We start from the raw sequence: 55643 nt of genomic DNA, 5'->3' as shown, positions 1-55643 counted from the left end.
GGCGGCGACCGAGCACGATCTCGGCAAATGCCCTTTGGTGCAGATGGTGCTGAAGCGCATCAAGCTGCCCGCGTTTGGGCCGCTGATCGTCTCGGAAGTTACCGGCCTGCCCTATCGGGAAAATTATTATGCCACCAACTTTCGCGAGATCGCCACGGCGGCGAAGGTGCCCGCAAGCGTCTGGTCGATGGACACCCGCGCCGGCGCGATTTCGGAAGCCGAGATCGCCACCGACCTCGAATCGGCCCGCAAGATGGCCGGCCACACCACGACCAAGACGACGCAAGGCTACGTCCGCAACGGCGACCTCGACAACAACCGCAAGGTGGCCGAGGCGCGGGCCAAGCTAAGACAGTGACACGCCAGTGACACGCGTGACACGGCGCATTATTTGGAAAGAGATTTCATCAATGATTTCAAGTGGATGGCTGGAGCGGGTAGCGGGAATCGAACCCGCATATTCAGCTTGGAAGGCTGCTGCTCTACCACTGAGCTATACCCGCGCCTTTCAGTCAAGCATCGGATACGCTCCGACGCTCGCTCTGCGTTTCAGGGCTTCCGGGCCGGCAGTGGTGGAGAGGGTTGGATTTGAACCAACGTAGGCATAGCCAACGGATTTACAGTCCGTCCCCTTTAACCACTCGGGCACCTCTCCAGTCTGCCGCCGGAGCCATGCAACGAGGCATCGACGCGTCGCGGCCGCCAAAGCAGCCCTTCCGCGAAGCGCCTTATGGCGGCAGCGCCCAAAACTGTCAACCACAACAGCCCGGCAAAAAGCGCTGAATTTCGCACCTCGCCTGACAAGCACCTCGTGCAGCTGTATCCACCGCCGGACGACACGGCTATAGAGGCCGCCATGAGCAACGATAACAAATCGAAGACCCCGAAAGATACCCACTACGCCAAGCTGCGCCGAGCGCATCGCGACGAGAAGAGCGGCGGCGCGCCGGCGTTCAGGCCACGCCAGCCGGTGCCGCCCGGCGAGAACGTGGCGGACGGGCTGGTGCGGCTTTACGGGCTGCACACGGTGCGGGCCGCACTCGACAATCCGCGCCGCAAGATCAAGAAAATGCTGGTGACGCGCAACGCTGCCGAGCGGCTGGCAATCGCCGATCTCGGCGCTTTGCCCTTCAAGGCGGAGTTGGTCGAACCCAGGGACATCGACAAGGTCACCGGCTCGGATGCCGTGCACCAGGGCGTGCTGATCGAGGCCGAGCCGCTGAAACCGAAACGCCTCGATGCGCTCGGCGACACCAGGTTGGTGCTGGTGCTCGACCAGATCACCGATCCGCACAATGTCGGCGCGATCCTGCGCTCGGCGGTGGCCTTCGGTGCCGGCGCACTGATCACCACGGCGCGCCACAGCCCGCAGGAATCCGGCGTGCTGGCGAAGTCGGCCTCCGGCGCGCTCGAGCATATCGACCAGATCGAGGTAAAGAACCTCGCCGATGCGCTCGGCCAGCTGCACGATGCCGGATTCCAGACCATCGGTCTCGATTCGGATGGACCGGCGGAGCTTGAAAAGAGTTTTTCCGGCGACAGAATAGCGCTGGTGCTCGGCGCCGAAGGCAAGGGCCTGCGCCAGAAGACGCGCGAGACGGTGACGACGCTGGCCCGGCTCGACATGCCCGGCGCCATCCGCTCGCTCAACGTGTCGAATGCGGCGGCGGTGGCGCTTTATGCGGCGAGGAAGTTTCTAGGTTAGGGAATAGGGGAATAAGGGAGTAGGGGAAAGCATATTCACGGTATTCGCTAACTGCACGTCTCTACTCCCTTATTCTCTCCTATTCCCTACTTCCCTACTTCACATCCCGCCATCCGCTCCAGCGCTCGAACAAGCGCCGAGTGATCCTCCTTGGCCCCGCCATTAGCGGCGCAGGAATTGAACAATTGCTGCGTCGTTGAGGTGTTGGGCAGCGCCACGCCGAGGGCTTTCGCGCCTTCCAGCGCGAGATTGAGATCCTTCTGGTGGAGTTCGATGCGGAAGCCGGGTGCGAAGGTGCGCTTGATCATGCGCTCGCCGTGCACTTCCAGGATGCGCGAGGCGGCCAGCCCGCCCATCAGCGCTTGCCTGACCTTGGCCGGGTCGGCGCCGGCTTTTGAAGCAAAGACAAGCGCTTCGGCGACGGCCTCGATGGTCAGCGCGACGACGATCTGATTGGCGACCTTGGTGGTCTGGCCGACGCCGTTGGGCCCGACCAAAGTGATGTTCTTGCCCATCCTCTCGAAGATGGGCCTGGCGCGTTCGAAGGCTGTTTCCTCGCCGCCGACCATGATGGTCAGCGATGCCGCTTTGGCGCCGACCTCGCCGCCCGACACCGGCGCATCGAGATAGTCGCAGCCGAGATCGTTGACCTTTCTTGCAAAGGCCTTGGTCTCGATCGGCGAGATCGAGCTCATGTCGATGACCAGCTTGCCTCTTTTCAGGCCGGATGCGACGCCGTTTTGGCCGAACAGCACGTCGGCGACCTGCGGTGTGTCGGGAACCATGGTGATGACAATGTCGGCGGCACGGGCGACAGCGTCATGGCCGGTGATGGTCTTTAATCCCCTGGTGACCAGATCCGCCGGCGGTTTCGAGCGGTGGTCGCTGGCGACGAGGTGATAGCCAGCATTGAGCAGATGCCCCGCCATCGGCGCGCCCATAATGCCGAGTCCGATGAAGCCGATGGTTTCCATGTCTTTCTCCGTTTCTTGTTAAGGCGGCGTTCCTGCGCGCCCCCCTCTGGCCTGCCGGCCATCTCCCCACGAGTGGGGAGATCGGCAGTTCGCGCTCCGGCCGTTAAACTTTCCCGACCTCGAAAATTGGCGAAAGCGGCGGTGACATCCAATCTCCCTCCTTGTGGGGGAGATGGCCGGCAGGCCAGAGGGGGGCGCGCAGGAACGCGACGTGCGATACGTAGCGTCTATGCCGCCGCACTCCCCTGCCCGGCCCCGTCCCGAAACCACCCGAGCCCGGCTTCCGTTCCGCCCTTCGGCTTGTACTCCGCCCCGACCCAGCCGGGGTACCCGATCCTGTCGATGTGCTTGTATAAAAAAGGAAAATTGATCTCGCCCGTCCCCGGCTCATGACGGCCAGGATTGTCCGCAAGCTGGATATGCGCGATGCGGTTGAGGTTTGCCTCGATGGTACGGGCGAGATCCCCCTCCATGATCTGCATGTGATAGATGTCGTATTGCAGGAACAGGTTCTTCGAGCCGACGCGGTCGATCAGCGCCAGCGCCTGGTCCGAGTAATTCAGGAAGAAGCCCGGGATATCGCGGGTGTTGATCGGCTCGATCAGCAGCCGGATGCCGGCCTGCTCCAGCTTTTCCGCCGCGAAAGCCAGATTTTCGGCGAAGACGTCTTCCAGCACGGAGCGATCGACGCCCTGCGGCGCGATGCCGGCGAGGCAATTGACCTGCTCGCAACCCAGCGCGTGCGCGTAGGTGACGACCTTGGCAAGGCCTTGCCGGAACTCCGGGATGCGGTCCGGCAGGATCGCGATGCCGCGCTCGCCCTTGGCCCAGTCACCGGCAGGCAGGTTGAACAGGACCTGCGTCAACCCGTTCTGCTTCAACCTTGCCGCAACGACATCCGGCGCATGGTCATAGGGACCGATATACTCGACACCCCTAAAGCCCGCTCGGGCGGCGGCATCGAAGCGGTCGAGGAAGTCGTGCTCGCCAAAGAGCATCGAAAGATTGGCTGAAAACCGTGGCATGGCAGTAATTCCTCATAAAACAGCTAGTCGAGCATGACGATCGCCGTCGGCGCGTCTTCGTGATGCTCGGCAAGCTCCTCGAACTCGGTGATCTTGTCGATTTCGGTGCCCATCGAAACGTTGGTGACGCGCTCGAGGATGAATTCGAGCACAACCGGAACCTGGTGCTCGTTCATCAGGCGCTGCACCTCCTCGAAGGCACCGGCGAATTCCTCCGGCTTGCGCACCCTGACGGCCTTGCAGCCCATCGCCTCGGCGACAGCGACGTGGTCGACGCCGTAGCCAGCTTCGGCATCGCCCTGTCGATTGACGTTCTCGAAGGCCAGGCTGACTTCGAAATCCATCGAAAACCCGCGCTGCGCCTGGCGGATCAGGCCGAGATAGGCATTGTTCACGACGACATGGATGTAGGGCAGTCTGTGCTGCGCGCCGGCTGCCAGTTCCTCGATCATGAACTGGAAATCATAATCGCCGGAAAGTGCGACAATGGTACGGTCCGGATCGGCGGCGCGAACGCCGAGCGCCGCCGGCAATGTCCAGCCGAGCGGCCCGGCCTGGCCGCAATTGATCCAGTTGCGCGGCTTGTAGACATGCAGGAACTGCGCCCCGGCGATCTGCGACAGGCCGATCGTGGTGACGTAGGTGGTGTCGCGGCCGAACGCCTTGTTCATCTCCTCGTAGATGCGCTGCGGCTTCAGCGGCACCTGGTCGAAATGCGTCTTGCGCTTCATCGTCTTCTTGCGCTGCCGGCATTCGCCGGCCCAGCCCGACCAGTCGCGCAATTTCCCGGCCGTCCTCCATTCGGTGGCGACGTCGAGCAGCATTTTAAGCGCCGCACCGGCGTCCGAGACGACGCCAAGGTCCGGCGCGAAGACGCGGCCGATCTGCGTCGGTTCGATATCGACGTGGATGAATTTCTTGCCCTTGGTGTAGACGTCGACCGAACCGGTGTGGCGGTTGGCCCAGCGGTTGCCGATGCCTAATACGAAATCGGCTTCGAGCATCGTCGCATTGCCGTAGCGGTGCGAGGTCTGCAGCCCGCACATGCCAGCCATCAGGCGGTGGTCGTCGGGGATCGCGCCCCAGCCCATCAGCGTCGGAATGACAGGCACGCCGGTGACTTCGGCGAATTCGATCAACAGGTCCGACGCATCGGCGTTGATGATGCCGCCACCGGCGACGATCAGCGGCTTGTCGGCCGCATTGAGCATTTTCAGGGCCTTCTCCGCCTGAGCGCGCGACATTGCCGGCTTGAACGGCACCAGCGGCTCATAAGCATCGATGTCGAACTCGATCTCAGCCAGTTGCACATCGACCGGCAGATCAACGAGAACCGGCCCCGGCCGCGACGAGCGCATCAGATGGAACGCCTTCTGCAACGCCATCGGCACCAGATAAGGTTCCATGACGGTAACAGCCCATTTGGCGACGGGCGCGGCGATGGCGGCGATGTCGACAGCCTGGAAATCCTCTTTGTTGAGGCGAGCCCGCGGCGCCTGCCCCGTGATGCAGAGGATCGGGATGGAATCGGCAGCGGCCGAATAGAGGCCGGTGATCATGTCGGTGCCGGCGGGACCCGAAGTGCCGATGCACAGACCGATATTGCCCGATCTGGCGCGGGTAAATCCTTCGGCCATATGCGAAGCCGCCTCGACGTGCCGCGCAAGGATGTGGCGGATACTGCCCCTCGCCTTCAGCGCCGAATAAAGCGGGTTGATCGCAGCACCCGGCACGCCGAAGGCACAGGAAATGCCTTCCTTTTCGAGGACGAGAACCGCTGCGTCGACTGCGCGCATCTTGGCCATGTCAGCCTCCACGGAATTGTTGATGGCCGATGATGCCAGTGCGCCGACTATTTTTCAATTTTTTCAGAATATTTTTTCATTTCTAGAGAGCGGCTCTTGTGAATTGAATTGATTGGCCTTTCTGTTTTCCATGAATTCGCTTCGCAAATCGATGAAAAACTTTTTCATTGCTTGCTTGGGCGAACAGGGGAAGAATGGATCCATGGAAACCACCGAAAAACGCCAGCGCGGCCGGCCGCGCGCCTTCAACGGACCGTCCGAGGCCGCTTCGGTGCAGTCGCTGGACCGGGCGCTTCGCATCCTGGCAATCGTGGCCGACGGCAGTGGCCTGTCGCTGAGCGAGATCGCCGCCAGCTCCAGTCTGCCGGCATCCACCGCCTACCGCATGCTGACGACGCTGGAGAACCATGGCATGGTCGAGTTCGACGGCACCGACCAGCTGTGGTCGATCGGCGTCGAGACCTATCGCATGGGCGCGGCGTTCCTGCGCCGCCGCAAGCTGGTCGATCGCGCCCGCATCGTCATGCAGGAATTGATGGAGAAGACCGGCGAGACCGCCAATCTCGGTGTCGCCGAGGACGATTGCGTCGTCTTCGTCAGCCAGGTCGAGACGCACCAGGCGATCCGCGCCTTCTTCCCGCCGGGCACGCGCAGTTCTTTCCACGCCTCGGGCATCGGCAAGGCGGTGCTGGCGCATCTCGAGCCGGAGCGCGTCGCCACTATCCTGCGCCGGGCCGGGCTGGAGCGCTTCACTGAAAACACGCTGTCCGACATCTCGGCTCTCGCCCGCGACCTGGTGACGATCAAGCTGCGCGGCTGGTCAGTAGACGACGAGGAGCGGCATCCGGGCATGCGCTGCGTTGCCGCCGCCATCTTCAACGAGTTCGGCGAGCCGATTGGCGGCGTTTCAGTCTCCGGGCCGACGGTGCGGGTCACGCCGGAACGGCTGGCCGAGATCGGCCCGTTGCTGCGCGATGCAGCTGCGGAGGTGACGAGGATGATCGGCGGCCTGCCGACCCCTCCCGGCCTTGGCAGCGAACCGAGCGCATGGCAGCGCTGACCAGCGCCGAATGGTGCGACATCTGCCAGGATGGCCAGAGCTAGGCCCCGGGCACCGCGCTCTTGGTCGATAGGTCGTAGAAATCAAGCAGCATCGCCAGCCCAACTCCGCAGGCGGTGAAGATGAGGCCGGCAATGAAGATGCGATTGGCGCGTTCATAAACGCGCCGTTGTAGACACGTTATGTCGAGCAGCAACCGCAGCGCTCGTATCTGCAGGGCAATGCCGATCAAAATCGGCACGACGGCGGCCAGGTGATAGATTTCCCATGGTATCGGGTTGGCGGCCCAATGCGTGATGAAGCCCAGCGAGAACGCCAGCAGGATGCCGACGGTGGTGATTGTGCCGTTGCGGAAAATCGTCTCGATCGGCTCTTCGTTCGGATCGTGCTCGCCCAAGCGCCCTCTCCCTGTTTCGGCTCGGCAGTAGATTGCTGTTCGGCTTGTAGATTAGGCTGCTGGGAAACCCCTGTACATCGGCAAGAGCCGAACGGCGGGATAAGGCAGTTTTCAGTGTTGGCGATTGGCGAAAGCCGTGCGGCAATCCAATCTCCCCCCTTGCGGGGGAGATGTCCGGCAGGACAGAGGGGGGTGCGAAGGATCGCCGACGTCGATGTTCAGCCACTCCAACTGGGAATTGGCGTAGGCTTGACTGTCATCTATTGACAAGTAGTGCGGGGCAGCACCCCCCTCTGCCCTGCCGGGCATCTCCCCCGCAAGGGGGGAGATTGGCAGTTTCGTCGACGGCGCCCAATTCAAAAATGATGAGCTAGGCCGACATTGGCAGTCGACCATTCGAATAGGAACTCAGACATACAGAAAAAGGGGCGGTGGGATGCCCCTTCTTCCGGTTGCCTGAAACGGTCACCTCCTCTCAAAGCGGGCGGTAGTGGCTCTCAAAGGTGGCAGCGATGGCGATAACCGTCGTACCCGACATAGGTGTCCGAGTACGGGTCGTAGCTCTGGTAGCGATTGAGGCAGCGCCGGACATGCCAGGAGCCGCCGTCTTCCTCGATATAGACGGTGCGCGGCTGGGCGAGCGCGCTGCCGAGCAGGAAGCCGCCGACACCTGCAGCAATGCCGATGCCGAGGTGCTTGTTGTAGTGCTTGTGATGGGCGGCCGAAGGCTGAACCGTACCAACCAGCATGGCGGCGGCGACGGTGGTGGCGACGAGGCCGGAAACGATGGTGCGTTTGAACATGACGATCTCCTTGTTGTGAGAGGCGACCCACCGCCTCTTGACCGTCAGTCGTCGCAACAAGGAAAAAGGTTCGAAGATCTTTTTGGATTTTTTCTCGAAGGGAGAAATCGCCCGGCCTGATGCGTCGGCCGCGACCACGAACAGTCGCCGGTCGACAGTTCACCGGAACAATCGGCAGACCTCAGCCCATGCCGGTGATATGGCGAAGCCAGAAGGCGAGCGCGATGAAGCCGATGATGGTGGTGGACGCCGGTCCAGTCGATATTGGCGCGCTTCAGATCCCTGACGAGCTTCACCAGGAGAACCCAGGCCACGACGACGAGCGGGAGAATGATGACAAACCTGATCATGCGACAGCCTCGCTGATGCGATTGCACCTTCGGTCAATATAGGAAGCGAATTGGCCGTTTTCAGGACGCCCTGGCGGCAGAACCGGCGCGGTCGCGGCAGCCGAAAACGGAGTTTTGTCTTTACTGGCGCAGCAAATATGCTAACCCGAGCGCCGTGCCCTTGTAGCTCAGCTGGTAGAGCAGCGGTTTTGTAAACCGAAGGTCGGCGGTTCGATTCCGTCCGGGGGCACCAGTGCGGGCTTCTTGAGACCTCCGGGGCGCTTGATATCTGCTCGTCCCCGATATCCACAGGCCGGGGCCGTCAGATCGGTAGCACATCAGCTTCAACGCATATATTCCCTAGCGGAAACCATAGTTCCCTAGCGGAAAACCTAGGAGTCTTCGTTGGAGCAGAAACGCACGACCGCCCCCTTCATCAACGGTATGTTTGGCGGCCTTATCGTCTTCGCCTTCGCGCTTGGTTTCCGTTTCCTGATAAGTCCCGATCCCGATCCAGCATCAAGAGCAACGACAAGCCTTTCCGTACTGGCCTTTGCGATTTGTTTCGGCGCGGCTTTCCTCCGCGAGCATCGACGCCAGATTGCCGCCGCCAGAGAATATCTAAGCCGCCCAAGATCGTACTAGGGGCGTACGTGTCGGGACCGTCCTCGTCGGGTCACCAGAAACTTCCGTGAAATTGCTGGCAAAATCTGTCGCCAGACAACGAGCTAGCATCTCATATCTGGAAACGCTGAGCCCGGGCGTGTCTTCGCCGTTGCAGAGCCGTCATTTCGGCCCGCTCTCCCGGCCTCGGCCATCTCGTACCATTCGATTAAATTGCTCCTGTGTATATTAGCACTCGCTCAATTAAGCGCGCCGACAATGTCGGTGCGGCGGGCCAAAAACCAAAGGGTGTTGTCATGCGAAGCGATTTCGCCGCGGCGCGCGAGCTTTTGGAGTGCGCACAAAACCGCCTCTGCGGCGCGGATGAAACGAGCCGGCGCGTCAACGAGGCCCTCGACGCGCTGATTGAAGAAATAGCCATCGCAGAATTCCGCAAGGCGCCGCTGACGGTCGTGCCGTTTCCGCGAGCGCGGCCTCCAAAGCATGTTCGGTAGGGCGTCGCGCCTGTGTTAACAGAACGTCGGCGCCTGTAGGCGTTGAAGCACCATGCCTTCAACCGTATAGTTGGCGGCGCTGATGCTATGAACCCACGAGCTGATCCATGTCACGCTGTGGAGATGTCTACGAGAACAAGGTGACCGGCGAATATGCTGTCATCCTGCGTGGCACGGAAGACCGCGGAGATGGGCCAGGCATCGCCCATCTGACCGCTCGGCCGGGAGCCGCAGTGGTGGGCGAGCACTTCCACCCGAACCTGACGGAACGGTTTACCGTCCTCGGCGGCCGGCTCGATGCTTGCATCGCCGGGAAGACTTTGTCTCTGGGGCCTGGCCAATCCGCCGCGATCGAAGCAGGCGTCGCACATGATTGGTGGAACAGCAGGAAAACCGAAGAAGCGCATGTCCTGGTCGAAGTCGACCGGGCGCCGGGTGCGGACGATATCGACCCGAACCGTTTCGAGCTGCTGATTGGCATGCTCTTCGGCCTGGCCAATGCCGGCAAGGTGGACAAAAAAGGCAGGCCTTCGCCGCTTCAGGCGGCGGTCATCGCCAGGGAATTTGCCGACGTTATCGTCTTCACGCACCCGCCACCTGCGATTCAGCGAGTGGCGCTGGGGATCCTGGCGCCACTCGGCCATCTGCTCGGCTATCGCGCGATCGACCCCGGCTATTGCAAGCCGCACGGGCACGTCACGCCGGCGCCCGAAGCCCTCGCTCGGGCAGGTCTTTCGGCTGGGTGACTGCAGTCAAACCCCAATCGCCACCACCAATATCCTATTCTGCCGCCGTATCGCAGTGCGCAGTTCGGCCATCCTCGCCTCCTCGCGCTTCACGAACTCGATGAACATCATGTTCATGTTGTTGAAGATGAGTTCGCCCAGCGCCGTCCCGTCGATGTCGCGGCGCACCAGGCCGAGCGCCTGCAGGCGGGCGATCAGCGCACGGATCTGCTCGGTCAGTGCCCGATCGAGCGCGGTATAGGCCTGGCCGAACGGGCTGTCGGGCAGTTGCGTCGAGATCGCCATCGCCTGTCGCCACATCTCCTTGCTGAGATAATGCAGCGAATGCTCGATATAGATGCCGAGCAGTGTGTCCAGCGCGTCGCCGACATTGGCCGGCGGGTTGGCCACCACGCCGCGCCCGGCATTGAGCACTTCGTTGACCTCCATCGAAACGATGGCGCCGAGGATGTCGCCCTTGTTCTGGTAATAATTGTAGATCGTGCCGACCGAGACTTCAGCCTGCGCGGCAATCGTCTCGATCTTGGCGCCTTCATAACCGGCATCGCGGAAAAGCGCCGCCGCCGCCTCGATGATGCGGCGGTGCCGATCCGCCTTCTGCCTTGCCCGCAATCCGCTCATAGCGGCTGTTTGCCACAAAAACAGAATTGACTCAATTTTAGAATTGGTTCAATTTTTTGCCACAAGCCAAAAAAGGCAAGGGAGAACACTCGATGTCCATCAATCCAAAGACCCCCAATCCAACTACCAGGAATACGATTTCGGTTCTGAAGAGCCATCTCCACAGCGCATGTGCCGCGGCGGCACTGCTGCTGGCGACGGGCAGCCTCGCTCAGGCGCAGGACCTCAACGCGCTGATCTGGTGCGATCACGCCGATCCGGCGCTGTTGCAGCCTTTCGAGGAGGCCAACGGCGTCAGGGTCAATGTCAAGGAGTTCGAAGGCACCGGCGCTGGCCTGGCGATCGTCGAACAATCGCAGCCCGGCGATTGGGACGTGATGGTGATCGACAGCATCGACATACCGCGCGGCGTCGAAAAAGGCCTGTTCGAGCCACTGCCGGAAGACAAGCTGCCGCTGGCCGACCTGTTTCCGCAGGTGAAGATGGATAGCTCCACCGTGGTCGACGGCAAGCGCTACGGCATCACCGAAAAGTTCGGGTACAACACGATCGGCTACAACAAGACCAAAGTCGACCCGGCCGACATGCAGTCGATGGCGGCGCTGACCGGCGATAAATACAAAGGCAAGATCGCCATCTACGACTATTACCTGCCGGTCATCGGCATGGCCGCCCTGGCGATCGGCAAGAAGACGGCGGAACTGACCGAAGCCGACCTTCCCGCCATCAAGGAACAGCTGCTCAAAATGAAGGCCAATGCCAAGCTGGTCGGCGAAGTGACCGCCAGCCAGACAGCGCTGGCGACCGGCGAGGTCGACATACTGGTCGGAGGTGGCGAATGGGTGACGGCGGGGCTGGCCAAGGAAAACCCGGCGCTCGACTTCTCGATCCCGAAGGAAGGCGCCGTGCTGTGGTCGCAGTCGCTGGCAATGTTCAAGGATTCCAAGAACAAGAACCTGGCACTTAAATTCATCCAGTACATTATGAGCCCCGAAGGCCAGGCGCGGCTCGCCACCTCGTCCTGCTATTGGGGCATGCCGGCCAACACCAAAGCGGCGCTGAGCGACGAGCAGAAGAAGATCCTGCGCTTCGACGAGCAGCCGGAGTTCCTCGCCCGCGCCCAGTCCTATCCGGCGCCGAACGCCGATCTCGACAAGAAGATGCAGGACGTCTGGACCGAAATGCTGCAGGCGCAATGACCGGCTGCCGGTCGTGAACTTTTCCAGCAAGGGCGGGCGTGCCCTGCCCTGGGCGCTGGTCACGCCGGCGCTCGGCTGGACGCTGCTGTTCTTCGTGCTGCCCTTCGTCGCCATGGCGGTATCCAGCCTGACGGCGCATGAAGGCGGCGGCTTCACGCTGTCCAACTACAGCCAGTTCTTTGCCAATCCATCTTACTGGCAGGCGATGGTGAACTCGCTGCAGGTCACGGCCATCGTCACCGTGATCTCGGTGCTGCTTGCCTATCCCTTCGCCTGGATCCTGGCCGAGCAGGTGCCGGAGCGCTGGCAGCGGCTGGCGCTGATGCTGGCGGTGCTGCCGTTCTGGACCTCCTATGTCGTGCGTTCCTATTCGTGGCTGCTGGTGCTGGCGCAGAACGGCGTCGTCAACCGCGCGCTGACCGGCTCCGGGCTGTTCAGCGATCCGCTGCAGCTTGCCAATACGCGGCTAGCGACCGTCACCGGCTTCGTGCATTTCTTCGTCATGCTGTTGACGCTGACGATCTTCGCCAATCTGAAGCAGCTCAGCCCCAGCTACCGCAAGGCCGCAGCCGACCTCGGCGCCGGGCCGATCCGGACATTCCTGCATGTCGTTCTGCCGCTGACGCTGCCTGGCATCATGGTCGGCGCCTTCCTCACCTTTGTGCTGTGCATCGGCGACTACATCACACCGCAGATCCTCGGCGGCAACAATGAGCTGTTGATGCCGCAGCTCGTCATGATGCAGATCGGCCGGCGCGGCGATTTTCCGCTCGCCTCGGCGCTGTCGATCATCTTGATGGCAGTCGTCACCGTTGCCTATCTCGCCTGCGCCCGTTGGTTGAAGATCGAGCGGGCTTGACCATGCGCGCTCTCATCCGCCTCGTCTCCGGCCTTTACGCCATCGCCATCTACGGCTTCATCTTCCTGCCGGTGGTTGTGCTGATACTGTTTTCGCTGCAGGCGACGTCGTTTCCGATCCCGCCCTTCACCGGGCCGTCGCTGCGCTGGTACGAGGCCGTGCTCGCCGATACGCGGCTCACCTCGGCGCTGGTCAACTCGCTGCTGGTTGCCGTCCTCTCTTCGGCTGTCGCCGTCACGCTCGGCTTTCTCTCGGCCTGGGGTTTTGCACGCTTCGCCTTGCCGGGCTCGGGCCTGATGCGTGGACTGATCACGCTGCCACTGACCGTCAGCTATCTCATCATCGGCATGGGGCTGCTGGTGCTGTTCAACTGGGCCGGCGTGCCGAAGTCGCTTCTTGCCGCCGGCATCGGCCATGTCGTGATCAACCTGCCGCTGTGCTTTGCCATCGTCTACAGTCAGATGGGCGACCACCAGATCAATATCGAGCGCGCCGCGCGCGACCTCGGCGCGCCCGAATGGAAGGTGCTGCTGCTGATCACCGTGCCTGTGATGGCGCCGGCGATCTTCGCCGGTTTCTTCCTGTCGATGACCTTCTCCTGGGACGAATTCGTCATCTCGTTCCTGTTGACGCGCTTCGACACGACGCTGCCTGTCGAGATCTGGAACCTGCTGCGCTCCGGTCTCAATCCCAAGACCAACGCCGTCGGCTCGCTGGTCTTCGCCGTCTCCATCGTGCTGGTGGTATTGTTCGAGCTGATGCTGTTGCGGAGGAAGCCGGCATGACGGCGCCACTGGTCGATATAAGCTCTGTCTCGCATCGCTTCGGCCAGCACACGGTGCTGAAGAATGTCTCGCTGACGATCGAGCCGGGCAGCTACACGATCCTGCTTGGGCCGTCCGGCTCCGGCAAGACGACGCTTTTGTCCATTCTCGGCGGCTTCGTCATGCCGAGCGAAGGCAAGGTGCTGATCCGCGGCGAGGACTGCACCGCAGTACCACCGGCGAAGCGGCCGACGACGACCGTGTTCCAGGACTATGCGCTGTTCCCACATATGAGCGTCGGCAGCAATGTCGGCTTCGGCCTGCGCATGCAGGGTGTCAATGGCGCAACCCGGGCAGCAAGGGCGCGCGAGGCGCTGGCGCTGGTTGGCCTCGCCACCGCCTTCGACAAGAAGCCGCACCAGCTTTCCGGCGGGCAGCGGCAGCGCGTGGCACTGGCGCGCGCCCTGGTGGTCGAGCCGGCGGTGCTCCTGCTCGACGAGCCGCTCGGTGCGCTCGACCTCAAATTGCGCCGGCAGATGCAGGACGAGTTGAAGGCGATCCAGAAGCGTGTCGGCACCGCCTTCATCCACGTCACCCACGACCAGGAAGAGGCGATGGCGCTGGCCGACCATTGCGTGGTGATGAATGACGGGCGCATCGAGGATGAAGGGCCACCAGAGCGCGTCTATGCACGGCCGGCGACGCGCTTTTCCGCGACCTTCATGGGCGAAAGCACGCTGATTTCCGGAACAGTGACCGAGGCGAAGAGCGGCAAAATCACCGTCACCACGAAGCTTGGGTCGCTCTCGCTGGCTGGCACATTGCCGGCCGGCTCGACGGTTGCGCTGGCCGTCCGGCCTGAGCATCTTGTCCTCGGCGCTGCCAGCGGCCCTGTAGCGCTTGGCATGGCCAAGGTCAGCGACGTCGTCTTCCAGGGTAGCTTCAAGCGCGTGCTGGGAACCTCCACGACCGACCCGGCGTTGCACTTCATCGCCAAGGTCCCCTCCGCATCGGCCGTCCAGCCGGGCGACGTTGTCGCCGTATCGTGCGATGCTGGCGACGTCATCCTGCTTGCGGACTGAACATGAGCACGCTTCCAATCATCGACGCCGGCCACTGGTACGAAAGCATCCGCATGGGCGATGGCGTGACGCTGATCCACGAGCCGTGGATCAAGCCGTTCTTCCGCTGCAACATCTGGCATGTGCGCGGCCGCGACCGCGATCTGCTGTTCGACACCGGCCTCGGCCATTTTAGCCTGCGCCGCCACGTGCCGCTGGTCACGGAACGCAAGCTCACCTGCGTGGCCAGCCACACGCATTTCGACCATATCGGCTGCCATCACGAATTTCTCGACCGCTGCGTGCACCCGGCCGAGGCCGGGATCCTCGCCGACCCGCGCAATGAATGGACGGTTGCCGACCGCTATGCCACCGACGAGATGTTCGACGGCATGCCGCAAGGCTGGGACACGAATCGCTACCGGATCCTACCCGCACCAGCCGGCCGGTTGCTCGAACAAGGCGACATCGTCGATCTTGGCGACCGTGCCTTCGAGGTGATCCACACGCCCGGCCATTCACCCGGCGGCATTGCGCTCTACGAAAACAGGACGGGCATCCTGTTTTCCGGCGACATCATCTATGACGGCCCGCTGATCGACGACGTTTATCACTCCGATATCGACGACTATGTCGAAACGCTGCTGCGTATGCGCGGTCTCGATGTCTCGGTCGTGCATGGTGGGCATTTCCCGAGCTTCGGCAAAGTCCGCTATCGCCAGCTTGTCGACGAGTATCTCGCGCAAAAGCGCCAGGCCGGCTGCCATCTGCTCGCCCGATAAGGACTACGCTATAGCGTCAAAGCGCCCTTTGCGGGCAGGGTGTGCCCGCCGCGTCGCCGCAGCGTGAGGCCGTGGGCTCGGGTCTAAAACTCTTTTCCTCCGACTGGCGCACCAGTTCCGCGAAAGCCAGGGCAAAACTTGCCAGCATCAGGAAGACGATAATCAAGCGTGCCAGCGGCAATAGATCGGCCTCGACTGGTTAGCCCCACGCCGCCCATCCACTGCCGGCTAACATGATCGATCCGGCTTTACGAGAGTTTAAGGCAGGTCTTAACCATCACATCATTTTGTCCCCCGACATGATGCGCGAGTGCGCCCTGTTTGGCCGCCATCTCAAGACACCTCCCTCCCTTTGCAGAAATGCCCGCCCATGCTAACCCGGCGCTGGCGCGACCCCGCAACCGGTCGCCACCAATCGGTCGTTGCCAATCGGTTGTCGTTGAGAGCCATGAGCAAAACCGCCAGCCGTTTCGCCTTCGTCTCATCCGGTACAGCCGACGCCAATGCAGCGCTGGAAAGCCTTTCGGCACGCTACGGCCAGGCATCCGTCGAGGATGCCGGGATCGTCGTGGCGCTCGGTGGCGACGGCTTTCTGCTACAGACCCTGCGCGAGACGATGAGCACGGGAAAGAGGGTCTACGGCATGAACCGTGGCACCATCGGTTTCCTGATGAACGAATACCGCGCCAGCGGCTTGACCGGGCGCATCGCGGCTGCGGTCGCCGAAACGATCCGTCCGCTGGAGATGCAGGCGGTGACGGCGGAGGGTGAGACGATTTCGGCGCTGGCGATCAACGAGGTCGCGCTTTGGCGCCAATCCTACCAGACGGCCAAGATCCGCATCACCGTGGATGGGCAAGAGCGGCTGGAGGAATTGCACTGCGACGGCGTGATGATTGCGACGCCGGCCGGCTCGACCGCGTATAATCTGTCGGCGCACGGGCCGATCCTGCCGCTCGACGCTCCGCTGCTGGCACTGACCCCGGTCAGCCCGTTTCGTCCGCGCCGCTGGCGCGGCGCGCTGCTGTCCAACAAGGCGATCGTGCGTTTCGACATTCTGGAGCCGGAAAAGCGGCCGGTGAATGCCGCCGCCGACCACACCGAGGTCAAGGCGGTGACGACGGTCACGGTGAGGGAATCGCCGACGGCGACGGCGACGCTGCTGTTCGATCCCAACCATTCGTGGAACGAGCGCATTCTCGCCGAACAGTTCCGCTACTGAGCCGGCGCAGCAGCCACTGCGCAAATTAAGCATCGCGATTAAGGTTACGACTTCACAATCGCGCCAATGCCGCCCGTTTGTGTTGACAAATCGTAGGCTTGCGCCTACCTGCAATACCAATCTTGCAGGCGCGCGGCGCTTGCCGCGACTGTCTATGTTGCGCCCCCGAACCAGCCAAAGACAGCCAAACTTGTCCTCAGACACCCAGATCGCTCAAGAAGCGTTGACCTTCGCAGACCTCGGCCTGTCGCCGAAGGTCCTTTCCGCAGTTACCGATGCCGGCTACACCGAGCCGACGCCGATCCAGGCTGGTGCTATCCCGCACGCCTTGCTCGGCAAGGACGTGCTGGGCATTGCCCAGACCGGCACCGGCAAGACGGCGTCCTTCGTCCTGCCGATGCTCACCCGGCTGGAAAAGGGCCGCGCCCGCGCCCGCATGCCGCGTACGCTGATCCTCGAGCCGACGCGCGAGCTAGCCGCGCAGGTCGAGGAAAACTTCGTCAAATACGGCAAGAACCACAAGCTCAACATCGCGCTGCTGATCGGCGGCGTGTCCTTCGACGAGCAGGACAAGAAGCTCGAGCGCGGCGCCGACGTGCTGATCGCGACTCCCGGCCGCCTGCTCGACCATCGCGAGCGCGGCAAGCTCCTGCTCAATGGCGTCGAGATCCTCGTCATCGACGAGGCCGACCGCATGCTCGACATGGGCTTCATCCCCGACATCGAGCGCATCTGCGAGATGATCCCGTTCACCAGGCAGACGCTGTTCTTCTCAGCGACGATGCCGCCGGAGATCACCAAGCTCACCGAGAAGTTCCTGCACGCGCCGGTGCGCGTCGAAGTGTCGAAGGCTGCATCGGCCGCCACCAACATCATCCAGCGGCTGGTGAAATCCGGGCCAAAGCCTTGGGACAAGCGCGAGACGCTGCGCAATCTGATGAAGGCCGAGGATGCCGAGCTGAAGAACGCCATCATCTTCTGCAACCGCAAGGTCGAGGTGTCGGAGCTGTTCCGCTCGCTGCTGAAATATGATTTCGACGCCGGCGCCCTGCACGGCGACATGGACCAGCGCGCGCGCATGCAGATGCTGGCCAATTTCCGTGACGGCAAGCTGCGCTATCTCGTTGCTTCGGACGTCGCGGCGCGCGGCCTCGACATTCCCGACGTCAGCCATGTCTTCAACTACGACGTGCCGATCCACGCCGAGGATTATGTCCACCGCATCGGCCGTACCGGCCGCGCCGGACGCTCCGGCAAATCCTTCACCATCGCGACCAAATCGGACACCAAATACATCGACGCCATCGAACGGCTGATCGGCACCAAGATCGAGTGGCATGACGGCGACCTGTCGACGGTCGTCGTCAGCGAAGGCGGCGAGGATGAGGCCCCCCGCCGTGGCCGTGGTGCGCCACGCCGCGCCGGGCGCAAGGACGACGCCAAGGACAGGGGCGAGCGCAAGCCGCGTGAACGCCACGCCAAACGTGGCGAGGAAACGGCGCCGGAAGCGGTAAGCGAGGAACAGCCGGTCGTGGCCGAAGCCGCGGTCGCCGACATCGGCGAGCGGCGTACCCGCAAAGAGGCGATCCGCTCGGAAAACAGCGAGCGCCAAGCTTCACCTGAACGGAAGGCTTCGCCCGATCGCAGCGAGCGGCGCGCGCCGGAACGCGGCGATACCAGGCCACAGCGCGAGCGCCCTGCCCGTCAGCGCCAGGAAGACAATGACGCGACCGTGGGCTTCGGCGACGACATGCCGGCCTTCATGCGGATCGTCGCCAAGGTCTGATACCACAGCGCTCGCGCGTCCCGCCGACGCGCGAAGCACGAAGCCGGCATAAGACGGCCTCGCCTCACGCTGAGATGGCGTTAGTCCGGCAGGCCCGCCTTGCGAAGGCCTTCGATGTACCTGCTGCGATCGTCCGGTCGATAAAACGGCGGCAGCACCTCGGCAAGATTCGAAAGCCGCAGCGAGGGATCGAGCTCGCAGACCCGGGCCATCATCTGCTGCGCTTCCGACAGGCGCCCCGCAAGGGCATGACTCGCCGCCACTACACGCATCGCGCTCACGTAGTTCGGTTGGTACCGCAGCGACTTTCCCGCCCAAGTGGCGGCGTCATCGTAGTGGCCGGCACAAAAATGAGCGAGCCCGGTGTTGAATTGCCAAGCGAACAGGCGTGGATCCAATGGGCTTAGGCGCATGGCAAGCGCGGCGTGCTCGACGGCCTTGCCTGGCTCGCCAAAGCAAGCCCTGACCCAGCTGCTTAGGCCCCACGCGGCCGCTAGATTCGGGTTGAGAACGAGCGCGCGATCGATGCAAGCCGCACTGTCGTCAAGGTCGCCACCTACGTAGCCGAGCACGTATCCACCGAAGGAAAGCGCAATCGCATCGTCCCTTCCGAGTTCGACCGCTCTCCTGGCCAGTCGAGTAGCCTCGGCATTCTCTTTCGCGCGGTCGACCATCCAGCCGTTGCTTTTTCGGGTAGCATAGCACCGCGCCGCCCGCGCATAGGCTGCGGCAAACTCCGGGTCACCGTCGATCGCCTTCATGAAGAGGCGCAAGGCATCGTCAATGGCCGACCTACTAGTGATCGTCCGGTCAAAGGCCGCCAGCCCGCGGAGATAGTAGTCATAGGCGTCGAGGCTTTCAGTCGGTTTGCGTTTGGCACGCTCGATCTCAGCCTCCTCCATTTTCGGTGTGATTGCGCCGACAATGCTCGAGGCGACCTGGTCCTGCAGATCGAAGACTTCGGCGAGCGCTCCGTCAAAACGGTCGGCCCAGAGATAGGCCCCTGTCGAGGTGTCGATGAGCTGCCCGGCGATGCGCAGGCGGTCGCCAGCCCGGCGAACACTTCCCTCGACCACATAGCGCACGCCCAGCTCACGCCCGACCTGCTCTATGTCTACGGACCGTCCCCTGTAGGTGAAGCTCGAATTCCGTGCGACTACGAACAGGTGACGAAAGTGAGCCAAGGCCGTGACAATGTCTTCCACCATACCGTCGGCAAAATATTCCTGCTCCATATCACCGCTTAGATTCTGAAACGGCAGCACCGCTATCGATGGGTGGTCGTCGCGCCTCGTCGGGGCCGCCAGAACCTGCGCCAGTGATGCGACGCCGGAGCTTGGCTCCGGCCGCGGACGTTCAGGTCGTTCACGGGACTGCAGAGAAGCCGCCAGCGAGCTTGTCTGCTCCTCAGGCTCTGCATCCAGATGTTTTTTCAAAGCTGCCCGACACAGCTCGAACTGGCGTAAGGCGGCGTTTTCGTGACCTCGATGAGCGTGGATGCGGATCAGCGCCCGATGGGCCGCCTCCGCCGTCGGATCCGGGGCGAGCAATCTCTCCGCGAGCCCTTCGCAGGCCGTCTCTTCCGCTGAGCCGGGTGCGGGCAGCGCCAGGCTCAGCCGATCGACCAACTGCAGCGCTTTGCGCTGATACTTGCTCAGATAAGGTCTGAACCACTCGTCCAGTTCGTCAGGAATGGCTTGCCCGGCAAGCAGCTCACCGCGGTACAGATCGGCGGCGAAGGCGAGATCAGTGGTCCGGCCCTCCTCCAGCTTCCGGTCGAAGATCGAGATGTCCGCCTCATCCGGACCGGCAATAAGCGCGACGGTTTCCTGATCCCCATCGATGTAGACGGTGGCATCCGAGCTGGCGGGGAACGTGCGCCTGATGTCGACCAGCGCCTGACGCAAACTATTGCGGGCCTGCCCATTGCTTCGCCCCGGCCAAAAGGCTTCGGAAAGCTGCTCGCGACGATGGCCGCGGCGGCCTGCGAGAACCAGAGCAGCAAAAAGAAGCGAAGTCTTGCGTGTGGCGAACCGGACGGGCCGGCGCTCCGGGGAAGTAACCTCCAGGCCACCAAGCAACCGGATGCGCACAAATCGTCTCCAGACTTTGACCGCGGCGACAGAATAGCATCTCGGTGGATCGATTTAACACCGATTTAACGGCGGATCGTCGGACTCCTCCCAATTGTTCACACACAGCCGAACAGCCCGAAAACGCCTGCGTGGCACGCTCCCATCCGCAAACTCGAAATGGGAGACCAAAACAATGGCTCACACGGAAACTCGCGCCGCCCGCGGCATGTCCAAACGCTTGCTTGGGTCTGGCTTGAAAAGCGCAGCAATGATGATCGCTGTCTTCACGAGATGGCGGCGGACCGCCGTAAGACGCAGGGCACTGGCAGATTTGACGATCGATCAGCTGAACGACATCGGACATTTGGAGGTCCATCAACCAGCACCCGACGCCGTCAAGGCAGTTCTGATCACGAACTTGATATCGATGAGGTAAGATCGGCGCTCAGTTTGGTTTGGGCCCTAAAGGTTCCTGAGTTCCAGGCGAGATGCCAACAGGTCCAGAAAAGCGCGTACTTTGGCCGAGGACGACCTGCCTTCCGGCCACACGGCATGTATCGGCACCGGCACCGGCTCGAATTCGGTCAGAACCAGCTCCAGGCGGCCATCGTCCACCAGGTGTTTTACCTGCCAAAGCGGGGAGTAGCCCAAACCCAAGCCGTGAACCGCGGCTGCATAGATCGATATCATCAAATTGGACCGGAAGGTGCCCGCGACCTTCACCGGCCGGGGCTTGCCTTCAATCTGAAACATCCATTCGCCCGGGCGGCCGTCAACAGTTCGTACGATGCATTCATGCTCACGCAATTCAAGCGGATGGGCCGGTCGGCCGCGTTGTCGAAAGTAGGCAGGTGCGCCGAACACGACGCGCCGCAACGCCCCCAGCCGCTTCGCCCGTAGACTGGAATCCGGCAAATCGCCGATCCGGACCGCCAGATCGAGACCCACGGCATCCAGATCGACAAATTCATCGGAAAGCTGGAGGTCAACCTCAACCTGGGGATATGTCCGCATATAGTCGGCGATGACCGGCATCAGGAAATCCGGGCCGAACAGAACCGGGGCACTCACACGCAGGATGCCGGACGGCTCGGATCGTCGGTTGGCCGCCTGAAGCCTGGCTTCGTTTATTTCCTCGATGGCGGGCTTGATGCGTTGGAAAAAGGCCGCACCGGCTTCGCTCGGCGTCGAGCGGCGCGTCGTCCTGTGCAGAAGCTCGACCCCGATGGATTCCTCCAATGTCGCCAAAGACCGACTGACCGACTGCAGTGAGCGGTTCAGCCGGCGTGCGGCAGCCGTCAGGCTGCCATGCTCGACAATGGCAATGAAGGCTTCGAAATCATCTATCCGGCTCATCGCGTATTTCTCCCGAAAATCGGGATAAACTATCGCCACATCGATCAATTGTAACGCAGTTCGCTAGATTTTATCTTCCCTGCACAGGCCGAAAGGCAGACTCGAGGGAAGGAGATCGTCATGCGAACACCCAGTCCAACCGTCCTGGTCGTAGGCGCCGCAGGCCGCGTTGCCGGTTTGGTGGTGCCTGAACTCGTCCGCCGCAATGCCAGGGTTAGAGCGCTTGTTCGTGACGCCGCGGCTGCCGAAAAAGCCCGGAAAGCCGGGGCATCCGAGATCGCGATCGGTGATCTGCGCAACCATCAAAGCCTTGAACAGGCCGTCGAAGGTGTCGACGGTGTCTTCCACATCGGGCCGGCCTTTGCTCCCGACGAAGCCGCCATGGGGGTTGCCATGGTTGAGGCAGCGGCGCGAGCAGGCGTTCGGAAATTCGTCTTCTCATCTGTGATCCAGCCCACCAATACGAGGCTGGAAAACCATGCAAGCAAGGTACCGGTCGAAGCTGCCCTCTATTCGACGAACATGGAATACACCATTCTGCACCCGGCCAATTTCATGCAAAATATCGCGGCGGCCTGGCCGTCCGTCGTCGAGCATGGCGTTTTCGCCGAGCCGTTTCCAAAGACGGCGAAGCTGGCCCGCGTCGACTATCGCGACGTGGCTGAAGTGGCAGCGATCGCACTGACCGAAACGCGTTTGTCCTATGCGACCCTCGAGCTGTGCGCCGACGGTATGCACAGCCGCGAAGAGGTCGTTGCCATGATGAGCGAGGCGCTTGGCCGGCCGGTTTCAGCAGGCGAGCCGACATTTCAGGACTGGGCGGCGAAAGCCCGCCTTCCCTATACCGACCGGCAGTTGCAGATGCTGGCCAAAGTACACAGCCACTACGCCAAATACGGCCTCGGCGGGAACAGCCTGGCGTTGCGCGCCGCGCTTGGCCGCGAGCCGCGTTCGCTGCGAAGCTTCATTCGGGAATTGGCGCTGCCGGTGGCACATGCCGCCTGATCGTCCTCACAATAACGCTTACGCACACTTTCTGATTAGGAGATTTCGATGCAAGCATCACCGGACCGAGCCTTCAAATTGAGAAAGCTGCCGCCCTCCTACGGCGCGGTGGTGATGCCGTTGGTTCTTTCGATTCTGATGTCCTCGATTGTCTCGGCGGTTTCGACGGCAATCGGCGCAGGCTGGACGGACGGGTTTATTGCGGCCTGGAGCTATGCATGGGGCGCTTCATGGCTTGTTGCGTTTCCCAGCCTGCTGATTGTGCTTCCGATCGTGCGCCGGATCGTTGCCGCGATTGTCGATCAGCCGGCCCGGTCCTGATATCACAAACGCAGCGCGCCGGCGGCCGGCGGTCCGGCATAACCATTAGAGCGGCCCCGTACGGAGCCGCTCTCGGTTCATGCGCTTGCCTCAGGTGAGCGGCGACAGCTGGATCTCGACGCGGCGGTTCTGAGCCCGGCCGGCAGCGGTCGCGTTGGAGGCGATCGGACGCGTCTTGCCGAAGCCGGTGACGGCGAAGCGGCGGGAATGGACGCCCTGCCCGGACAGATAGTTGGCGACCGCCAGGGCGCGGCGCTGCGACAGGTCGAAATTGTGCTCGTCGCCGCCGGTCGAGTCGGTGTGGCCGAACACGTCGACGGTGGTCTGCCGGAACTTTTTCAGCACAAGGGCAACCGAATTCAGCACCGGATAGAACCCAGCCTTCACCGCATCCTGGTCGACGTTGAAAGTGATGTCGGACGGCATGTTGAGGATGATCTGGTCGCCGGTGCGGGTGACGCTGACGCCGGTGCCCTCAAGCTGCCGGCGCAGTTCGGCCTCGTTCTGGTCCATGGTGGCGCCGATGGCGCCGCCGGCAAGCGCACCGATGCCCGCGCCGATCAGCGCGTTGCGGCGGTCGTTGCCGCCGGCAAGCATGCCGAGCCCGGCACCAGCCAACGCTCCCAGACCGGCGCCGGCAGCGGTGTTGGAAACCTTCTGCTCCCCGGTGTAGGGATCGGTGGTGCATGCGCTCACGAGCACAGCCGTCGCCACGACGGCGAGCACAATCTTTTTCATATGGTGGTCCCTCTCCATACCACGGCCGCGCAATGGCGCACCGCATCAGCCCTTCCAGCGACTTGTAACATGAAATGCGGCGAAAAGCGGACCAGCAAAAGCCGCTGCGGCGGCTTTCCCCGGCTCATTCCACCCGGCTGCCAGCGGCTCGCGCGACCACCGCAATTCGACCGTCTACCAGAGGTTCTTGCCGTCGATGACCACCACTTCGACCTTGTCGAGATCGAAATGGTCGAACAGCCGCGAATTCACGCTGATCTTCGGATTGTCGAAATTCGGCTCGCCCGTCGACCAGTCCGGCGTTTCGGTGAAGGTGCCGCAGCCGCAGGTGGCGCAAAAACCGTGTTTTATGGTTTTCGATCCCCATCGGTAGAACGAAACATTCTCCGGCGGGCTGGTAAGTCTGAATTGCGATGGCGTGTAATAGGCCCACAACGACCCGCGTTTCGAACAGAAGGAACAGGTGCATCGCGTCACCGTCTGCGGCGCTTGCGAAACCTCGAACGTGGTCGCCTTGCAGTGGCAGCTTGCCTTGATGGTCATGGATTAGTCCCTCACAATGCCCGCCGCCCCTACGGCAAGGCACCATAAAGAAACGCTCCTGACAACTCTCCGTCAGCAGATCTGTCGTCTGCAATGCGCAGTTTCAAAAGTGTTGTAACCCAATCGAGGGCGTGTCGATCCCAAAAACCCTGCACACCCTCGGGTCAAGCCCAAGGGCAAGCTTTTGGGGGCGACATGCATCAATAGGACGATGGCGGCACGAACAGACAGATGGTCTTTCCGTCATTGGCGCCGGCGACCGAGCACCAGTGATATGCGCCGTCGGGCGAATTCTTGATGCGCTTGTCGCTATAGGCCACGACTTCGCCTGTCCCCTTGATGACATAGCCTTCGGGGCGCTCGCCGATAGATATCGGCGCAACCTCGCGGCAGTCATAGCCCGAGCAGCAGGAGAACGGATAGCTCCAGCCTTGCGGCATCGCCGCGGTCGGCTTGGCATCATGCGCCAGAGCAGGCGCCGCGAATGGCATCGCGGCAGCTATCAAAACCACTGCCGCGACAAGGGAATTCAGAAATCGGCGCGCCGTGTGAACGGCATGGGCCGGTCTGGTTGTAAGAGCAGGCATGGGCGCAGTTCCTATCAACGGTTGTCAAGCATCTCGCTTGCCCGTTCCCGGAACGTGTCTTCCCAGTGGCCGGATCGTCAGGTCGCAGATACGCCGCGCCCGGCCATAAATGCTTTTTTCCTCCCCAGCGCTTGGATGCTGGGCTGATTCCTTGGTCGGCGCAAGGAATTGCTGTCGCAAACCGAACGCCGACCTCTGCGGCCGGAACCAGCCTGCCGGCCGGGTTGACGAGACTGGTACGATCACCCCCGGCAGCGAGGGTTGCCAATAACGGAATTCGGCTCGCAGTGGTTCCGGGCTCGGCACCGGCAGGCTCGAAGCATTCGCGTCAAAAGCGGAAATCGATTTTGGAAATTCTGATGAAAAACAAAGTTGTAGAACGACAGGTAAGTTCAAGCTGAGAACTCGTCACTCTCGCGCCGTGGCCGTAACTCTCGCGTGATGGACTGAAATTGCCGGGTTGGTGCCCGCCTTCAGTCGATGTCGGCCACCGTTTCTCCGGCGCCACCCTCGATGCGCTGCGACAGCGAGGCCTCCATGAAATCGTCGAGGTCGCCGTCGAGCACGCTCGACGGGCTGGTGCTCTCGACGCCGGTGCGCAGATCTTTCACCAGCTGATAGGGCTGCAGCACGTAGGACCGTATCTGGTGGCCCCAGCCAATATCGCTCTTCGACGCTTCGGTGGCGTTCGCCACCGCTTCGCGTTTCTTCAGCTCTTCCTCGTAAAGCCGCGAGCGCAGCATTTCCCAGGCCTTGGCCTTGTTCTTGTGCTGGGAGCGCTCCGCCTGGCAGGCAACCGCGATGCCGGTGGCGAGATGGGTGATGCGGACCGCCGAATCGGTGGTGTTGACATGCTGGCCGCCCGATCCCGAAGAACGATACGTGTCGATACGGACGTCAGATTCGGAAACGTCGATGTCGATCGTATCGTCGATGACGGGATAGACCCAGACGCTGGCGAAGGAGGTGTGGCGGCGCGCATTGCTGTCATAGGGCGAAATACGCACGAGACGATGCACGCCGGATTCCGTCTTCAGCCAGCCATAGGCGTTGTGGCCCTTGATCAGCAGCGTGGCTGACTTGATGCCGGCCTCTTCGCCGTCATGCACTTCCAGCACCTCGACCTTGAAGCGGCGGCGCTCGGCCCAGCGCGTATACATGCGCAGAAGCATCGAGGCCCAGTCCTGGCTTTCGGTGCCGCCGGCGCCGGCATGGACTTCCAGATAGCTATCGTTGGCGTCCGCCTCGCCCGACAGCAGCGTTTCGATCTGGCGCGCCTTGGCCTCGCCGCGCATCGAGCGGATCGCCGCCTCGGCCTCCGCGACGACGCCCTCGTCGCCCTCTTCCTCGCCAAGCTCGATCAGGCCGATATTGTCTTCCAGAGCCTGGGTGAGGCCTTTGACCGCGGCAATGCCTTCCTCGAGGCCCTGACGCTCGCGCATCAGCTTTTGCGCTTCCAACGGCTCGTTCCAGAGGCTCGGATCCTCGGCGCGGACATTCAGGTACTCAAGCCGCTTTATGGCCTGGTCCCAGTCAAAGATGCCTCCTCAGCAGGGTGATCGCCTGCCTGATCTCGTCGACAATATTTTGCGTTTCCGCGCGCATGGCTGGCTGTTCTGTCCTGTTGCTGAATGGCGGTTTGGTGGCGCGATACATAGGGACGGCAATGTCCCCTGTAAAGCACCGGCCCCTGTAAAGCGGGATGGGCCGGCTCGACCATGATCGTCAAGCCGGCCCGACCGGATGTAACGATTGTCAGTAGAGCCCGCCGCCGCCCGACTGGATAGCCTGGTTGGCCTGCGGCGACAGCGCCCCGCCGGTGGCGTTGGAGCCGTCCGCACCCATGCCGATCACCCAATAGCTGTCGGCGGGACCGGTACCCGGCTTGAAGGCTTCGATGATGGTTCCGGCGTCACCCTCGTTGGCCCGCATGCCGGTCTTGCGATTGATCGCAATCAGCTTCATGCCTTCGGGAACCTTGAAGTCGACATTGGGCGTGCCGTCCAGCGCTACGCGCATGAAATCCTTGAAGATCGGCGCAGCAAGGCCGCCGCCGGTCGCGCCCTTGCCAAGACCTTTCGGCTGATCGTAGCCCATATAAAGGCCGACAACGAGGTTCGGCGTATAGCCGATGAACCAGGCATCCTTTTCGTCGTTGGTCGTTCCGGTCTTGCCGGCGATGTGACGGCCGAGTTCGTTGATGGTGGCGCCGGTACCGCGTTGAACGACGCCCTCCATCATCGATGTGATCTGGTAGGCGGTCATCGGATCGAGCACCTGCTCGGAATTGTCGACCAACTCCGGCTCTGGCTGGTTCTGCCATTCTGCGGCGTTGCAGTTTGAGCAGCCGCGTTCGTCCTGCCTAAAGACGGTCTTGCCGTAGCGGTCCTGGATGCGGTCGATCAGCGACGGCTTGATCGACTTGCCGCCATTGGCCATGATCGAATAGGCCGATACCATGCGCATCACCGTCGTCTCGCCGGAACCCAGCGCCATCGGCAGATACGGCGCGAGATGGTCGTAGACGCCGAAACGCTCGGCATACTCCACGACCAGTTTCATGCCCATGTCGTTGGCAAGCCGCACCGTCATCAGATTGCGCGATTTCTCGATGCCGGAGCGCAAGGTCGCCGGACCGGCCACCGTTCCGTCGTAATTCTTGGGCGTCCAGGTCGTGTTGCCGCTCTGGATGGTGATCGGCCCGTCCATGATCACAGAGGCGGGCGTATAGCCATTGTCGAGGGCGGCCGAATAAACGATCGGCTTGAACGACGACCCCGGCTGGCGCATGGCCTGCGTCGCCCGGTTGAACTCCGACTGCGCATAGGAGAAACCGCCGACCATGGCCAGGACGCGTCCGGTATGCGGATCCATGGCGATCAGGCCGCCTTCCACTTCGGGAACCTGGCGCAAGCTGTAGCTGTTGTCCGAGCCGTCGTTCCTCTGCACGAAAATCACGTCGCCCGGCTTCAGCACGTCGGCCGGCGACTTCGCCTTGACGGTTTTGCCGTCGACCACGTGGCGCATGGCGAAGCTCATGTCTTCCTTGCTGACGGTGCCTTCGAGGCGGTCCTTGACGATTTCGCCGGAGATCTGGCGCGTCGGCTGCAGGCCGATGGACAGGCCGGTGGCCGAGCTATCGAGCACGACGGCAAGCGACCATTCCGGCACGTCCTCCAGTCGCTTGACGTTGCCCAGCGGCACGCCCCAGTCGCCGGAAACATCGATGCTCGTGACCGGCCCGCGGTAGCCGCGCAGCGTATCGAACTTCATGAGACCGTTCTGCATGGCCTTGCGGGCAATCAACTGCATCTTCGGATCGAGCGTGGTACGGACGGAAAGGCCGCCCTCGTAGAGCGCATTCTCGCCGTAGCGCGCGATGATCTGGCGACGCACTTCCTCGGTGAAATATTCCCCGGCGAAGAGATAGTTGCCGGTGCGGCGCGGCGTGACGCCGAGCGGCTCGGCCTTGGCCTTCTCGCCTTCTTCATGGGTGACGTAACCGTTCTCGACCATCTGGTCGATGACCCAGTTGCGGCGCTCCAAGGCGCGATCGGCATGCTTGAAGGGATGATAGTTGTTCGGCCCCTTCGGCAGAGAGGCAAGATAGGCAGCCTCGGCCACGGTGAGCTCGTTCACCGATTTGTCGAAATAGGTGAGCGCAGCACCGGCGACGCCATAGGCACCGAAACCGAAGAAAATCTCGTTGAGATAGAGCTCGAGAATGCGATCCTTCGAATAGGCCTGCTCGATGCGGAAGGCGAGGATCATCTCCTTGATCTTGCGCTCGTAGGTCTGGTCTGAAGACAACAGGAAGTTCTTCGCCACCTGCTGGGTGATGGTCGAGGCGCCGACCTGGCGCTTTCCCGAGCCAAGATTCTGCAGGTTGACGACAATGGCGCGGCCAAGGCCGGTCACGTCGATGCCGGGATGATTGTAAAAGTTCTTGTCCTCGGCCGACAGGAAGGCCGCCTTGACTCGATCCGGGATCGCCTGAATCGGCAGATAAAGCCGCCGCTCACGCGCATATTCGGCCATCAGCGCGCCATCCGACGCGTGGATGCGGGTCGTCACCGGCGGCTCGTATTTGGCCAGCACCTCGTAATCGGGCAGGTCCTTCGACAAATGGCCGATATAGATCGCCACGCCCGCCGCGACCAAAAGGGCCAGCGTCGTGCCGATGCCGAAGAAATAGCCAATGAGACGAATCATACCCGCTCCAGTCCTTGGTTCGGGAATTTCCTAAACGAAGCCGCCCTTCGCGCAAGCTTTCGGGACGATCCCAACCCGTAATCGCAAAAGCCATGTCGCGACCATGTGGGCAAAATACGGCAGCGTGGAATTTCGGTTTCGAATGCCGGAAATAAAAGCACAGGGTGTTGTCGCCGTGCAACGCTGCCTCAGGTTGTGGGCGCCGGCGGGCATTTCAGCCTCCGGCCCCCGTTCCGCTCTTGGCCGAAGCAAACAGTGCAACGGCGTTGGTTATGCTTTGGGTCGCCTTGTTGCGCCAATCGGCGCTGAGCAACTGCGCTTCGTCCTTGGCGTTCGACAGATAGCCGAGTTCGACCAGCACGGACGGAACGTCCGGCGCCTTCAGCACCTTGAAGCCGGCAGAACGCTGCGGGTTGTTGATCAGGCCGACGCTGGTGGAAAGCTGGCCGACAAGAGTGTGCGCGAAGCTCATCGAAAAATTATGCGTCTCGCGGCGGATCAGGTCGATCAGGATATCGGTCACTTCCTTGCTGTCGTCCTTGATCTCCATGCCGGCGAACTGGTCGGAAAGATTTTCACGGTCGGCAAGCGCCTGTGCCTCGGGATCGGAAGCCTTGTCGGACACGGTGTAGACGGTTGCGCCGCGAATGCCCTTGAGGCTGATCGTGTCGGCATGGATCGAGATGAGCAGGTCGGCCTCATGCTGGCGAGCAATGCGCACGCGATCGTCGAGCCGCAGGAACTCGTCCGTTTCGCGCGTCAGGAACACGTCATATTTGCCGCTGGCGGTGAGCTTGTCGCGCAGTTCCATGGCAAAGGCGAGCGTCACGTTCTTCTCGACAGTGCCGTTCAGGCCCTCGGCACCACCGTCGATGCCGCCGTGGCCGGGATCGACGACGACGGTGAAACGATGGCCCGGATTGGAGACCGGCCCGGTACCGACCCTGCCGGCCTTGTCGGCAGAGACTGTCGAGCCGGTGGTCAGCGCCTGATTGGCGAGCGCTGCATCGAATTCCCGCTGCGACGCCGCCGACATGTCGATGGCGATGCGGTAGCCACTGCCGTCATCGTTCTTCAGCACGTCGAGATTGTCGACGGCGAACGGTCCCTTGCCGGTGAGAATCAGCCGCGATTTTCCCTCGCCGAGTCCGCCGTAACGCACGGCGCGGACAAGGCCGCGCGGCTTCACATCCTTGGCATTTAGGGCGAATCTCGTGGCCGGCAGATCGATGACCAGACGATTGGGGCCGCGCAGCAGGAACCATTTGATGTCGGGATCGCGGTCGAAATTGATGACGATGCGCATCTTGGTGGCATCGCCGGCCATCTTGTAGCTTGTGGCGCCGATCGGTACGTCGGCAGCACGCGAAAGTGGCGGAAAGACTAGGCAAGCCAGGATCAGCGGCAGCAGGCAGGCGGTGCGGAACAACCAGCCTTCATGATGACGGCCCTTGTCTGCGAAGCCTGCCAGTCCCATCTTTCTACCAGTCGCTCCTGTTTGGCGTCATGCCCGATCGTTCGTCAAAGTGCCCTATTGCTTGTCAAAGTGCCGGCAGGCCGCGAACTCGATTAACGATTGGTATCCAGAGAAGGTTAACCAAGCCTTTTCATGGAAGGCTTGGAACCTGGGCTTCCGTTGCGGAACGGCTTTTTGCCGGCGTCGGGAATCGGGGTTGCCTTCCAACCCGCCAAATCATAAAAGCGATGGTGGATCACTGCAATCCTGGAACCGTCCTCCTCCGCAGCTTCCTGCTACAGGTCAGACGCAAGACGGCTCCTTTCGCTTCAGGCGAAGAAGGCATCGGTGATCGCGACGATTTTCGCAGGCGTGCTCCCGTGGCGGGGGAATCGCCTGCGTGAGCAAAACGGCCGGGATTGTCCCGTGCCGGCTCTGTATGAGCAAACAAGCTGGTCCGGTTTTTCCCGGGCTTTGGTTCAAAAGGTTCTGCTGGTTACGATGGCTTCAAGCGCAATCATGGAAAGGTCCGCAACAAACCGCGCCACTACGGCTGCGGGCGGCACCGCCATGGCGCTCAGGCAGCGGCCGGCGGACGTTCAATTGTCCGGCACCCATGTTCCAGGTCCACGGCAGCGGGCATTGCCCCGCAAGCTGCGGCCGACGGCTGCCGGGGGGAAACGAAATAATGCCCAACAAAATGCTGATAGACGCCTCCCACCCGGAGGAAACACGCGTTGTCGTCGTTCGCGGTAACCGTATTGAAGAATTCGACTTTGAATCCCAGGACAAGAAGCAGCTCAAAGGAAACATCTATCTCGCCCGCGTAACGCGCGTCGAACCTTCCCTCCAGGCAGCCTTCGTCGAATATGGCGGCAACCGTCACGGTTTCCTCGCCTTCAGTGAAATACACCCCGACTATTACCAGATTCCGGTCGCCGACCGTCAGGCGCTGCTGCGTGCGGAAGCACAGGAAGCCCAGGACGAAGAGGACGAGGAAGCCGCCGAGGGCGACGACCGCCAGAGCCGCGACCGCGGCAAGCGCGGACGCCGGCGTGGCGGCAAGAGCCGCGACCGCGGCGAGCACAGGCGCGAGGCAGGCGCGTCCGACGGTGAGAATGGCGAGAGCGGCGAAGATGCCGTCGCAGAGAACCTGGATGCCGCTGCCGACGGCGGCGACACCATGTCCGATACTGTCGGACAGAGCGAGGATGCCGCCGGACAGAGTGATGAAGTCGCCGATAGCGGCGAGACCGAGCCGTCCGAAGGCGGATCCAGTTCCATCGCTGCCAGCGTCGACGCCGACGTAATCTCGGAAGCCGTCCCGCAAGTAGAGACAAGGGAGGTCGAGACAGGCGGGGCCGAGACGAGCGGCGAAGCGACGTCCGAAGACAATGATCGCGGCATGCTGGAGGAGGTGCAATCCTCGCATTCGGACGATCACGAGGTCGAATCGGTCGGCGCCGAAGACGCGCTTGAAGAAGTGCGCAACCGCCGCAAGCCGGTGCGCCGCCAGTACAAGATCCAGGAAGTGATCAAGCGTCGGCAGATCCTGCTGGTGCAGGTCGTCAAGGAAGAGCGCGGCAACAAGGGTGCGGCGCTGACCACCTACCTGTCGCTGGCCGGCCGCTATTCGGTGCTGATGCCGAACACGGCGCGCGGCGGCGGCATTTCGCGCAAGATCACCAATGCGCAGGACCGCAAGCGGCTGAAGGAAGTGGTCGCCGATCTCGAAGTGCCGCAAGGCATGGGCGTCATCCTGCGTACGGCCGGCGAAAGCCGCACCAAGGCAGAGATCAAGCGCGACTACGAATATTTGATGCGGCTTTGGGAAAATGTCCGCAATCTGACGCTTCAATCCACGGCCCCTGCCCTGGTTTATGAGGAAGGCAGCCTGATCAAGCGGTCGGTGCGCGACCTCTACAACAAGGATATCGACGAGATCCTGGTTTCCGGCGAAGAAGGCTACCGCGAGGCCAAGGATTTCATGCGCATGCTGATGCCGAGCCACGCCAAGGTGGTACAGCCGTTCCGCGACACGACGCCGATCTTTGTGCGCAACGGCATCGAAGCACAGCTCGACCGCATGCTGCAGCCGCAGGTGACGCTGAAGAGCGGCGGCTACATCATCATCAACCAGACGGAAGCGCTGGTCGCCATCGACGTCAATTCGGGCCGTTCCACCAAGGAGCACTCGATCGAGGACACCGCGCTTCACACCAATCTGGAAGCCGCCGAGGAAGTCGCCCGGCAATTGAGGCTACGCGATCTCGCCGGCCTGATCGTCATCGACTTCATCGACATGGAGGAGAACCGCAACAACCGCTCCGTCGAGAAGCGGCTGAAGGATCACCTCAAGAACGACCGCGCCCGCATCCAGGTCGGCCGCATCTCGCATTTCGGGCTGATGGAAATGTCGCGTCAGCGCATCCGTGCCAGCGTGCTGGAATCGACGATGAAGCCTTGCCCGCATTGCGGCGGCACCGGCCATGTGCGCTCCGATTCGTCGGTTGCGCTGATGGTGGTGCGGGCAATCGAGGAATTCCTGCTCAAGGATTCGCGCAGCCACATCACGGTGCGGACGCCGGCAGCGACCGCGCTCTATGTGCTCAATCACAAGCGCGGCACGCTGGTGGAATTCGAGCACCGCTTCGGCGTGACCATCACCATCGAAGCCGATGACACGGTCGGTGCACAACACTATGCCATCTTCCGCGGCGCGCTGGCCGAAAAGCCGGAAGGCTTTGTCGAGGCCCGCACGTTCCCGGCCTATGTCGAGCCGGAAGAACCCGAGGACGAGATCGTCATCGAGGAGGAAGAGGAGGCACCAGTGCAGGCTGAGCAGCCACGCCCTGCCCAGCAGCCGCAGCAGCCAAGGTCCGGCGAGGACGGCGAAGGCCGCGATCGCAAGCGCCGCAAGCGCCGCAGACGGCGCGGCGGCAAGGATCGCGAACACGGGGATCGCGAACACGGGGATCGCGAACACGGGGATCGTGAACACGGGGATCGTGAACAGGCCGCTGCCGGGGAAGGTGCTTCCGTTTCGGCGCCGACGGACGACGCCCTCGTAGCCGCCGCCGAGCAAGGCGCGGAAGCGGAACGTGAAGCGCCGGCCGGTGTTGCCGAAACTGCGGAAGCGGCGGACGACGGTCACGGCAAGAAGCGCCGGCGCGGCAAGCGCGGCGGCAAGCGCAATCGCCGTGAAGACGGTGAGGACGGCGTCGAAGCCAGCGCCGGCGAGCCGGCCGGCATGACAGAAGGTGCCGTATTGGAAGCAGAGCCCGTGACCGCCGAGCCGGAAGGCGCGCCGCCGGCCGAAGAGCTTGCGGTGCGTGCTCCGGCGAACGACGACACGCCGAGCGCCGAAAAGCCGAAGAAGCCGCGCCGCGCCGCCAAGCCGAAGAAGGCCGCGGCGGAAGCAGTTGCCGAGATTGCGGGCGCCGAGACATCGGCCGCCGAAGCCGCGGCGGTGGCTTCCGGCGAGACCGCTGCGCCGGTTCGGCAGGAGACCGAAGTGGCGGCTGCCAAGGAAACGCCGAAAGCCCGGCCGTCGCGGCGCAAACCCGCACCGGTGGATGCTCCGGTCGTGCCGGTCGTCTCCTCGATCGTCCCCGACGAGGCAAAGACCGAGGAAGCAAAGGCCGAGGACAAGCCGAAGCGTGCCGGCTGGTGGCAGCGGAAGGGCTTTTTCTAAGCTTTTCCGTGTATTAGCCAGACTTTCTGATTAAAAGAATCCCGCGCTGCTGACTGGCTGCGCGGGATTTCTTCGTGCCAATTCCAGGCGACAGGCACTATGGCGCGAAGATCGACCAGTTCATCATCTTCGCCAGTTTCTCCAGCGCGATCGAGCCCAGCCTGGAATTGCCATTGGCATTGAGGCCAGGCGACCACACCGCAAGCGAGGCGACGCCCGGCACGATCCCCAATATGCCGCCGCCAACGCCGCTCTTGCCGGGAATGCCGACACGGAAAGCGAAGTCGCCGGAGCCGTCATAATGGCCGCAGGTCAGCATCATCGCGCCGATGCGGCGGGCGCGCTCGGCCGAGACGACGGAATGCCCGGTCGCCGGATTGTTGCCGCCATTGGCGAGAAAGCGCCCGGCCAGGGCGAGTTGCCGGCAGCTCATGGCGATCGCGCAATGGTGGAAATAGACGCCCAGCGCCAGTTCCGGCGCGTGATTGAGATTACCGAACGATTTCATGTAATTGGCAAGCGCAAAATTGCGAAAGCCGGTGGCACGTTCGGACGCCGCGACCTCGCGATCGATGATGATCGTGTCGTCATCGTCCAGGAACTGGATGAAGCGCAGGATCTCGCCGATCGCCTCGCGCGGCTGATGGCCGGCAAGCAGGATGTCTGAAACGACGATGGCGCCGGCATTGATGAACGGATTGCGCGGAATGCCGTTCTCGTGCTCGAGCTGGACGATCGAGTTGAACGGATTGCCCGACGGTTCGCGTCCGACCCGCTGCCATAGCGCATCGCCGACATTGCCGAGCGCCAGCGTCAGCGTGAACACCTTTGAGATGCTCTGGATCGAAAACGCCTCGTCGGCGTCGCCCGCGATCAGCACGCGGCCGTCATTGGTCACCGCGGCAATGCCGAATTTTTTCGGGTCGATCTTGCCGAGCTGGGGAATATAGCTGGCAACGTCGCCGCGATCGGCACGCTCCGCCATTTCGGCGGCGACCTCGCGCAGCGCCTGTCCAAGTTGGGGCGCCTGTCCGCGTTGCGGCGCCTGTTCAAGCTCCGGCATCGTCGTCCCCGCTACTTCAGCCAGCGTTCGATACGCGCCATCGCCTCGACCATATCCTCGTGGCTGCCGGCGTAGGAAAAGCGCATCGTGCGATGGCCCTGCAGCGGATCGAAATCGCGGCCGGGCGTCGCCGCCACATGCGCATCGGCCAGCATCCGGCGCGCAAATGCCATGCTGTCATTGGTGTGCCGGGTGACGTCGCAGAAGGCGTAGAAGGCGCCGTCCATGGGCGCGGCAAGCGCAAAGCCGAGTTCCGGCAGGCGTTGCATCAAGAGCTCGCGGTTCCAGGCGTAACGCGCCTTCACCGCCTCCAGCTCTTCTGTCGCCTTGAACGCTTCGATCGCGGCAATCTGGGACAGTTCGGGCGGCGAGATGTAGAGGCTCTGGGCGATGCGCTCGATCGGCCGCACCAAATCCTGCGGCAGCACCATCCAGCCAATGCGCCAGCCGGTCATGCAATAATATTTCGAGAAGGAATTGATCACCGTCACGTCCGCGCCGAAAGACAGCGCCGTCGTGTCGGGCGCCGCATAGGCCAGCCGGTGGTAGATCTCGTCTGAGATCACGGCGATGCCAAGCTCGCGCGCCGTCTCGACCAGCGCCTCGAGATCGCCGGCGGGAATGACCGCGCCGGTCGGATTGGCCGGGCTGGCGAACAGCACGCCCTTCAGCGATTTTTCGCGGTGCGCGGCTTTCAGGTGCTCGGCATGAAGATAGGCGGCGCCGTCGAGCTCGATCTCGGCGATGTCGATGCCGAGCGCAGCCATGATGTTGCGATAGGCCGGATAGCCCGGCGCGGCGATGGCGACGCGGTCGCCCGGATCGAACATCGCCAGGAAGGCAAGGTTGAAGGCAGCCGACGATCCGGTGGTAACGGCTACCCGCTCGGGCGGCACGTCAAGCCCGTAATGCTCGCCATAATGGGCCGCGATTGCCTTGCGCAGGCCGGCGAGGCCCAGCGCGTCGGTATAGCCGATGCGGCCTGCTTTCAAGGCGCTCGCCGCCGCTTCGCGAACCCCGGCCGGTGCCGGGTCGGACGGCTGGCCGACTGCCATGGAAACGACCGGCACGCCCTTGGCCTTCAGCCGATTCGCCTCGGCCAGGATGTCCATGGCGTGGAACGGCTCGACGGCGCCGCGGCGCGAAAGCGAAACAACCATTTTTCAATCCACCACACTTGTCCGCACGTGCCGGCCATGCAGGCCGCGCCGCACAAATGCCCGATTGATGTGGGGATCACAAGTTCGGTAAGTTTTAAGGTGCCGACTTTTCATCCTTCGCCCGCTCGTCTACCAGTGGACCTGCCATGTTAAGCCGACCCAGATCGACGATCGCCAGGACAGCGCGCGCCTTCGCGACGCTTTCGCTTGCCGCGGTGCTAGCCATGGCTGGCTCGGTCAACGCGTTTGCGCAGAATGTGCCGGTGGTGCGCGATGCCGAGATCGAGGCGCTGGTGCGGGATTATGCACGGCCGATCTTCAAAGCGGCCGGCTTATCGGGCGACGCCATCAACATCGTGCTGGTCAACGACCAGAGCTTCAACGCCTTTGTTGCTGGCCGCCGCATGTTCATCAACACCGGCGCGCTGATGACAGCCGAAACGCCCAACGAGATCATCGGGGTCATCGCCCACGAGGCCGGCCATATCGCCGGCGGACACCAGCAAAAGTTGCGCGAACAGCTCGAGCGCGCCAAGACGATGGCAATCCTGGCGACGCTGCTTGGCGCCGGCGCCATGGTGGCCGGCGCCACCAGCAATAGCCGCGGCCTCGCTGGGGCCGGCATGGGCGTGATGGCCGGCGGCGGCGAGATGGCGCAACGCAGTATCCTCGCCTATCAGCGCACCGAAGAGATGACCGCCGACCGCTCGGCAATCGCTTATCTCAATGCTACCGGCCAGTCCGGCATGGGCATGCTGAAGACGTTCAGCCGTTTCCAGAACGCATTGTCGCTCTCGGGCGCCCAAGTCGATCCCTACAAGATCAGCCATCCGATGCCGCAGGAGCGTATCGCCAATCTCGAAGTGCTGGTGAAGCAGAGCCCTTACCTCGACAAGGTCGACCCACCGACACTGCAGCAGCGCCACGACATGATGCGCATCAAGATCGCCGCCTATATGCAAGGACAGGCCGCCGCGTCGCGATTGATGCGCAAGAACCCCGGCAGCCTCGCCTCGCGCTATGGCGACGCGCAGATGAGCTATCTCTTCGGCAATCTGGCCTCGGCGCTCACCAAGACCAGCGCACTGATCAAGGAACAGCCGAAAAATCCCTATTTCCAGGAATTGCGCGGCGACATCCTGATGAAGGCGAACAGGCCGAAGGATGCGGCGGACGCCTATGCCAGGTCGGTCAGCCTCGATCCGGCGCGATCCGGGCTGCTGCCGGTCTCGTACGGCCAGGCGCTGATGGCTATCGGCACGCCGGATTCGCTGAAGAAGGCGGTGGCGCAGATCAACACGGGCCTCGGGCGGGATCGCGAAAACGCCGCCGGATACCGCTATCTGGCACAGGCCTATGGCGAACTCGGCAACATCCCGGCGGCCGAGCTTGCAACCGCCGAAGGGCATTTCTATTCCGGCGACTACAAGAATGCGAAGATCTTCGCCATGCGGGCGCAGCAGAGCATGAAGCGGGGCGAGCCGGGCTGGCTTCGCGCGCAGGACATTATAAACTACGCACCATCAGGTAAGAAGAAGTGAACCTTTCGGACGCACGCTGCGACACAGCCGAACCGAGCGGACCCGAACACAGGCTAGAGGATCGAGGATCATGACCAAGGCAATTCTGCTGGGCACTACCGGAGTGGCAGCCGCCCTCGCCATGCTGGCGTTCGGCTTCGTCGCCGGAAGTCCGCAGACGGCGAAGGCCGGCACGGCGCAGCTTGTCCAGACGGCGTCCTCGGAAACCAAGCTCGACCGCACCGAAGTCGAAGGCATCGTCCGCGACTATCTGCTGAAGAACCCGGAAGTGCTTCTGGAAGCCCAGCAGGCGCTCGAGGCCAAGCAGAAGGAAGAACAGCGCGTCGCCAGTCTCGGCGTCATCAAAGACGCCAAGGACCAGATTTTCAACTCCGCCTTCGACGGCGTTGTCGGCAATCCGAACGGCAAGGTCACCATCGTCGAGTTCTACGATTACAATTGCGGTTACTGCAAACGCGCCATCGATGACATGCGCGCGCTGACCAAGGCCGATCCGGACCTGCGTTTCGTGCTCAAGGAATTCCCGATCCTCGGCCCTGATTCGCAGAAGGCGAGCGTCGTCTCGATGGCCTTCCACTTGATGAAGCCGGAGAAATACCGCGAATTCCACAACGCGCTGCTCGGCGGCCAGGGGCGCGCCACCGAGGCGGCGGCAATCAAGGTGGCGCTGTCGCTCGGCGCCGACGAGGCGGCGCTGCGCGAAAAGATGAAGGACCCGAGCATCACTGAGGCCTTCTCCAAGACCTATGATCTTGCCACCAAGCTCGCCATCACCGGAACGCCGTCCTATGTCGTCGGCAACGAGGTTGTGTTCGGCGCGCTCGGCCAGGAAGTGCTGGCCGAAAAGATCGAGGCGGCGAAGGCCGCACTCTGATTAGCGTTCGGGTTTCGATCAGGCTGCGGGTTTCCGGCGCGGGCCGTTTTCCGGCTGTTGTGGACGGCGAAAGAACGCACTTGCGCTCTTTTCGCCAGCGTCTATGCCCATTATAGAGGGTCCGGCGCGCCGGCTTAGCCGCGCCGGGAAAGGTCGGCATTTTTTGAAAACGGTTTTCGTCCTGAACGGCCCCAATCTCAACGCGCTCGGCAAGCGCGAGCCGGGCATCTATGGCGGCAAGACGCTTGCGGCGATCGCCGACGACTGCAAGCAGGCGGGTGCCGCACTTGGGCTGGAGATCGATTTCCGCCAGTCGAACCATGAGGGCGACCTCGTCGACTGGATCCACGAGGCCGCCGAGAAGGCCGCCGCAATCGTCATCAATCCAGGCGCCTACGGCCACACCTCGATCGCCATTCACGATGCCATCCGCGCCGTCGCGCCGCTGCCGGTCGCTGAGGTGCATCTCTCCAACATCCACGCGCGGGAACCATTCCGCCACGTCTCCATGGTCGCGCCGGTCGCTGTCGGCATGATCTGCGGGTTCGGGCCGCTCGGCTACACGCTGGCGCTGCAGGCGCTGGCTGCACGCCTATGACCGGCCAACAAACAGAAGGCTCGAAAATGTCGATAAAGAAGAACGGTGTTGACCAGCAGCTGATCCGCGACCTGGCGGGCATACTGAACGACACCAACCTCACTGAGATCGAGGTCGAGCTGGGCGATCTGAAGGTGCGCGTCTCGCGGCAGGCGCCGGCCGTCCATGCGATCGCCGCAGCGCCGCCAGCCTATGCCCCGGCAGCAGCGCAGCCTGCGGCAGCGGCCGCGCCGGCGACGCCCGACGTGTCGAAGAACGCCGTCGCCTCGCCAATGGTCGGCACCGCCTATCTGGCACCGTCGCCCGACGCCAAGCCGTTCATCGAAATCGGCCAGAAGGTCAAGGAAGGCCAGACGCTGCTGATCATCGAGGCGATGAAGACGATGAACCAGATCCCCTCGCCGCGCGCCGGCATGGTGACGGCGATCCTGTTCGAAGATGCGCAGCCGGTCGAATACGGCATGCCGCTCGTCGTGATCGAGTAGAGCCGGGAACAGGCGAAAGATGTTCCAGAAAATCCTCATCGCCAATCGCGGCGAAATTGCCCTCAGGGTGCTGCGCGCCTGCAAGGAGCTTGGCATCCAGACGGTGGTGGTGCATTCGACCGCCGACGCCGACGCCATGCATGTGCGTCTCGCCGACGAGAGCGTCTGCATCGGCCCGCCGCCGTCGCGCGACTCCTATCTCAACATCCACCAGATCGTCGCCGCCTGCGAGATCACCGGTGCCGACGCGGTGCATCCCGGCTACGGTTTTTTGTCGGAGAATGCCAAGTTCGCCGACATCCTCGCCGCGCACAACATCACCTTCATCGGCCCGACCGGCGACCATATCCGCATCATGGGCGACAAGATCGAGGCCAAGCGCACCGCAAAGCGCCTCGGCATTCCCGTGGTACCCGGCTCCGACGGCGCGGTCACCGAGGAAAAGGAGGCCAAGCGCATTGCCGCCGAGATCGGCTACCCCGTGATCATCAAGGCGTCGGCCGGCGGCGGCGGGCGCGGCATGAAAGTGGCGCATAGCGAGGCCGACCTCGAGGTGGCGCTGCAGACGGCACGCTCGGAGGCGGGCGCCGCCTTCGGCGACGACGCCGTCTATATCGAGAAGTATCTGCAGAAGCCGCGCCATATCGAAGTGCAGGTGTTCGGCGACGGCGCCGGGCGCGGCGTGCATTTCGGCGAGCGCGACTGCTCGCTGCAGCGCCGCCACCAGAAGGTCTGGGAAGAAGCGCCCTCGCCGGCGCTCAATGCCGAGGAGCGCGCACATATTGGCGGCGTCTGCGCCAAGGCGATCGCCGATCTCGGCTATTCCGGCGCCGGCACCATCGAATTCCTTTATGAGAACGGCGAGTTCTATTTCATCGAGATGAACACGCGCCTGCAGGTCGAACATCCGGTGACCGAGGCGATTACCGGCATCGACCTCGTGCACGAGCAGATCCGCGTCGCCTCGGGCGGCGGGCTTTCGGTGCGCCAGGAAGATATCCGCTTCCACGGCCATGCTATCGAATGCCGCATCAATGCCGAGGATCCGCGCACCTTCACCCCCTCGCCGGGCACCATCACCCACTTCCACACGCCAGGCGGCCTCGGCATCCGCGTCGATTCCGGCGTCTATTCCGGCTACAAGATCCCGCCCTACTACGACAGCCTGATCGGCAAGCTGATCGTGCACGGCCGCAACCGCGTCGAGTGCATGATGCGGCTGCGACGCGCGCTCGATGAATTCGTGGTCGACGGCATCAAGACCACGCTGCCGCTGTTTCGCGACCTCGTCGGCAACGCCGACATCGCCAATGGCGACTACGACATCCACTGGCTGGAAAAATATCTGGCCAAAGGCGAGTGACACAGGGGCGACGCGATGACCCGCCCCTACGCACCCGGCTATCGCATCCCGACCGACCTGTTGCTCAAAGCCTATGCCTCCGGCGTCTTCCCGATGGCCGAAAATGCCAATGACCCCGAGGTGTTCTGGGTGCGGCCGGAGACGCGCGGCATCATTCCGCTCGACGGTTTCCACATCCCGAAGAGCCTGAGGAAGACGATCCGCAAGGATCTGTTCGAATTCCGCATCGATTTCGATTTCGAGGCGACGATCGACGCCTGCGCCGAAAGACGCGAGGAACGGCGGTCGACCTGGATCAACGCACCAATCCGCGAAGCCTATGTCGAGCTGCATCGGATGGGCCATTGCCATTCGGTCGAGGCCTGGCACGACGACCGGCTGGTCGGCGGGCTCTACGGGGTGTCGCTCGGCCGGGTGTTCTTCGGCGAGAGCATGTTTGCCAGGGAGACCGACGCCTCGAAGGCCTGTCTGGTTCATCTGGTCGAGCGCCTGAAGGCGCGCGGCTTTGCGCTGCTCGATACGCAGTTCACGACCGAGCATCTCAAACGTTTCGGCGCAATCGACGTGCCACGTGGCAAGTACGAGAAGATGCTGGCCGAGGCGCTAAAGGGCGAGGCTGTGTTTTTTCCGTGATCTAGAACGGTTCATCGTTTCACGGAAACGCCGAACCGGTCTATTTTGTGTTTTGACGCAATTCCGCACGGAAAACCGTTCACACTTTTCCTGGAATTGCTCTACCGGCCGGTCAGCCCTTGGTCGCCGTCACCAGCGGTGTCTGTGCATGGAACATCATCTTCCAGCCATTGACGCGGTGGACATAGCCGGTACTGACCAGTGCTGCATAGGCTTCGCCATTTTGCCGGGTCGCACGCGCCTCGTAGGTCAGCATGACGATGTCGCTGCCGGGCTCGATGATGCCCTTGAGGTCGATGTCGAGCTCGCGCCAGCGCTTCGGCTCCGTCGCGGTTTTGGCCAGATCGGCGTTGCTCATCACCCGCGCCATCTGCGGGAAGGCCACCAGGCATTCGGTGTCGGCGTTGGCCTTGAAATAGTCGGCGTCGCCGGTCCAGAATCCCTTTTCGATGTCGAGAAGCTCGCTTTTGTTGGCCATCATCATGGCAACCTCCTCCCTAGAGAGGCCCCAACGCTCAGGCAACAAGGCGGTTCCGCAAGACGCGGCGTATCTATCCGCCGCGCTGACAGGTTCTAGTTGGTTTTGGGGGCAGCGGGCGCCGGCACGTCGGACTTCTGCTTGCAGCCCTTCAGCCAGATATCATAGACGGCGTGCTCGACGGCGTTGATCCCGGGGCTTTCGGCAAACATCCAGCCGGTGAAGATACGGCGGATTTTCCGGTCGAGCGTGATCTCGTCGACCTCGACGAACGAATCCGTCGTCGGCTCTTCGTTTTCGGGCCGCGAATAGCAGATGCGCGGCGTCACCTGCAAAGCGCCGAATTGCACCGTCTCGTCGATATAGACGTCGAAAGTGATGATGCGACCGGTGATCTTGTCGATACCGGCGAATTCAGCGACGGGATTGGTGATGCGCTCGGATACTGCCGGTGCTGCAGGCGCCACCGACGCGTCCGGCGCAGGCGGCGCCAACTCCTGCGCAGCAGCAAGCGCCACCATAGAAGCGAGAACGACCGCGGTTAATCCGCCCGTCAAAATTCGGCTGAACATGCTCATGCAAGGTCCGGTGGTTTGCGCCCGGGTGATTCTCTTAACGCCAAGGCTAGTTGCTGCTGTCGGATCAGCAAACAGCTAAACAGCAATTGTGGCGACAAAGGACCGCGCCCGTGGGGACACGGTGCCTGTGGGAACCGCGCGCGTGTCGCGGCGATCGATCACGAACCGGGCGTCCAGGCGTCGTAGTCGCCCGTCACCTGCGGACGATGCTGGTTGGTCAGCACCGAGCCCTTCGGGCGATAGGCTGCGGGGCTGCCGGTGAGGTTCGGCACATGCGGCTTTTGCCAGTCGCGGGGCTTGTAGTCTTCCGTTGGCGGCGCAACGTCGACACGGTGATGGATCCAGCCATGCCAGCCGGGCGGAATCGCCGAGGCTTCCGAATAGTCGCGGTAGATGACCCAGCGGCGGGTGCGGCCTTCCGAATCGACGCCGCCCTCGTAGTAGACGTTGCCGACCTCGTCCTGCCCGACCATCTTGCCGTGCCGCCAGGTGTGGAAGCGCGTTCCCAGCGTCTGGCTGTTCCACCAGGTGAAAAACTGCAGAAGGAAAGTTTTCATCCAAATCCTCGTGGCAAGTCCTTGTAGCAAGTCCTCGCGGCGCCTGTTCCTGCTTATGGCGTCACGGCATTGCGAAGGCAAGGGTCTTGCCGCAACCGACGAGCAAATGGCTGGCGGGCAAACTATACGTTCATGCGATCCTCGCGTCCGCGCGAAGCAGATGAAATGGGTTGTTGGCAACCTTACGCAGCGTTATTCTAGGAATGATGCTTCGTCGCCTCAAGGGCGGCAAATGAGAGGGGCTCATGTCATCGCTGGCGGGCACGGCCGGTCGCGCATTGCCGCAGGTCGTTGAGGCGATCTACGATTCGATTGCCGACGTCGGCCGCTGGCAAGCGACACTCGAGGCCATCTGCAGCCTGGCGGAAGGCCAGCTTGCCATGCTCGCCGTCATCGACACGATCAGCAGTTCCGCGCGGTTTTCGGTGTCTTGCGGCGATCCCGCAGTTCTTGAGCCGTTGAAGCATGACTACGGCTCGCAAGTGCCGTTCTATGCGGCGGTTCCCAAGATGGAGATCGACGTGCCGTTCACTGTCGATTCGATCTACGCCCTGCAAGGTCCGGATACGCGACAGAGATGGCTCGAAAGCCGCATCGTGCGCGAATGGGTGCAACCCAACCGGCTGGACGATTTCTTCTGGGTGGCGTTGATGAAGCGGCCGATCCGGATCGGCACGCTGATGGTGGTTACCGACAAGGACAGGCGCCAGATTTCCAGCGAGGACCTCGAGCTTGTCTGCCTGCTGGCGCCGCATGTGCGGCGCGCGGTGACCATCGGCGACCTGTTCGAGGCGGAGCGGCGCAAGGCCGAAATCTTCCGTTCCATCATCGAAAGCCTTGACCATCCCGTGCTGATCGTCGCCGAAGACATGACCATCATCTTCGCCAACCCGACAGCCGAAGCGCTGCTCGCCGAAAACATCTCGGTCGCTTGCGTGCGCGGACAGCTTTCCTTCACCTATGCCAACGCCAATGCCGCGATCGGCCGTGCCGTCCAGCTCGGCACGCGCGACGAATTCGCGCTCGGACCTTGCGGCATCAACATTCCGCTGGCCAAGACGGCCGTTCCGGCGGTGGCCCATGTGATGCCGCTGGCGCGGCGTGAAATCTCGGCGCGTATCTCGCAGCGCGCCGCCGCGGCGATCTTCATCGCCGCGGCCGGTTCGGCACCAATCCCGGCGCTGGACGCCATTGCGGCGCTGTTCGGACTGACCGCGGCAGAAAGGCGCGTCGCCGGTCATGTTGCCGCCGGCCTGACGCGAAAGGAAATCGCCGCGGCCGGCGGCGTCTCGGACGGCACCGTCAAGTCGCAGCTGGCGACGATCTTCGACAAGACCGGTACCGGCGATCAGCGCGAGCTCGAACTCTTGATGCGCGAATTGTCGCCGCCGTTGCGCTCCAGTTGATTTGCGCAGATCCCCCGGACCGGCCGTGGTCCAAAAGGCTCGGCCGGTAAGTTTTCCAAGCCTTTAAGAACATCATCCGCAAAATCTGCAAAACGAAACCGGCATCGTTGCAATTCGGCCAAAATCATGGTGCGGTCGTTCGCGGTCCAGAAACGCGGCACTATGCTCGGCTGGAAAGAAAATGGTTTCTGGCGCGGATCTCGATCTTTGATACCGACATCTACCGAGCGGCTGCTCCCCTACCTTTTCCTGCTTGGGCTGATCGTCATCGCGGTCGCTTTCCGGCCACTGCTGCCCGTCGACGAAACGCGATATCTCAGCGTCACCTGGGAAATGTATCTGAGCGGACAGATCTTCGTCCCGACGATGAATTTCGCGCCCTATCTGCAGAAGCCGCCGCTGCTGTTTTGGCTTATCGACCTTGTCTGGACCGTTTTCGGCGCCAGCCGGCCGGCGGCGATGCTGGTCATCTTCGCCGCCTCCTCACTCGTCATCTGGCTGACGACGGCTTTGGCAAGGACCCTGTTTCCCGGCCGCGACGACATCGCACGGCGCGTCCCCTGGCTGGTCGTCGGAAGCAGCGTGTTCGTCATCTATTCGACGCTGATCCTGTTCGACCTGTTGCTGACGGTCTTCGTGCTCGCCGCGCTGTTGTCGTTGATTGCCTTTGCCCGGAGCGGCGACCGCTGGCAGGCCGTTCTGGCCGGGTTGTTCATCGGCATGGGCGTGCTGACGAAAGGCCCGGTGGTGCTCATCCATATCGGCGCGCCCATCCTGTTCTACCCGTTCTGGCGCGACCGGCGGGCGGGACTGGCGACACCGAACTTCCTCGTTGGAGTGGGCCTGGCAGTGCTCGCCGCGCTAATTCCGGTGGCGATCTGGCTGGTGCCGGCGACCATCCTGACAAAGGGCAGTTTCGTCTATGATCTGGTCTGGAACCAATCGGCGGGGCGCGTCACCGGCAATTTGCGCAATTCGCACGGCCGGCCGTTCTACTTCTATCTGCTGCTGCTGCCGGTCATGTTCATGCCGTGGATTTTTATACCCGAGGTATGGCGATTGAAGCTGCGCACGCGGATACGCAGCCTGATCGAGACGAAGTCGCCCGATCTGCGCGCCTTGCGCTTACTGTCGTTCTCGTTCGTTGCCGTGTTGCTGGCGTTCAGCGCGATATCCGGCAAGCAGCCCCACTATGTCGTGCCGATGTTGCCGTTCGTGACCATCCTGTTCGGGTATTTCATGGCGGAGATCCCGCTCGCCAGGCTGAAAAGCTCGGCCGTCGTCATGCTTGTCATTTTCGGCATCGGCCATGCGGTGGCATCGGCAACCGCGTTCAAACGCTATGACCTGACGCCGCTCGCCAACTTCGTCGACGAGCGAAAGGATGCGGACTGGGCCGTGGCTTTCGACTATCAAGGCGAAGTCGGCTTCCTGGCCCGGTTGCAAAAGCCATTCGAAACCACCGACAAACCGGAAGAATGGCTTGGCTCGCATCCCAGCGGCTATGTCATCGACAAGGTTTCCAAGGATCCCGGCACCGCAGGGCAAATCGCGTTCCGGCTTCGCGTCGAACGCAGCTATCTCGTCGTGCTGAAGGGACAGCATTGACGATCGTTACCGGTTTGCCAATTCATCTCCCGCACGGGAGATGAAGGCGTTGCTGCTCCGTGGTTCCATCGCTCGATTGAACCGGGAGGTATTCATGCGCAAGCTCATCTCGACGACGCTTTTTGTCTTATCGCTCGCTGTGGCCGGCGTTGCTGCCGATCCGGCATGGAGCTTCAAATGTCAGTCCGGTACGATCGGGCAAGGCAGTTGCTCCTGCTCCGGGACCGCCGACTGCACCGACATGCGGCATTCGAAAATGTGCAAGGGCGACCTGAATTGCGGTTCGGGCAAATGCTCGTGCACGGCCGCGTTGGTAGTCGACCCAGGTCCGAAAACCCCCCAAGCCCAAGGTCGTCGCGCCGAAGGCGACGACCAAAGGCGTCGTGAAGCAGTAGCCATCCAAGCCGAAAGGACGGCGGCCCGACGTCGCTAGGCCCGCCCGATGTTTTCGCGGTTCATCCCCCGTGCGGGCGATGAACCGCCAGCGGACAAATGCTGCTGTCTAGCCGGAGGGTGGTTTCCAACGACAGAGCGAGGATACCATGTTGAAAACCTGCACGATGCTGTTCTTCGGTCTGATGGCGGCCACCGCGGCCGCCCAGCCGCCGCCTTCGGGGCCGCCGGTTGCCAGTGCGGCACTTGCCCCATGCAACCCCACACAATCGAACAGGCCCTGCAAAGCCGAACTCGGCGTGTTCCTGATCACCAACACCGTCCGCAACCTGGCGCAGGCCAAGGTCGACGCCACCAACGCACAGCTAGCCGCCCAGGGACGATCATCGCGCGCATCGATCGAATCGCTGAAGCAATGGCGGCCGTCGCGCTTTGCGACGCAGATGCTGAACCAGCCGAACAGCTGGTTTGTCAAAGTTCCCTATATCCTCACCATCAAGGTCTCGATCCCGCTGACGTCCGACCGTCACATCGGCATTCCCATAGACGTCAACGTCTTCTGCAGCCGCTGGCAGACCGATTCCAGCCAGGTCATCATCCGCTCGCAACCCGGCCCGGCGAGCTTCGAAGGCGGCAACATCCTCGAAGATGTTTTCAACATCGGCAACTACATCGATGCCCAGGTACGCAGCTCGTTTTCGGCACCCCTGCCGGTGACGACGCCGGTTCCGAATTCGAAATGCTCGGCAATCGACGGGTCCGATGCCGGCACGCAAGCCACCGGCGACGATCTCATCTTCTGGACGGTGCCGCGACGCAACCTGATTGTGACGGACGCCATAGCCAAGCCGACGGTTGAAGTGACCTTCGACAGCCTCACGCGTCTGGCGGCCCGCGACTTCCACAACAATGTGGTCTATGCGGAATCCGAGGCCATTAACCTCAATGTCTACGCCAATGAGGACGGCCTTCAGAAGGCGCTGACGATGCGCGAAGGCGACGTGGCTGCGCTGAACCTTCCCGCACTCAGGCTCGACGCGCGAAAATACGATTCGCTGGTCGTCATCGGCAATGTCGACCAGCCGCCGAACGATCCCAGAGACAGCGCCTTCGCGGTAGCGGCCAAGAGTGCGGGATTCGGTGCCGGTTCCAAGATCATGCAGATCCCGAAGTGGTATTCGAGGCCTCCGGACCAGTTCAATCACAAGCCTACATGGATCAGAGTTCCGGGCTACGAGCTGCACTATACGGTGCGCTATCTCAACAGCGGCGGGCTGGCCGTCGGCGGTGGAGCCAGTACGGTCCGGCCACCAAAAGTCGCTGTTCCGATAGAGAAGCTCATCAAGCCGAAAACGCCCTGACGCGGCGGCTCGCGGATGACGGCGGCGGTTCGGACCGCTGCCGCCATCCCCCGCGCGGCAGATGCGGCAGCGCCTGCTTCATGGCCTGATCTTGCGGGAACAAACGCGCCGCTCGCCACGAGCGAGCGGCGCCATCGATGGAGACAAACGATGCTGCACCTTCGCCATACCATGCCCGCCGCCCGGATCATTGCGGCAATCTCGCTGCTTGCTTTCCCGAACCTCGTGCCGCCGATCACGAGCCCGGCGAACGCGCTGCCGGTCAGCCAATCCTGCCGGATCACCACCTATTACAAGACGGCGGTGAAGGCGACGGAGGTTGGCGTGCGCTCGACGTGCCAAGGCGTCAAAAAATGGGGTGTCACCTCGAAATATTACGAGGTCGAAAAAATCGAAGCCGCTACGCCCCCGCACACGTCGGGCGGCGGCGGCAGCCTGCCGTGCGAGTTTCTCGCCGCCGGCTGCTCCAACCTGCCTGTGAAACGCAACTGAGCGTCAGGCGAACGAGCTAGCCGATCGCCTTCTCCAAAACCAGCGCCGGCAACCCTGTGGCGCCGCCGCAATCGGCCGTGTTGCCGGCGGGCAAGAACCCTCTCGAGCGGTAGAAGGCGATGGCCGGGGCATTTGCTTCCTCGACCTCGACGCGTAGCGTTCGGGCCTCCGGAAAGCTGGCCTCGATCTCGTCCAGCAGCGCCTGGCCGATGCCTTGCCTGTGCCAGGCCGGATGCACGTAAAGCTGGTTCAGCATGACGATCCTGGCATCCGTGGTGGCGGCGGCGAAAGCCATGCCGCCGATGCTTTTGCCGTCGTCGGCGACCAGGAACTCCGAGTTCGGCCGCGTCAGCCGTGCTTTGAGCGCGGCGATCGAATGCCATTCATCGGTGATTTCGGTAACCCGCGCCGCGCCGTAGATGGCGTCATAGGTGGCATGCCATGTCTCGATCAGCAATGCGCGCACCGCCGCCAGATCGCGCTCGCCGGCGGTGCGGACGAACATCCTACTCGATCCCGAGCTTGGCCTTGACCAGCTCGTTGACCGCCTGCGGATTGGCCTTGCCGCCGGTTGCCTTCATCACCTGGCCGACGAACCAGCCGGCCATGGTCGGCTTGGCACGCGCCTGCTCGACCTTGTCCGGGTTGGCCGCAATCACCTCGTCGACCGCCTTTTCGATGGCGCCGGTATCGGTGACCTGCTTCATGCCACGGCTTTCGACCAGCTGACGCGGATCGCCGCCCTCGTTCCATACGATCTCGAACAGATCCTTGGCGATCTTGCCGGAGATGGTGCCTTCCTTGATCAGGTCGATGACGGCACCAAGCTGGTCGGGCGAAACAGGAGCGTTTTCAATATCCTTGCCGGCCTTGTTCAAGGCCCCCAGGAGGTCGTTGATGACCCAGTTGGCGGCGAGCTTGCCGTCGCGCCCAGCCGCCACCTTCTCGAAATAATCGGCGACCGCCTTTTCCGATACCAGGATCGAGGCATCGTAGGTCGACAGGCCAAGCGACGAGATCAGCCGCGCCTTCTTGGCGTCGGGAAGTTCCGGCAGGTCCTTTGCCAACTCGTCGACATAGGCCTGGTCGAATTCCAGCGGCAGAAGATCGGGATCCGGGAAATAGCGGTAGTCATGCGCTTCTTCCTTGGAGCGCATCGAGCGCGTCTCACCCTTGTTGGGGTCGAACAGCCGCGTTTCCTGCTCGATCCTGCCGCCGTCCTCGAGGATGGCGATCTGGCGGCGCGCTTCATAGTCAATGGCCTGGCCGATGAAACGGATCGAGTTGACGTTCTTGATCTCGCAGCGCGTGCCGAATTCGCCGCCGGGCCGGCGCACCGAGACGTTGACGTCGGCGCGCAGCGAGCCTTCGTCCATATTGCCGTCGCACGTGCCGAGATAGCGCACGATGGTGCGCAGCTTGGTGACATAGGCCTTGGCTTCATCGGCGGAGCGCATATCGGGCTTGGAGACGATCTCCATCAGCGCCACGCCGGAGCGGTTGAGATCGACATAGGACATCGTCGCATGCTGGTCGTGCATCGACTTGCCGGCATCCTGCTCCAGGTGCAGGCGCTCGATGCCGACCTCGATGTCCTCGAATTCGCCCTGCCGATCCGGGCCGACCGAGACGATCACCTTGCCCTCGCCGACGATCGGCTGCTTGAACTGCGAGATCTGGTAGCCCTGCGGCAGATCGGGATAGAAATAGTTTTTCCTGTCGAAGACCGATTTGTGGTTGATCTCAGCCTTCAGGCCCAACCCGGTACGGATCGCCTGCTTGACGCATTCCTCGTTGATGACCGGCAGCATGCCGGGCATCGCCGCGTCGACCAGGCTGACATTGGCATTGGGCGCGGCGCCGAAAATGGTCGAGGCGCCGGAAAACAGCTTTGCCTGCGAGGTCACCTGCGCATGGACCTCGAGGCCGATGATGATCTCCCAGTCGCCGGTGGCGCCGGGAACCAGGCGCTTGGCGTCGGGCGTGCGGGTATCGATGAGGGTCATAGTGGCCTGCATAGTGGAATTGCGGATATGCGAGAACGCATATTTTGATGTGCAACTTCGCTAGTGCAAACCGCCAAGAGAGACAAGCGCAAAGCCGCGGGCGCCGACGCGGCACAGGCCCGCACCTGCCGCGATGGACTGCTATAGCAGCTTGAAAAAATTCAATGGCCGGCAACCCGGCCGCCCTCACCTATGCCGTGGCGATATAGGCCCTGATTTCCTCGGCCTCGCGCTCGACATCCTCGATGCGCCGCTTGACCACGTCGCCGATCGACACGATGCCGTCGAGCAGCCCGTTCTTTTCCACCGGCAGATGGCGGAAGCGGCCCTTGGTCATGATCTCCATGACCTCGTTGACGGTGTGGTTCTCATTGCAGATCTTCACCTTGGGCGTCATCGCCGAGCGGATGGCAAGGTCGAGCGCCGCCGCCCCCTCCTTGGCGAGAACCCGCACCACATCGCGCTCGGAAAGAATGCCGACGATCTTGTGATCGCCGTTGGTGATGACCAGCGCGCCGATCCTGTGTTCGGAAAGCATGCGGATGGCTTCGCTGAGCTTTTCGTTCGGCCCGAGCGTCACCACGTCGTGGCCTTTTGCCTCGAGAATTGCCTTAACAGTCATGACGTCCTCCTCTGCATTTCCTGCCGGCTCCTGCCTTGGCCGGCTTTCCCTAGTATGAACATGGTGCGCCGCGATCGGTTTCATTTCAAGTGCGGAGGTCTCAGGTGTCCGGCTCGTCCGCCTGTTGGAGCGCCTGCTCTCGCCGATCGAAGAACCGCAGGCCGAAGAAGCCGGCAAGAAAGCCGCCAATATGGGCTTCCCAGGCGATCTGGCCGTCAATGCCGGGCGCCAGGCCGAAGAGGCCGGTCGCCAGGTTGATCACCATCCACATGGCGAGAAAGGTGACGACGCCGCGCGAGCGCAGCACCGCCGCCATCGGCAAAGGCTGGCCGGCGAAGGCGGCCTTGCCCGACGAGCGGTCGATGCGGAAGCCATAGCGCGCCGCCGCACCCATCATGCCGGAAATCGCGCCGGAGGCGCCGACCAGCGGCGCCTCGCCAAGCGGGTGCATGGCCCAGAACAGTGCCACCGCCGCCAATCCGGTCGCGGCGAAGAACAGGCTGAAGCGCAGCGCACCGAAGCGGTTGGCCAGCGGTGAGCCGAAGGCCGCAAGCCACACCATGTTGATGGCAAGATGGGCAAAGCCGCCATGCAGGAAGGCATAGGTAAATGGGCTTGAAAACGCGAAGAAATCCAAGTCGAAGCGGCCGGAGTAGCGGATCGGCACAAAGGCTGCCCGGACAAGCAGTTCGAAGTCCTGGTCGTCGGTCAGCCAATAGACCCGGATCAGATGGACGGCGACGCAGATGCCGATCACCGCCAGCACAACGGGCGGCAGGTTGAACACCGGTTCACGGCGCTGCTCCGGTTCGCGGGCGGCAGGCCCACTCTCGCCCTGCTCGATATCCGGTGGGCTTTCTGGGTCGCTCATATGGCTTGCACTCAGTCGCTGGATTGGACTTCGCGAGCATGTAGATCACGGCCAACCGAATCACAAACGGCGAATCAGGAGCCCCGAATCAAAAAAGAAGCCGTCCAAGGTTTCCCTTGAACGGCTGGTCGAGCCCCCTTGCTCCCCCTGAACTCTTGACTGAAGTGCCGCCGATCGTCGCAAAACGACCGCTTCTGGAGTGGTTTTGGTGTGCCACAGGCCTGGCCGGCGCGCAACGTAAACCAGTTGTTAACCTTAACCGCCCCGACCCGTGAACAAGTATTAACGATGCTGGCACGCATCCTGCTCCGCAACGCATGTAGGTCTTCGGAGGGCGCCCTTCTGTTCACCGATGGGACATCAGAAGACAGAATGCGCGGAGCAGCATTAGCATGAACCAGACCGGATCGATCACGCTGTTCCATTATTGGAACCGATTGCGTGACGGACGCCCTGCCCCGAAGCGCTCGGAAGTCGAACCGGCCGACATCAAGTCGCTGCTGGCCGACACGTTCATCCTGGAAAAGGACACGCGCGGCGAAGCGGTGTTCCGGCTCGCCGGCACCAGGCTTTGCGCAGTCTATGGCCGTGAACTCAAGGGGTTTTCATTCCCTTCGCTGTGGCGCGAGAAGGACCAGCGGCTGATCTCGAAGCTGACCGATGGCGTCTTCGACCTGAAATCGGTGGTGCTCATCACCTATGAGGGTTTCAGCCGCAACGGCCGTTCCAACAGGTTCGAGCTGCTCGCACTGCCGCTCGACGGCGGTGTCGAGAGTCCGCGTTGCCTCGGCGTGATAAGCGCCGTTGAAAAGCCCTTCTGGCTGGGCGCCGACCCGGTTCTCGACGCGTTGATCGATTCGATCCGTGTCGTCGATCCCGACAAGGAGCCGATGTTCCTGAAGAACCGCCCGGCGATCGAAGTTCCCTCGCTCGCCCCATCGGAATTCGACCCGCCCGAGACGATTTCGGCGCTCGGCCAGGCCCGTCGCATCCGTCACCTGGTCGTCTTCGACGGCGGACGCGAAGAATGATGCCAAAGCTTAAAGCAACAGTGCCGGGCTTTCCCCTTTGTTAACCTGCTTTGTTGTAGTTTTCCGCTGAAATTCCCCGCATCCATGCGCGGAATGCCGAACGGGGTATGGCAGTCATGAGGTCAGCGGCGGTCGACCATGCGCCGTCCCAAGCTGAAAGGCGTAACTTTCAGCGCGTCCGCGTGAAGATTTACGGACGTTTCATGCTGGAAGACCGCACCGAACATCCCTGCCAGGTGGTCGACATGTCGCCCGGCAACGTCGCACTGCGCACCGAGCGCGCCGGCCTGCCGGGTGAAAAGGTCATTGCCTACATCGATCACATCGGCCGCATCGAAGGCGTCATCACCCGCACTTTGCAGGATGGCTTTGCGATGACCGTCATCGCGTCGGACCGCAAGCGGGACAAGCTCGCCGCGCAACTGACCTGGCTTGCCAATAAGCACGAGCTCGACCTGCCGGAAGACCGCCGCCATGAACGCGTGGCACCGCGCAACCCGACGAGCGTGCTGCAACTTGCTGACGGACGGCAGTACCAGTGCCGCATCATCGATCTGTCGCTGTCGGGCGCCGCGATCGAGATCGACGTCAAGCCGGCCATCGGCGTCCAGGTGACGCTGGGCACCATGCGCGGCCAGGTTGTTCGCCATTTCGAAGATGGCGTCGCCATCGAGTTCGCCGTCGTCCAGCGGCCGGAAACGCTCGACACCGAATTCAGCTCGCCGCGCGGCTGACGCGGAAGTTTTAGCACCATCGCGAAGGATTGCCATCCTAGCAGTTCGAACGGTGCGACGAAGCATGGGAATGCACCCGGCTAGAATCCTTAAATAATTCTATACTCAATTTCATCAAATTTTATGTTTATTCTATTGGAGTTTTACTTAATGTCTACTTCGCGCTTTTGCGTCAAATAAATCCAGCCGTGTCATTGTCTCCTCAAACGGGGAGACTGAATAATGAAAAGGATGAGGGGCAAGCTGTTGCTGGCGGCAATAGCGATGCAGCTTTTCGGCTGGGGGATTGCAAGCGCGGCGGAGCCGGCGTTCATGCATACCGGCGGCCGCACCACGCAGCCGGTCGGTCACTACGAATTGTGCCGGCAGATTCCGCAGGAATGCAATCAGAGGACGCCGAACCGCGCACCGGTCGAACTCACCCGCAAGCTGTGGGCAACGATCGTCAAGATCAACAATTCGGTCAACAGCAGGGTCGCGCCGCGCACCGACATGGAAATGTGGGGCAAGGAAGAAGTCTGGTCGTTTCCCAAAGGCTTCGGCGACTGCGAGGACTATGCGCTGGAAAAGCGCCGCGAACTGATGAGCATGGGCGTGCCGGCCGGCGATCTGCTGATGACGGTGGTGCGCCAGCGCAACGGCGACGGCCATGCGGTGCTGACCGTGCGCACCAGCCTTGGAGAGTTCATCCTCGACAATCTCCAGCCCAAGGTGCTGTCCTGGACCAAGACCAGTTACACCTACCTGAAGCGCCAGTCCGACCGCAATTCCGGCGCCTGGGTAACGATCAACGACGGCCGCTCCGACGCGGTCGCCAGCGTCCGCTGAGGACGCCAATGCATGTCGCCCAAAAGTGCGTAGCGGTTTTGGGATAACGACATGCATAAACAGAGGTTAAGTGCGTCGCATGACTTCGCGCTTTAGGAGAAACCCGGTCGAGTCCCCACCCTCCCCGTCCCCAACGACCGGGTTTAGGAGCCGGCCCCGTCCCCGGGCCGGCTCCACCATTTCTGGGCTTGCGATAGGCGGCCTTCACTGACCGGCGCTACACTTTCCTCAACCCAGCCCTGAACCGCCTGCCGTTGGCCACATAATGCGCGGCAGAGGCGCGCAGCCTGGCGATTGCGGCTTCGTCGAGCGTCCTGACGACGCGCGCGGGCGAGCCGACGATCAGTGAATTGTCGGGGAACTGCTTGCCTTCGGTGACCAGTGCACCAGCCCCGACCAGCGAGTTGTTACCGATCTTCGCGCCGTTCAGCACGATGGCGCCCATGCCGATCAGGCTGTTGTGGCCGATCGTGCAGCCATGCAGCAAGGCACGGTGGCCGATCGTGCAGCCTTGGCCGACGGTCAGCGGAAAGCCGGCGTCGGTGTGCATGATGGTGTGCTCCTGCACGTTGGTGTCGGCGCCGATGACGATCGGCTCGGGGGGGGCGGCGGGGGCCGCGCCCCCCCCCCAACCCGCCATGTGGGCGCTCCGGGAATTTGCGCGACCGGGGGGGGGGGGGGGGCGCAACGTGGGGTGGGGGGGGGGGAAGTCGGGGGG

Annotated in this window: 55 protein-coding genes and 3 tRNA genes (1 of these 58 running past the window's edge); 32 read left to right on the top strand and 26 right to left on the bottom strand. The window is 62.5% G+C overall.

Going from position 1 to position 55643, the window contains the following annotated elements; translation table 11 throughout:
- Positions 1–358: the end of a hypothetical protein gene (locus NKH37_RS28795; RefSeq protein WP_353042003.1), read on the top strand. It extends 857 nt beyond the left edge of the window; only the last 358 of its 1215 coding nucleotides appear in the window; its start codon lies off the left edge, out of view; it ends in the stop codon at positions 356–358.
- 71 nt (positions 359–429) lie between these two features.
- Here NKH37_RS28795 and NKH37_RS28790 read toward each other — a convergent pair.
- A tRNA-Gly gene (locus NKH37_RS28790) sits at positions 430–503 on the bottom strand.
- A 67-nt stretch (positions 504–570) separates the two neighbouring features.
- Positions 571–655, bottom strand: a tRNA-Tyr gene (locus NKH37_RS28785).
- A 201-nt stretch (positions 656–856) separates the two neighbouring features.
- On the opposite strand from NKH37_RS28785, the gene NKH37_RS28780 reads away from it, so the two are divergent.
- Positions 857–1705 carry a TrmH family RNA methyltransferase gene (locus NKH37_RS28780; protein ID WP_353006487.1) on the top strand — a complete coding sequence of 283 codons (849 nt, stop codon included), beginning with the start codon at positions 857–859 and terminating at the stop codon, positions 1703–1705.
- 86 nt (positions 1706–1791) lie between these two features.
- Here NKH37_RS28780 and NKH37_RS28775 read toward each other — a convergent pair whose 3' ends face one another.
- The 3 genes from NKH37_RS28775 to gcl all read right to left on the bottom strand — a co-directional run bounded on the left by NKH37_RS28775 (position 1792) and on the right by gcl (position 5509).
- Positions 1792–2679: a 2-hydroxy-3-oxopropionate reductase gene (locus NKH37_RS28775; RefSeq protein ID WP_352484573.1), complete on the bottom strand. Its 888-nt coding sequence runs from the start codon at positions 2677–2679 to the stop codon at positions 1792–1794.
- A 227-nt stretch (positions 2680–2906) separates the two neighbouring features.
- The gene (gene hyi, locus NKH37_RS28770) at positions 2907–3704 is read right to left on the bottom strand and encodes a hydroxypyruvate isomerase (protein ID WP_353006490.1); all 798 of its coding nucleotides are present in this window, start codon (positions 3702–3704) and stop codon (positions 2907–2909) included.
- Between the two features lie 23 nt (positions 3705–3727).
- Entirely contained in the window at positions 3728–5509 is a 1782-nt protein-coding gene (gcl, locus tag NKH37_RS28765; protein WP_353006492.1) for a glyoxylate carboligase, read from the bottom strand.
- Positions 5510–5711: 202 nt separating this feature from the next.
- Here gcl and bhcR point away from each other — a divergent pair, with 202 nt between their 5' ends.
- On the top strand, positions 5712–6569 hold the full coding sequence (gene bhcR, locus NKH37_RS28760) for an HTH-type transcriptional regulator BhcR (protein ID WP_353006495.1): 858 nt from the start codon (positions 5712–5714) through the stop codon (positions 6567–6569).
- A 40-nt stretch (positions 6570–6609) separates the two neighbouring features.
- Here bhcR and NKH37_RS28755 read toward each other — a convergent pair whose 3' ends face one another.
- A complete protein-coding gene (locus NKH37_RS28755; RefSeq protein ID WP_023717507.1) occupies positions 6610–6966 on the bottom strand; it encodes a hypothetical protein in 357 nt (118 codons plus the stop codon).
- 497 nt (positions 6967–7463) lie between these two features.
- Positions 7464–7907: a BA14K family protein gene (locus NKH37_RS28750; RefSeq protein ID WP_245278519.1), complete on the bottom strand. Its 444-nt coding sequence runs from the start codon at positions 7905–7907 to the stop codon at positions 7464–7466.
- An 86-nt stretch (positions 7908–7993) separates the two neighbouring features.
- Between NKH37_RS28750 and NKH37_RS28745 the strand changes: the two genes are divergently transcribed.
- From NKH37_RS28745 to NKH37_RS28725, 5 genes are all read left to right on the top strand, one after another.
- Positions 7994–8161, top strand: a complete 168-nt coding sequence (locus NKH37_RS28745) for a hypothetical protein (RefSeq protein WP_353006545.1) — start codon at positions 7994–7996, stop codon at positions 8159–8161.
- A 114-nt stretch (positions 8162–8275) separates the two neighbouring features.
- Positions 8276–8351: transfer RNA gene (locus NKH37_RS28740), tRNA-Thr, on the top strand.
- 152 nt (positions 8352–8503) lie between these two features.
- Positions 8504–8743, top strand: a complete 240-nt coding sequence (locus tag NKH37_RS28735) for a hypothetical protein (RefSeq protein ID WP_031193539.1) — start codon at positions 8504–8506, stop codon at positions 8741–8743.
- 275 nt (positions 8744–9018) lie between these two features.
- Positions 9019–9216: a hypothetical protein gene (locus NKH37_RS28730; protein WP_084641813.1), complete on the top strand. Its 198-nt coding sequence runs from the start codon at positions 9019–9021 to the stop codon at positions 9214–9216.
- Positions 9217–9323: 107 nt separating this feature from the next.
- Entirely contained in the window at positions 9324–9962 is a 639-nt protein-coding gene (locus tag NKH37_RS28725) for a cupin domain-containing protein (RefSeq protein ID WP_353006498.1), read from the top strand.
- 6 nt (positions 9963–9968) lie between these two features.
- Here the strand turns inward: NKH37_RS28725 and NKH37_RS28720 are convergent, their stop codons facing one another.
- On the bottom strand, positions 9969–10583 hold the full coding sequence (locus NKH37_RS28720) for a TetR/AcrR family transcriptional regulator (RefSeq protein ID WP_352817993.1): 615 nt from the start codon (positions 10581–10583) through the stop codon (positions 9969–9971).
- 92 nt (positions 10584–10675) lie between these two features.
- Between NKH37_RS28720 and NKH37_RS28715 the strand changes: the two genes are divergently transcribed.
- From NKH37_RS28715 to NKH37_RS28685, 7 genes are all read left to right on the top strand, one after another.
- Entirely contained in the window at positions 10676–11782 is a 1107-nt protein-coding gene (locus tag NKH37_RS28715) for a polyamine ABC transporter substrate-binding protein (RefSeq protein WP_352643518.1), read from the top strand.
- 13 nt (positions 11783–11795) lie between these two features.
- Positions 11796–12641, top strand: coding sequence for an ABC transporter permease (locus NKH37_RS28710; protein WP_353006501.1), 846 nt, complete (start codon positions 11796–11798; stop codon positions 12639–12641).
- A gap of 2 nt (positions 12642–12643) precedes the next feature.
- Positions 12644–13426 (top strand): ABC transporter permease, encoded by a 783-nt coding sequence (locus NKH37_RS28705; protein ID WP_023717499.1) that lies wholly within the window; start codon positions 12644–12646, stop codon positions 13424–13426.
- The gene (locus NKH37_RS28700; RefSeq protein ID WP_023717498.1) at positions 13423–14487 is read left to right on the top strand and encodes an ABC transporter ATP-binding protein; all 1065 of its coding nucleotides are present in this window, start codon (positions 13423–13425) and stop codon (positions 14485–14487) included. The genes NKH37_RS28705 and NKH37_RS28700 overlap by 4 nt, the downstream gene beginning before the upstream one ends.
- 2 nt (positions 14488–14489) lie before the next feature.
- Positions 14490–15248, top strand: a complete 759-nt coding sequence (locus NKH37_RS28695) for an MBL fold metallo-hydrolase (protein ID WP_353042001.1) — start codon at positions 14490–14492, stop codon at positions 15246–15248.
- 448 nt (positions 15249–15696) lie between these two features.
- Complete coding sequence (locus NKH37_RS28690) at positions 15697–16470, top strand: NAD kinase (RefSeq protein ID WP_352496188.1); 774 nt, start codon at positions 15697–15699, stop codon at positions 16468–16470.
- A gap of 190 nt (positions 16471–16660) precedes the next feature.
- Positions 16661–18256 (top strand): DEAD/DEAH box helicase, encoded by a 1596-nt coding sequence (locus tag NKH37_RS28685; RefSeq protein WP_031193535.1) that lies wholly within the window; start codon positions 16661–16663, stop codon positions 18254–18256.
- Between the two features lie 80 nt (positions 18257–18336).
- Here NKH37_RS28685 and NKH37_RS28680 read toward each other — a convergent pair whose 3' ends face one another.
- Entirely contained in the window at positions 18337–20349 is a 2013-nt protein-coding gene (locus NKH37_RS28680; protein WP_352817999.1) for a BTAD domain-containing putative transcriptional regulator, read from the bottom strand.
- Between the two features lie 444 nt (positions 20350–20793).
- Positions 20794–21687 (bottom strand): LysR family transcriptional regulator, encoded by an 894-nt coding sequence (locus tag NKH37_RS28675; protein ID WP_352717370.1) that lies wholly within the window; start codon positions 21685–21687, stop codon positions 20794–20796.
- Between the two features lie 120 nt (positions 21688–21807).
- Here NKH37_RS28675 and NKH37_RS28670 point away from each other — a divergent pair, with 120 nt between their 5' ends.
- Complete coding sequence (locus NKH37_RS28670) at positions 21808–22692, top strand: NmrA family NAD(P)-binding protein (protein WP_353006504.1); 885 nt, start codon at positions 21808–21810, stop codon at positions 22690–22692.
- A 48-nt stretch (positions 22693–22740) separates the two neighbouring features.
- Complete coding sequence (locus NKH37_RS28665) at positions 22741–23013, top strand: DUF2798 domain-containing protein (protein WP_023717491.1); 273 nt, start codon at positions 22741–22743, stop codon at positions 23011–23013.
- Between the two features lie 90 nt (positions 23014–23103).
- Here NKH37_RS28665 and NKH37_RS28660 read toward each other — a convergent pair whose 3' ends face one another.
- From NKH37_RS28660 to NKH37_RS28635, 6 genes are all read right to left on the bottom strand, one after another.
- Entirely contained in the window at positions 23104–23751 is a 648-nt protein-coding gene (locus NKH37_RS28660; RefSeq protein ID WP_353006507.1) for a YiaD family glycine zipper/OmpA-like lipoprotein, read from the bottom strand.
- A gap of 174 nt (positions 23752–23925) precedes the next feature.
- A complete protein-coding gene (locus NKH37_RS28655; protein ID WP_352496192.1) occupies positions 23926–24294 on the bottom strand; it encodes a GFA family protein in 369 nt (122 codons plus the stop codon).
- 200 nt (positions 24295–24494) lie between these two features.
- Positions 24495–24881: a hypothetical protein gene (locus NKH37_RS28650; protein ID WP_023717488.1), complete on the bottom strand. Its 387-nt coding sequence runs from the start codon at positions 24879–24881 to the stop codon at positions 24495–24497.
- Between the two features lie 473 nt (positions 24882–25354).
- Positions 25355–26486 (bottom strand): peptide chain release factor 2 gene (gene prfB / locus NKH37_RS28645; RefSeq protein ID WP_352496193.1). Its coding sequence is split into 2 segments (ribosomal slippage): positions 25355–26419 and positions 26421–26486, totalling 1131 coding nucleotides; the frame shifts between segments, so codons are not numbered across the junction.
- Positions 26487–26636: 150 nt separating this feature from the next.
- Entirely contained in the window at positions 26637–29093 is a 2457-nt protein-coding gene (locus NKH37_RS28640; protein ID WP_023717485.1) for a penicillin-binding protein 1A, read from the bottom strand.
- Between the two features lie 214 nt (positions 29094–29307).
- Complete coding sequence (locus NKH37_RS28635) at positions 29308–30570, bottom strand: N-acetylmuramoyl-L-alanine amidase (RefSeq protein WP_353006509.1); 1263 nt, start codon at positions 30568–30570, stop codon at positions 29308–29310.
- Between the two features lie 667 nt (positions 30571–31237).
- Between NKH37_RS28635 and NKH37_RS28630 the strand changes: the two genes are divergently transcribed.
- Positions 31238–34243, top strand: coding sequence for an Rne/Rng family ribonuclease (locus NKH37_RS28630; RefSeq protein ID WP_353041999.1), 3006 nt, complete (start codon positions 31238–31240; stop codon positions 34241–34243).
- Between the two features lie 97 nt (positions 34244–34340).
- Here NKH37_RS28630 and NKH37_RS28625 read toward each other — a convergent pair whose 3' ends face one another.
- Together NKH37_RS28625 and NKH37_RS28620 are read right to left on the bottom strand one after the other, a co-directional pair.
- Positions 34341–35306 carry a glutaminase gene (locus NKH37_RS28625; RefSeq protein ID WP_353006515.1) on the bottom strand — a complete coding sequence of 322 codons (966 nt, stop codon included), beginning with the start codon at positions 35304–35306 and terminating at the stop codon, positions 34341–34343.
- Between the two features lie 11 nt (positions 35307–35317).
- Positions 35318–36466, bottom strand: a complete 1149-nt coding sequence (locus tag NKH37_RS28620; RefSeq protein ID WP_353006518.1) for a pyridoxal phosphate-dependent aminotransferase — start codon at positions 36464–36466, stop codon at positions 35318–35320.
- 146 nt (positions 36467–36612) lie between these two features.
- On the opposite strand from NKH37_RS28620, the gene NKH37_RS28615 reads away from it, so the two are divergent.
- From NKH37_RS28615 to aat, 6 genes are all read left to right on the top strand, one after another.
- A complete protein-coding gene (locus NKH37_RS28615) occupies positions 36613–38007 on the top strand; it encodes a M48 family metalloprotease (RefSeq protein WP_353006521.1) in 1395 nt (464 codons plus the stop codon).
- 70 nt (positions 38008–38077) lie between these two features.
- The gene (locus NKH37_RS28610) at positions 38078–38881 is read left to right on the top strand and encodes a DsbA family protein (protein ID WP_353006524.1); all 804 of its coding nucleotides are present in this window, start codon (positions 38078–38080) and stop codon (positions 38879–38881) included.
- A gap of 163 nt (positions 38882–39044) precedes the next feature.
- Positions 39045–39479: a type II 3-dehydroquinate dehydratase gene (gene aroQ, locus NKH37_RS28605; RefSeq protein ID WP_352484554.1), complete on the top strand. Its 435-nt coding sequence runs from the start codon at positions 39045–39047 to the stop codon at positions 39477–39479.
- A gap of 26 nt (positions 39480–39505) precedes the next feature.
- Entirely contained in the window at positions 39506–39964 is a 459-nt protein-coding gene (accB, locus tag NKH37_RS28600; protein WP_023717477.1) for an acetyl-CoA carboxylase biotin carboxyl carrier protein, read from the top strand.
- 19 nt (positions 39965–39983) lie between these two features.
- Positions 39984–41327 (top strand): acetyl-CoA carboxylase biotin carboxylase subunit, encoded by a 1344-nt coding sequence (gene accC / locus NKH37_RS28595; protein WP_352484553.1) that lies wholly within the window; start codon positions 39984–39986, stop codon positions 41325–41327.
- Positions 41328–41342: 15 nt separating this feature from the next.
- A complete protein-coding gene (aat, locus tag NKH37_RS28590) occupies positions 41343–41960 on the top strand; it encodes a leucyl/phenylalanyl-tRNA--protein transferase (protein WP_023717475.1) in 618 nt (205 codons plus the stop codon).
- A 112-nt stretch (positions 41961–42072) separates the two neighbouring features.
- Here the strand turns inward: aat and NKH37_RS28585 are convergent, their stop codons facing one another.
- The 3 genes from NKH37_RS28585 to NKH37_RS28575 form a co-directional block, all read right to left on the bottom strand.
- A complete protein-coding gene (locus tag NKH37_RS28585; protein ID WP_023717474.1) occupies positions 42073–42441 on the bottom strand; it encodes a hypothetical protein in 369 nt (122 codons plus the stop codon).
- A 92-nt stretch (positions 42442–42533) separates the two neighbouring features.
- Entirely contained in the window at positions 42534–43016 is a 483-nt protein-coding gene (locus NKH37_RS28580) for a DUF2155 domain-containing protein (RefSeq protein WP_353006530.1), read from the bottom strand.
- 158 nt (positions 43017–43174) lie between these two features.
- The gene (locus tag NKH37_RS28575) at positions 43175–43573 is read right to left on the bottom strand and encodes an NADH:ubiquinone oxidoreductase subunit NDUFA12 (RefSeq protein WP_352484551.1); all 399 of its coding nucleotides are present in this window, start codon (positions 43571–43573) and stop codon (positions 43175–43177) included.
- Positions 43574–43818: 245 nt separating this feature from the next.
- On the opposite strand from NKH37_RS28575, the gene NKH37_RS28570 reads away from it, so the two are divergent.
- The 5 genes from NKH37_RS28570 to NKH37_RS28550 all read left to right on the top strand — a co-directional run bounded on the left by NKH37_RS28570 (position 43819) and on the right by NKH37_RS28550 (position 48833).
- The gene (locus tag NKH37_RS28570) at positions 43819–44979 is read left to right on the top strand and encodes a helix-turn-helix transcriptional regulator (protein ID WP_352515793.1); all 1161 of its coding nucleotides are present in this window, start codon (positions 43819–43821) and stop codon (positions 44977–44979) included.
- A 207-nt stretch (positions 44980–45186) separates the two neighbouring features.
- On the top strand, positions 45187–46587 hold the full coding sequence (locus NKH37_RS28565; protein ID WP_353006533.1) for an ArnT family glycosyltransferase: 1401 nt from the start codon (positions 45187–45189) through the stop codon (positions 46585–46587).
- Between the two features lie 94 nt (positions 46588–46681).
- Complete coding sequence (locus NKH37_RS28560) at positions 46682–47020, top strand: hypothetical protein (RefSeq protein ID WP_353041997.1); 339 nt, start codon at positions 46682–46684, stop codon at positions 47018–47020.
- Between the two features lie 109 nt (positions 47021–47129).
- Entirely contained in the window at positions 47130–48341 is a 1212-nt protein-coding gene (locus NKH37_RS28555; protein WP_353006536.1) for a hypothetical protein, read from the top strand.
- 150 nt (positions 48342–48491) lie between these two features.
- Positions 48492–48833 (top strand): hypothetical protein, encoded by a 342-nt coding sequence (locus NKH37_RS28550; RefSeq protein ID WP_353006539.1) that lies wholly within the window; start codon positions 48492–48494, stop codon positions 48831–48833.
- Positions 48834–48849: 16 nt separating this feature from the next.
- Here NKH37_RS28550 and NKH37_RS28545 read toward each other — a convergent pair whose 3' ends face one another.
- The 4 genes from NKH37_RS28545 to NKH37_RS28530 all read right to left on the bottom strand — a co-directional run bounded on the left by NKH37_RS28545 (position 48850) and on the right by NKH37_RS28530 (position 52332).
- Positions 48850–49338, bottom strand: coding sequence for a GNAT family N-acetyltransferase (locus tag NKH37_RS28545; RefSeq protein ID WP_023717466.1), 489 nt, complete (start codon positions 49336–49338; stop codon positions 48850–48852).
- A 1-nt stretch (position 49339) separates the two neighbouring features.
- Positions 49340–50839, bottom strand: coding sequence for an Asp-tRNA(Asn)/Glu-tRNA(Gln) amidotransferase subunit GatB (gatB, locus tag NKH37_RS28540; protein ID WP_352484544.1), 1500 nt, complete (start codon positions 50837–50839; stop codon positions 49340–49342).
- A 190-nt stretch (positions 50840–51029) separates the two neighbouring features.
- On the bottom strand, positions 51030–51461 hold the full coding sequence (locus NKH37_RS28535) for a CBS domain-containing protein (protein ID WP_023717464.1): 432 nt from the start codon (positions 51459–51461) through the stop codon (positions 51030–51032).
- Positions 51462–51561: 100 nt separating this feature from the next.
- Positions 51562–52332, bottom strand: a complete 771-nt coding sequence (locus NKH37_RS28530; protein WP_353006541.1) for a rhomboid family intramembrane serine protease — start codon at positions 52330–52332, stop codon at positions 51562–51564.
- A 392-nt stretch (positions 52333–52724) separates the two neighbouring features.
- Here NKH37_RS28530 and NKH37_RS28525 point away from each other — a divergent pair, with 392 nt between their 5' ends.
- From NKH37_RS28525 to NKH37_RS28515, 3 genes are all read left to right on the top strand, one after another.
- On the top strand, positions 52725–53363 hold the full coding sequence (locus NKH37_RS28525) for a PAS domain-containing protein (RefSeq protein ID WP_023717462.1): 639 nt from the start codon (positions 52725–52727) through the stop codon (positions 53361–53363).
- A 116-nt stretch (positions 53364–53479) separates the two neighbouring features.
- Positions 53480–54097, top strand: coding sequence for a PilZ domain-containing protein (locus tag NKH37_RS28520; RefSeq protein WP_023717461.1), 618 nt, complete (start codon positions 53480–53482; stop codon positions 54095–54097).
- A gap of 222 nt (positions 54098–54319) precedes the next feature.
- Positions 54320–54925 (top strand): transglutaminase-like cysteine peptidase, encoded by a 606-nt coding sequence (locus NKH37_RS28515; protein ID WP_023717460.1) that lies wholly within the window; start codon positions 54320–54322, stop codon positions 54923–54925.
- Positions 54926–55142: 217 nt separating this feature from the next.
- Here NKH37_RS28515 and NKH37_RS28510 read toward each other — a convergent pair whose 3' ends face one another.
- Positions 55143–55613, bottom strand: coding sequence for a gamma carbonic anhydrase family protein (locus NKH37_RS28510; protein WP_502906009.1), 471 nt, complete (start codon positions 55611–55613; stop codon positions 55143–55145).
- Between the last annotated feature and the right edge of the window lie 30 nt (positions 55614–55643).

This window comes from Mesorhizobium sp. M1217, assembly GCF_040318275.1.
Lineage (GTDB): Bacteria > Pseudomonadota > Alphaproteobacteria > Rhizobiales > Rhizobiaceae > Mesorhizobium.
Note: the sequence above shows the minus strand (reverse complement) of the source record. Positions and strands in the feature narration are given on the sequence as shown.

What these genes read in the sequence shown, in the direction of transcription:
- NKH37_RS28720 (WP_352817993.1), bottom strand. Translation starts at nt 10,583, where the DNA reads ATGAGCGGATTGCGGGCAAGGCAGAAGGCGGATCGGCACCGCCGCATC.
- NKH37_RS28570 (WP_352515793.1), top strand. Translation starts at nt 43,819, where the DNA reads ATGTCATCGCTGGCGGGCACGGCCGGTCGCGCATTGCCGCAGGTCGTT.
- NKH37_RS28780 (WP_353006487.1), top strand. Translation starts at nt 857, where the DNA reads ATGAGCAACGATAACAAATCGAAGACCCCGAAAGATACCCACTACGCC.
- NKH37_RS28620 (WP_353006518.1), bottom strand. Translation starts at nt 36,466, where the DNA reads ATGGTTGTTTCGCTTTCGCGCCGCGGCGCCGTCGAGCCGTTCCACGCC.
- NKH37_RS28715 (WP_352643518.1), top strand. Translation starts at nt 10,676, where the DNA reads ATGTCCATCAATCCAAAGACCCCCAATCCAACTACCAGGAATACGATT.
- NKH37_RS28585 (WP_023717474.1), bottom strand. Translation starts at nt 42,441, where the DNA reads ATGATGGCCAACAAAAGCGAGCTTCTCGACATCGAAAAGGGATTCTGG.
- NKH37_RS28640 (WP_023717485.1), bottom strand. Translation starts at nt 29,093, where the DNA reads ATGATTCGTCTCATTGGCTATTTCTTCGGCATCGGCACGACGCTGGCC.
- NKH37_RS28575 (WP_352484551.1), bottom strand. Translation starts at nt 43,573, where the DNA reads ATGAAAACTTTCCTTCTGCAGTTTTTCACCTGGTGGAACAGCCAGACG.
- NKH37_RS28660 (WP_353006507.1), bottom strand. Translation starts at nt 23,751, where the DNA reads ATGAAAAAGATTGTGCTCGCCGTCGTGGCGACGGCTGTGCTCGTGAGC.
- NKH37_RS28615 (WP_353006521.1), top strand. Translation starts at nt 36,613, where the DNA reads ATGTTAAGCCGACCCAGATCGACGATCGCCAGGACAGCGCGCGCCTTC.
- NKH37_RS28515 (WP_023717460.1), top strand. Translation starts at nt 54,320, where the DNA reads ATGAAAAGGATGAGGGGCAAGCTGTTGCTGGCGGCAATAGCGATGCAG.
- NKH37_RS28775 (WP_352484573.1), bottom strand. Translation starts at nt 2,679, where the DNA reads ATGGAAACCATCGGCTTCATCGGACTCGGCATTATGGGCGCGCCGATG.
- NKH37_RS28730 (WP_084641813.1), top strand. Translation starts at nt 9,019, where the DNA reads ATGCGAAGCGATTTCGCCGCGGCGCGCGAGCTTTTGGAGTGCGCACAA.
- NKH37_RS28625 (WP_353006515.1), bottom strand. Translation starts at nt 35,306, where the DNA reads ATGCCGGAGCTTGAACAGGCGCCGCAACGCGGACAGGCGCCCCAACTT.
- NKH37_RS28725 (WP_353006498.1), top strand. Translation starts at nt 9,324, where the DNA reads ATGTCACGCTGTGGAGATGTCTACGAGAACAAGGTGACCGGCGAATAT.
- NKH37_RS28695 (WP_353042001.1), top strand. Translation starts at nt 14,490, where the DNA reads ATGAGCACGCTTCCAATCATCGACGCCGGCCACTGGTACGAAAGCATC.
- aat (WP_023717475.1), top strand. Translation starts at nt 41,343, where the DNA reads ATGACCCGCCCCTACGCACCCGGCTATCGCATCCCGACCGACCTGTTG.
- NKH37_RS28745 (WP_353006545.1), top strand. Translation starts at nt 7,994, where the DNA reads ATGAAGCCGATGATGGTGGTGGACGCCGGTCCAGTCGATATTGGCGCG.
- NKH37_RS28665 (WP_023717491.1), top strand. Translation starts at nt 22,741, where the DNA reads ATGCAAGCATCACCGGACCGAGCCTTCAAATTGAGAAAGCTGCCGCCC.
- NKH37_RS28580 (WP_353006530.1), bottom strand. Translation starts at nt 43,016, where the DNA reads ATGAGCATGTTCAGCCGAATTTTGACGGGCGGATTAACCGCGGTCGTT.
- NKH37_RS28520 (WP_023717461.1), top strand. Translation starts at nt 53,480, where the DNA reads ATGAGGTCAGCGGCGGTCGACCATGCGCCGTCCCAAGCTGAAAGGCGT.
- NKH37_RS28530 (WP_353006541.1), bottom strand. Translation starts at nt 52,332, where the DNA reads ATGAGCGACCCAGAAAGCCCACCGGATATCGAGCAGGGCGAGAGTGGG.
- accB (WP_023717477.1), top strand. Translation starts at nt 39,506, where the DNA reads ATGTCGATAAAGAAGAACGGTGTTGACCAGCAGCTGATCCGCGACCTG.
- NKH37_RS28705 (WP_023717499.1), top strand. Translation starts at nt 12,644, where the DNA reads ATGCGCGCTCTCATCCGCCTCGTCTCCGGCCTTTACGCCATCGCCATC.
- hyi (WP_353006490.1), bottom strand. Translation starts at nt 3,704, where the DNA reads ATGCCACGGTTTTCAGCCAATCTTTCGATGCTCTTTGGCGAGCACGAC.
- NKH37_RS28550 (WP_353006539.1), top strand. Translation starts at nt 48,492, where the DNA reads ATGCTGCACCTTCGCCATACCATGCCCGCCGCCCGGATCATTGCGGCA.
- bhcR (WP_353006495.1), top strand. Translation starts at nt 5,712, where the DNA reads ATGGAAACCACCGAAAAACGCCAGCGCGGCCGGCCGCGCGCCTTCAAC.
- gatB (WP_352484544.1), bottom strand. Translation starts at nt 50,839, where the DNA reads ATGACCCTCATCGATACCCGCACGCCCGACGCCAAGCGCCTGGTTCCC.
- NKH37_RS28535 (WP_023717464.1), bottom strand. Translation starts at nt 51,461, where the DNA reads ATGACTGTTAAGGCAATTCTCGAGGCAAAAGGCCACGACGTGGTGACG.
- NKH37_RS28545 (WP_023717466.1), bottom strand. Translation starts at nt 49,338, where the DNA reads ATGTTCGTCCGCACCGCCGGCGAGCGCGATCTGGCGGCGGTGCGCGCA.
- NKH37_RS28700 (WP_023717498.1), top strand. Translation starts at nt 13,423, where the DNA reads ATGACGGCGCCACTGGTCGATATAAGCTCTGTCTCGCATCGCTTCGGC.
- NKH37_RS28555 (WP_353006536.1), top strand. Translation starts at nt 47,130, where the DNA reads ATGTTGAAAACCTGCACGATGCTGTTCTTCGGTCTGATGGCGGCCACC.
- accC (WP_352484553.1), top strand. Translation starts at nt 39,984, where the DNA reads ATGTTCCAGAAAATCCTCATCGCCAATCGCGGCGAAATTGCCCTCAGG.
- NKH37_RS28635 (WP_353006509.1), bottom strand. Translation starts at nt 30,570, where the DNA reads ATGGGACTGGCAGGCTTCGCAGACAAGGGCCGTCATCATGAAGGCTGG.
- NKH37_RS28690 (WP_352496188.1), top strand. Translation starts at nt 15,697, where the DNA reads ATGAGCAAAACCGCCAGCCGTTTCGCCTTCGTCTCATCCGGTACAGCC.
- NKH37_RS28675 (WP_352717370.1), bottom strand. Translation starts at nt 21,687, where the DNA reads ATGAGCCGGATAGATGATTTCGAAGCCTTCATTGCCATTGTCGAGCAT.
- gcl (WP_353006492.1), bottom strand. Translation starts at nt 5,509, where the DNA reads ATGGCCAAGATGCGCGCAGTCGACGCAGCGGTTCTCGTCCTCGAAAAG.
- NKH37_RS28650 (WP_023717488.1), bottom strand. Translation starts at nt 24,881, where the DNA reads ATGCCTGCTCTTACAACCAGACCGGCCCATGCCGTTCACACGGCGCGC.
- NKH37_RS28525 (WP_023717462.1), top strand. Translation starts at nt 52,725, where the DNA reads ATGAACCAGACCGGATCGATCACGCTGTTCCATTATTGGAACCGATTG.
- NKH37_RS28655 (WP_352496192.1), bottom strand. Translation starts at nt 24,294, where the DNA reads ATGACCATCAAGGCAAGCTGCCACTGCAAGGCGACCACGTTCGAGGTT.
- NKH37_RS28630 (WP_353041999.1), top strand. Translation starts at nt 31,238, where the DNA reads ATGCCCAACAAAATGCTGATAGACGCCTCCCACCCGGAGGAAACACGC.
- NKH37_RS28670 (WP_353006504.1), top strand. Translation starts at nt 21,808, where the DNA reads ATGCGAACACCCAGTCCAACCGTCCTGGTCGTAGGCGCCGCAGGCCGC.
- NKH37_RS28560 (WP_353041997.1), top strand. Translation starts at nt 46,682, where the DNA reads ATGCGCAAGCTCATCTCGACGACGCTTTTTGTCTTATCGCTCGCTGTG.
- NKH37_RS28610 (WP_353006524.1), top strand. Translation starts at nt 38,078, where the DNA reads ATGACCAAGGCAATTCTGCTGGGCACTACCGGAGTGGCAGCCGCCCTC.